Source organism: Kitasatospora sp. NPDC048715 (assembly GCF_043198905.1).
GTDB classification, from domain to species: Bacteria; Actinomycetota; Actinomycetes; order Streptomycetales; family Streptomycetaceae; genus Kitasatospora; species Kitasatospora lactacystinica.
Window position 1 is genome coordinate 168,132 of the sequence record NZ_JBICVH010000017.1, and the last position, 55,370, is coordinate 223,501.

A 55,370-nucleotide genomic window follows, 5' to 3' on the forward strand; every position below is an offset into this window, starting at 1 on the left:
GCCCTCGACGGCCTTGGCGCCGTCGGTGTAGGTGCGGAGGATGGTCGGGATGCGGACCTCGATGGCCATGAGTGCGCTCCTGGGCGAGTCGTGGAGTGAGTGGGCCGCGGCGGAGGCGGCGGGGCGGTCGCCCGGGCTCGGCGTCGCCGGGGGCGGCGGGCCCGGGTGAGGTGGTGAAGCGGCTCTCAGCGCGAGCGCGCGGGCGTGCCGGGACAGATCGCACCGGCGTGCCGGCACAGGTCGATGTGCAGGCGCGCCACGAGGCGGGTGCCCGGGGCCTGAGTGCTCACATCGACGGAACGCATGGGCTCATCGTATAGATTCCCGGGCCCGCTCCGACATGGCCGTCTCGGGATCCGGATGTTCCCGTTCCCAGGGCTGAGACGACAGCGGCCCGCCGCCCCTTCGGGAGGGGTCGGCGGGCCGCGTCCGCGGGGGTGCCGGTCAGACCGGGTAGGCCTCGACGACCTGCACGTCTTCCTCTGTGATCTCGCCGTCCACGATGCGGAACGAGCGGAACTGGTACGGGTCGTCCTCGCCCTCGCCCTCGGCGGTGGAGACCAGGACGTAGTGGGCGAACGGCTCGGAGGCGTAGCTCACGTCGGTGCGCGAGGGGTAGGCCTCGGTCGCGGTGTGCGAGTGGTAGACGATCACCGGCTCCTCGTCCCGGTCGTCCATCTCGCGGTAGAGCTTGAGCAGGTCGCCCGAGTCGAACTCGTAGAAGGTGGGCGAGCGGGCGGCGTTGAGCATCGGGACGAACCGCTCGGGCCGGCCGCTGCCGGCCGGTCCGGCGACCACGCCGCAGGCCTCGTCCGGGTGGTCGGCGCGGGCGTGGGCCACGATCCGGTCGCGGAGTTCTCGGGTGATGGTCAGCATGCGGGCCAGGATAGCCACGCCCCGGCGGCTGTCCGCCGGGGCGTCCGAGGCGCGGTCGGTGGGTGTCCACGTCCGGCCGGCGGGTGTCCGCGTCCGGTCCGTGGCGCCGGGGTCGGGGCCGTGGCCGGGCCGTGGCGTCCGGGCCCGGTCAGCGGGCGTCCAGGCTCCCGTCGCCGGCGGGCAGGCTGCCGTCGGCGGCGGGCTGCCGGTCCGCGGCGACGTCGTGGAGGGCTCGCGGGTCGCGGCGCTTGAGCACCTGGTAGCCGACCACCAGCAGCACGGCCCAGCACGGGAAGACGAACAGCGAGATCCGGTTGTCCCGGTCCAGTCCGATCAGCACCACGACCAGGGCGAGGAAGGCGAGCGCGGCCCAGCTGACCCAGGAGCCGCCGGGCGCCTTGAAGGTGGGCGCCGGCAGCTGGCCGGCCCGCCAGGCCCGGCGGTAGCGGATCTGGGAGATCAGGATCATCGCCCAGGTCCACAGGCCGCAGACCGTGGCGACCGAGGTGATGTACTCGAACGCCCGCGCCGGGACGACGCCGTTGAGCACCACGCCGATCCCCATCAGCAGACAGGAGACGGTGATCGCGAAGGCCGGGGTGCGGCGGGAGTTGAGCCTGGTGAGCCGTCCCGGGGCCTGGCCGCGCAGCGCGAGGTCGCGCAGCATGCGGCCGGTGGAGTACATCCCGGAGTTGCAGGAGGAGAGCGCGGCGGTGAGCACCACGAAGTTGATGATGCCGGCCGCCGCCGGGATGCCGATCTTGCCGAAGGCGGCGACGAACGGGCTGACTCCGGGCCGGAATTCGGTCCACGGCACGAGCGAGAGGATGACCACCAGCGCGCCGATGTAGAACAGCATGATCCGCCAGGGCAGGGTGTTGATGGCCCGCGGCAGGGTCTTCTCGGGGTTCTCGCTCTCGCCCGCGGTGACGCCGACGAGTTCGACGCCCAGGTAGGCGAACATGACGATCTGAAGGGTCATCACGGTGGAGCCGATGCCCCGGGGGAAGAAGCCGCCGTCCTGCCAGAGGTGGCCGAGCGACGCGGTGTCACCGGCCTTGCTGAAGCCGAGGGTCAGCACCCCGACGCCGATCAGGATCATGCCGATGATGGCGGTGACCTTGACCATGGAGAACCAGAACTCGATCTCGCCGAACAGCTTCACCGAGATCAGGTTGGCCGCGTAGAGCAGGACCAGGAAGGTCAGCGCACTGACCCACTGCGGTATGTCGGGCGCCCAGAACCGCACGTAGACGGCGGCGGCGGTGGTCTCCGCCATGCCGGTGACGACCCAGAACAGCCAGTACGTCCAGCCGGTCACGTAGCCGGCGAAGGAGCCGAGGAACTCCCGGGCGTACTCGGCGAAGCTGCCGGAGACCGGTCGGTAGGTGAGCAGTTCGCCGAGCGCCCGCATGATCACGAAGATCACCAGGCCGGCGACGGCGTAGGAGAGGATCAGGCTCGGGCCGGAGCGGGAGATCGCGGTGCCGGCGCCGAGGAACAGGCCGGTGCCGATCGCTCCGCCGATCGCGATCATCTGGATCTGGCGGCTGCCGAGCCCGCGCTCGTAGCCTTCGCCGTCCGCCGCGCTGTCGACCCTTTCGTCGTACAACTTCTCGGCCACTGTGCACCGTCCTGGTCGGTCTCGGGGGTGGAGAAGTCGTACCACGCGAAGTTCGGACAGCGGTGTCCATCTGAGCGTTATTTGAGCATGACCTGGTATGGTTTGCCCGATTTTCATAAGAAATGCCCCGGCCAATCGTCCACATTCTGGACGAAACGGCCGGGGCTTGCCCGGAATCGGGCAGGATCGCTCTCCCGAGGGACGGTTCCGCTCGGACTCAGTCCGCCATGGCCTCCAGCAGCGACTCCTGCAGGGCCCCCAGCCACAGGTACGCCATCACCAGCGGCTTGCGCTCGTCGCCGTCCGGCAGCTCGTAGAGGCCGTCCTCGTCGTCCTCGGTGACCTCCAAGCGGACGCCGACGGCCAGCCGCAGGTCGTTCAGCGCGCCCAGCCAGCGCTGACAGTCGGGCACCGCCAGCTTGAGCACCCCGCCGTCGCCGAGGCCGTCCAGCGCCCGGACCACGAACAGCGCGTCGTCCCGCTTGCGGGCCCGCAGGTCCAGCTCGGTGAAGCGGCGGAACTCGCCGGACGCGATCCTGGCCTCCTCGTCCTCCGGCTTCCCCGGGTCGCCGTAGGCGTCCGGGAAGAGCCGGGCCAGCGCCGGGTCGGCGGGAGCCTCGGTCGGGCCCTCGGCGAACAGCGCGGCCAAGGGGTCGTCACCCTCCCCGCCCGGGCCGGGGCCGATCAGCTCCAGCAACTGCACTTCCAGCGAGCGCAGGATGGAGGCCTCCCACTCGTCCAGCGCGATCGCCGCGCCGCCACCGCCGGCACTCTCGAACAACCCAGCCATCTGTATCGGTCAGCCCGTCTTCGTCGTCTTCGGTCGTACGGCCGGCGGTCCGGCACCCGTCGGGCCGGCCCCGGCCGCCTGTGCGCCGGTCGCGCCGGCGCCCGTCCGGCCGGCGCCGGTCGGTCCGGCGTCAGTCGTGCTGCAGCGTCGCCCAGAGGCCGTAGCCGTGCATCGCCTGGACGTCGCGCTCCATCTCCTCGCGGGAGCCGCTGGAGACCACCGCCCGGCCCTTGGTGTGGACGTCCATCATCAGCTTCCGGGCCTTGTCCTTCGGATAGCCGAAGTAGGCCTGGAAGACGTACTGGACGTAGCTCATCAGATTGACCGGGTCGTTGTGCACGATGGTCACCCAGGGCGTGTCCGGCTCGGTCACCGGCACCCCCTCGACCTCCGGGCGCTCGATCTCCACGGGCGCGACGCTCAAGCCGGGTCCTCCTCGCTGCACAGTCGTCCGTAACCCCTCATGCCCCATGCTGCCATCCGGGGGACACCCCGGCGATTCCGGCCCGGCACGCTCGCCGAGAAATCGTCACTCTGACGCTAAGTGGTAGTAGCATCATCCGTATGGACGCCACTTCCGTGCGCGCGGCCGGCTCGACCGCGCTGCTCACCGACCGCTACGAGCTCACCATGCTGCAGGCCGCCCTGCGCAGCGGGGCCGCGCACCGCCGCTCCGTCTTCGAGGTCTTCACCCGCCGCCTGCCGAGCGGCCGCCGATACGGCGTCATGGCCGGCACCGGTCGGGTCCTGGACGCCGTCGAGAACTTCCGCTTCACCACCCCCCAGCTGGACTGGCTCGCCGACCAGGACGTGGTCGACGAGACCACCCTGCGCTTCCTCGCCGACTACCGCTTCCGCGGCGACATCCACGGCTACCCCGAGGGAGAGGTCTACTTCCCCGGCTCGCCGCTGCTCACCGTCGAGGGCAGCTTCGCCGAGGCCGTGATCCTGGAGACGGTGATCCTCTCGATCCTCAACCACGACTCGGCCATCGCCGCCGCCGCCTCCCGGATGACCGCCGCCGCCGGCGGCCGCCCGGTGATCGAGATGGGCGCCCGCCGCGCCCACGAGCACGCCGCCGTCGCCGCCGCCCGAGCGGCCTACGTGGCCGGCTTCGCCGCCACCTCCGACCTGGAGGCCGGCTACACCCACGGCATCCCGACCACCGGCACCGCCGCCCACGCCTTCACCCTGGTGCACGACAGCGAACGGGACGCCTTCACGGCGCAGATCGCCTCCATGGGCAAGGGCACCACGCTGCTGGTCGACACCTTCGACCTGCGCGAGGCCGTGCGCACCGCCGTCGAGGTGGCCGGCCCCGAACTGGGCGCCGTCCGGATCGACTCCGGCGACCTCACCCTGCTGGCCCACCGGGTCCGCCGCCAGCTGGACGAGCTCGGCGCCGACCGGACCAGGATCATCGTCACCTCCGACCTCGACGAGTACGCGATCGCCGCCCTGGCCGCCGCACCGGTGGACGGCTACGGCGTCGGCACCAGCCTGGTCACCGGCAGCGGCCACCCGACCTGCGCGATGGTCTACAAGCTGGTCGCCCGCGCCGAGACCGAGGGCGGGCCGATGGTGCCGGTCGCCAAGCGCGCGGCCGGCGGCAAGACCAGCATCGGCGGCCGCAAGTGGGCGGCCCGCCGGCCCGACGCCGACGGCGTCGCCGAGGCCGAGGTGGTCGGCACCGGACCCGTCCCGGACGGGCTGCGCCCGCACCTGATGCAGGTGCCGCTGGTGCTGGACGGCGAGACCGTCGGCCGGGAGCCGCTGAGCGCCGCCCGCGAACGGCACGTGCGCGCCCGCGCCGCCCTGCCGCTGTCGGCCACCCAACTGTCCAAGGGCGACCCGGTGCTGCCGACCGAACTGGTCCTGCCCGCCGGGCCGGCCCACTGACCGGAACCCGGGGCCGGGACCGGCCCACCGGACCGGCCCCGGGGACTTCCGCCCCCGCGCGCCACTCCCTACAGTCGACCGTAGAGTTCCCCGAGTTCCCCCGGAGCTCCCCGAGTACCCCCCGCGCCCGCCGCGGCCGGGCCGCGTACTCCCGAGGGCTCCCCCCACCGGGGCGCCGCCTCCCGCGGGCCCCCGAGATCCGAGGATGCGAGCCATGCACCGGGCACTGATCGTCGTCGACGTGCAGAACGACTTCTGCGAGGGCGGCAGCCTGGCCGTCGCCGGCGGCGCCGAGGTGGCCGCCGCCATCACCGACCTGATCGCCGAGTCCTCCCCCGGCTACCACCACATCCTCGCCACCCGCGACCACCACATCGACCCGGGCGACCACTTCTCCGCCGAACCGGACTACGTCGACAGCTGGCCGCCGCACTGCGTGGCCGGCACCGAGGGCGTGGGCTTCCACCCCAACTTCGCACCCGCCGTCATCTCCGGCGCGGTCGAGGCGGTCTTCGACAAGGGCGCCCACTCGGCGGCGTACAGCGGCTTCGAGGGGCTGGACGAGAACAACCGCGGTCCGGTGGAGTGGCTGCGCGAGCGGCAGGTCGACCAGATCGACGTGGTCGGCATCGCCACCGACCACTGCGTCCGGGCGACCGCGCTGGACGCGGCCCGGGCGGGCTTCAGCACCCGGGTGCTGCTGGACCTCACCGCCGGGGTCGCCGCGGAGACCACCGCCGCCGCGCTGGCCGAGCTGCGGGCGGCCGGGGTCGAGCTGGTCGGCACACCGCTGGTCCGTCCGTAGCGGCTCCCGGGGCCGCGCCCGGGGGGTGCTCGCGGGGGGGTGTGTGTTCGCGGGGGCACGGCCGCGGGGTCGTGCTCGCCTGGGCGTGCCCGCGGGGCCGCTCAGACCACCAGCAGCTCCACCACGTCCGTCCCGCCGGCCCGGTACGCCTCGCGCAGTTCGCCGCCGACCACGTCCGGGTCGGCGGCCAGCCGGGCCCCGCAGACGTACACCACGCGGACGCCCAGGTACTCCATCCGGTGCTGGCCGCCGCGCACCCAGGCGGCCTCGCCCTCGCTCACGCAGCGCAGCTCCGAGTCCACCTCCACCGCGACGCCCCGCTCCGGCCAGTAGAGGTCCGGGACGGCGATGTACGTACCGCCGCGCATCCGCAGCTCGGGGGCGCTCAGCGGCGCCGGCAGCAGCCACTCGTCCATCAGGCTCCCCAGCCGCTCCAACACCAAATCCCGCTCGGTGGCCAGCAGTTCGTCCAGCGCGGCACGCACCCGAGGCTCGCAGGTCAACCCGGAGTCGGTCAGCTCGGCCACCAACTCCCGCACCGTGCAGTGGTTCCCGGGCAGAACGAGGGCCTCCCTCAGCACCTCGCGCACCGGGGCCGGGCCGCCCGACGGCTCCGCCGTCCACTCGACCAGCGCGTCGGCCACCGCCCGGGCCACCGGCGCACAGGCCAGCCCGTGCACCGAGCGGGCCACCAACTCCCGTTCGGTGCGCCGGATCCGGACCTCACCGACGTCCTTCAGCCGGCGCTGCCGGGGCACCAGGACGTCCACCCCCGTCACCGCGGGCAGCCGGGGCACGACGGTGAAGCCGTACAGCGCCAGCGCGGCCGTGCCGGTGATCACCGCACCCTCCCGGCGACCCTCCTCGCGACCGTTCTGCGCGGCGTACAGCAGCGCGGCCCACATCCGCTGCTCGGGGGTGGGCTCGGCGGCCTGCAGCAGGTAGACCCTGGGAAGCATCCGCTGCCAGGGTCCACCCCGGCGACAGTGCTCGGTGATGATCCGGGCCGGCACGCCCCGGGCGCGCAACTGGCTCGCGGTGACGACGTTCTGCTGACGCTTCGCCAGCTCCTCCAGGGACGGCGGCGGCATCGGAATCCGGTAGCTCATGCCGACACCATCCCCAACCCCCCGGACCCGCGACCGGGACCCTGACGCACTGTTACTCAACCGTCGCGAAACCGGGATCAGCCCGCACTAAAGTCCTCATACCCTCACTCATTTGGAGTAATTGACGCTCATCAGGTTGTCATATGTGATCGAAAACGATCGTCGACCTGGTCGCCTGACCCAGAGTGATCAAAGGCATACGGCGAGGGATGCCCAAGGCGTCAATCCCGCCCCGGGGATTGCCTAGGCTTACGTCATGTCACGTGACGAGACCGCCGGCCTCCGCGCGGCCCAGCTCCGCCTCGGCCGCCTGCCCGGATACGTCCGCCGCCCGGACCCCGCCCGCCGCAGCGGCGAAAAGGGCCATACGTACAAGAAGGGCTGGGAGGTCCGCTTCACCGCCCGCAGTGAAGCCGAGATAGCAGAGATCCGCGACCTCGTGGTCGCCGCCGGGTTCGCCCCGGCCAGGCCCTTCTTCAAGGGCCATCAGCTCATCCAGCCCGTCTACGGCATGGCCGCCGTACAGGCCTACCTGGCCGCTAGACAGGCTGCCGAGGAACACGCCGCCCGGGCCGCACTCGGCCGCCGACGACGGGCCCCGGGGCAGCCCGCCGGTGAGCACGCCCCCGGAGCCGTCACGGGCGGCGGGCACACCCCGGGGACGCACACCCCGGGGACGCACGGCTCCGGGGCGCTCTCCACCGGTCCGCACGCCTCCGGGGCGCTCTCCGTCGGCCCGCACGGCTCCGGGACGCACGCCGTCGGCCCGCACGGCTCCGCAACGCACGGCTCCGGGACGCACGCCGCGGGCGCCGCGCACCGGCGCGAGCGCGAGGAGGCCGCCGCCGGAGCAGCCGCGGCGGCTGCGGCCGCGGCCGCAGCAGTGGCACAGGCGGCCCGGCGACGGGCCGTCGAAGCCTTCCCGACCCAGGTCGAGCGGGACACCGCCGTCGACCGGATCACCCCCACGGAGGCCCGTACGACCTCCTGACCGGCGGCCGCTCCGCCCGCCCTCCCGCCCCGGCCGGTCCCGTTCAGGCCGGTTCCGTTCAGGCCGGTCCCGTTCAGGCCGCCGGGGCGCGGTCGATGTGCCCGGCGGCGCCCGGCCGCCACGGAACCGCCCCGACGCGCACGCCGTCGACGCCGTCAACGCCGCGCGCACGACCGTCACCGTGATGACGACCGTGTCCCCGTCCGTGGTGATCTCCGCGACGATCGTGAGTGCGGTTGTGCGGGTGGTTGTGCGGGCGCAGGTTCGCGCCCTGAGCGTGGACGCCAGCCTCCTCAGGCCCTACGGTGTCACATCAACTGCCTTGCAGCCACAGCCGTCCTACACGCTCTGACCAGCTGCGACACCCTCGCACCTACGAGTCCCCCGTCACTGCGCAGTACTGCCCCGCCGGCCCTCGCCGGCCGCCTTCCCGGCCGTCCCGCCGCCGCGCCGCACCCGGTCGCCACCGGAACCGGCCTGGCGGCGGCGGGTTCCGGGCATTCCATCGGATTGGTCACCCAGCGCACCGAGGGCCTACCGTAGAGTGAGCACAGATGATCGACCGTCAGAAACCCATCTCCCTTTCCGAGAAGCCGAGATGACCAACCGTCACGAGAGTTCCGCCGAGCCGCCCCCGGGGCCCGGCGAGCCGGCGGACGTACCACTGGAGTTCACCGCGTTCTGCGAACTCCACCGCCCCCGGTACCTCAGCTATGCGCGCGTGTGGCTGACCGAGCACGCCGCCGCGGCCATCGCCGTCCAGCAGGCCTTCGCGGAAATCGCGGTGCACTGGCGGGAGTTGATGGGCAGCTCCAACCCGACCGCGCACGCCTGGGAAATCCTGCGCGGCACCGTCGCCGAACACACCCGCCGGGTGACCGCCGACCCGGACCGGCGCCCGGCCGAGGACGACCTGGCGATCCTGCACTACGTCGTCGGCCTCGCCGCCCCCGAGATCGCCGACGTCATCGGCACCGACGCCGCCAGCGTGGCCGGACGGCTGCGCCGCACCATGCTGCGCGAGGCCTCCGGCTGGTGACCCCGCGCCCCCGCCGCCCCCGGCCCGGCCTCAGACCCGTTCGCCCGTCACGTCGAACAGATGGTGCACCGGGTCGTGGATCAGGTACCGGGCGAACGACTCGACCGTGAACCGCGCCCCGTCGCTGCGGTTCCCGGTCCGCCCCCACTGCTCGCCGGCCACCCGCTCAAAGGCCCCTGCGAGCCTCTCCGCGGCCTCCGCCAGCTCCCCGGCCACGACCTTCGGGTCCTGCTCCCCGTAGCGCTCTGCGACGGCCGTGTCGTCCTGGTCCCAGTTCGGGAACAGCGGGTCCTCCCGGTCCAGCATCAGGCCCAGCCGGACCTCGAACAGCCGGAAGACGTCCCGGACGTGGCACGCGTACTCCAGGTCCGACCACACCCCCGCGGCGGGCCTGCGGCGCAGTCCGTCCGCCTCCCCCGCCAGCACCGTCAGCCAGCCCTCCGCATTGGCCCGGACCATCCCCGCAACGTCCTCCCGGACCACCCGCGGAGTGTCCAACCCGCAGTCGGGACACGGGCGTTCCAACACCCAGGTCCAGTCCTTGGTGTCCGGGACGATCCCGGCGTCGGTGCTGTCGGTGGCGGCGATCGACGTGCTCTCGACCGGCGTGCTCTCAGAAGCGCTCATGGGCCCAGCATCTCCACCACCCGACAAGCCCCACCAGTGGCAATGACGCCAGCGATCGCCGAAATGCTGCCACCCCCGGCGCACCGACCGGCGCATTCCCTCATCACACGCCCCCATCCCCGCGCGCACACCAACCCGATGCGCACCCGCACCACCGGGATCAAATACGTGGACGAACCGGAAACCGGCCCGCCATCCTGAACGCCATGACCGCCGACACCACCAACCCCGCCGACCTCGCCGCCCTCGCCGTGAAACCCACCCTGCACGGCCCCACCATCCGGCTCGTCCCCCTCGACGAACGGCACACCGACCCGATGTGGGAACTCTGCACCGACAAGACGACCAACCGGCTCACCGGCACCCGCACCGTCTTCACCCGCGACCGGATCCACCAATGGTGCGCCACCCGCCCCGACCAGCCCGACCGCCTCGACCTCGCCGTCGAGGACCCCACCACCGGCCGCTTCCTCGGCGAAACCGCCCTCACCGACGTCGACCCCGACAACTCCTCCGCCAGCTTCCGGATCGCCCTCACCCCGGACAGCACCGGCCGCGGCATCGGCACCGAGACCACCCTCCTGGTCCTGCGCCACGCCTTCGAGACCATCCGCCTCAACCGCGTCCACCTCGAAGTCTTCGAGTACAACGAACGCGCCGCCCACGCCTACCGCAAATCCGGCTTCACCCTCGAAGGCCGCTCCCGCCAGGCCCACCACTGGGACAACCGCTACTGGGACGTCCTCCAGATGGCCGCCCTACGCGACGAATGGCTCACCACTCACTGATACGAACCCCCACCCGCCGCCCCCCGCCGCCGCGCCCGCACCACGAGCGCCACGACGCCACCGACCACCAACACCAAACCCCCGGCCGCCACCCCCACCACGACCCCCACCCCGCTCCCGCTGCTCCCGCGGTCCCCCTCGGGGACCATCGGCTCCACGGAGGGCTCGTCGCTCTCCTCAGCCACCGGAGGCGGGGTGCCCAGCGATTCCACTCGATTGACGAGCGGATTCTCCCGGGGACCGTTGTCCACGGCGGAGTTCGGTTCCAGCGCCTTTGCCGGCGAGAGCACCCCGTAGCCATAGTTGCTATTGGGCACTGCAGCCCCGTCGAGCGGCGGAGCGGCCGACTTGATCACGCGATTAATCACCTGCCCAGCCGACAGGCTTGGGTATTTGGAGCGAATGAGCGCGGCCGTGGCGGAAACATAGGCGGTGGAGTCAGAAGTGCCGTTCCCGATCGCGTAGCTCGTCTGGGACTTCGCCGAAGCACGGTAGATCTCCACGCCGGGCGCAAGAAGTGTGAGTTCCGGGCCCGGCTTTGAGCTGTTCCATACACCCCCCTTGGAGTCGGCTGCCCCGACAGCCACCACCCCGGGGAAGGCGGCCGGGTAATTGACACTCAAATCCGTGACGCTGTTGCCTGCGCCTCCGATCAGCACGACATCCTTCGACACGGCGTAGGCAACGGCCTTGCGGGCCTGCGAGTCGAAGCGGAACGGCCCCCCGATGGACATGTTGACGACTTTCGCGCCGTGGTCCACCGCGAAGCGGATGGCCGCCGCAAGGTCGTTCTGCTCGGGGGCCGGGCCGCCTTCGCTCGTCCTCACCTTGATCGGAAGGATCTTCACTTTGGGGGCCAGGCCCATCACTCCGGCCTGTGCACCATGCCCGTGCCCCGCAATCAGGCTCGCCATGCCAGTGCCATGGCCGTCAGCATCGACTCGGCCGTCCGACGTGGTGCCGGAGAAGTCAGCCCCGGGAAGGACCTGTCCGGTCAGATCCTGATGGTCCGGGTTCACCCCGCTGTCGATCACCGCGACGGTGACACCCTCGCCCTGACTGACTGGCCATACCTTCGTCTCTACTTCAAAAGTCTTCAAAGCCCACTGCTGGTCTCTGATCTGATCGGCCAATGCCGCTGGTGCTGTGACAACCCAGATCAAGGTCCCCGCGGCAAGGGCCGCCGTACCACGCGCCAACAGGCGGCTCGCCACCCGAACACCTCACTCAATGAGGCATCCCGCAGATCACCGACCTGCGGGATGCGATCAGATCACCTGTCCGCTTACAGAGCGAACTCATTCCACCACGTTCGGATTGGTCGGCTTGTCCGACGCCCAGGTTTCCTCGTCCTCGACCAGGTAGTCCGGCCGTTTGCCATCCTTGCCCTGGCCCTTCCTGCGGCGCTGCGCCTCGCTCATCGGGATGCCGGGAGACATGACGCCCGTACCACGGGCCCCTGATTCGGCAGTCAGTCGACTGCGAGCTCCCAGCCCGGATCCGCCTTCCGTGAAAGCCTGTTTGCCGCCTGCTCCAGCCCCGGGAACCGCCTCACGGACGGCACCACCCGGGCGGGCCGATGGCCCACCCACCGCCTGGTTGGAACCGGCTCTCCCGCGGCCCCCGGGTCCCGTACCCGGATGGACCTCACCACCGCCACCAGTGCCAACGGCTCTGCCTCCGCGTGGGCCCGGGCCCTCCACCGGCGTCGCACCGACGACGAACTCCCTACCGCTGAAGCCGCCCTTGCTCTGCCCGGGAGCAGGCCCAACCGGGGTGGGCTGCATGGTTGACCCTCCAGGACTGACACTCGTCTGCGTACCGCCGCCGGCGACCGGCCCACTCGTGGGGCCCGCAGGCGATGGCGTACTCAGACCGGACGTCTGAGTCCCGGAGGTAACGGGGCTCGGCACGCTTCCGCTCGGACGGGACACCGGAGTACCCGAGATACCGGCTTCAGGACCATTGCCCGTGGCGGCCGACAGCTTTGATGGAGCTTGCGCCACACCACCCTTGATCCCGGCGTCCGTCGGGGCGGCCACCCTGATGGGCGTGTTGCCAGCCGTCACCGGGGACTGGGAGTACTTCGGCCGCCGTGGTGCGGCCGCAGTTGCTGACCTCGCAGGCGTTCCCCCGACTCCGAACGACGTTCCCGAGACCACTGCGGCTGCCACTGCGGCTGCCCCACTCGGGTCGGCCTGCGATCCGACGTCACGGCCTTCGTCAACCGGCGGACGTTGAAGTGACGGCGGGGGCTTCAGGGCCGGGGTGGCGATGCGGTAGTGCATGGCGAGGGTTTGCATGATGGCGGCCGCTTCGGCCTTCTTGCGGTCGGCGAGGGGGAGGTGTTCGTCGTCGTCGCCGAAGAGGGCGTCACCGACGGTGTCCTTGACCTTGTCCCAGTTGCCGGGTTCCTCGGGCATGTCGCGTTTGGCCTTGGCCATGGCTTCGGAGGCGGTGTGGAGGATGTTGGCGGCGTCGTTGGCGTAGGCGGCGGCGTTGTTGATGCTGGCGGCCAGGGTGAGCATGCGGGTGTGGAAGGCGTCGCTGGTGGTGCCTTCCCAGGAGGTGGCGGCTTCGGTGCTGGCTTTGGTGAGGGTCTGGCGGATCTGTTTGAGGGTGTCGGCGGCCTTGCGCCAGGGGTCTCCGGCGGCCATCACCGCGCCGGGGTCGAGGGCCTGTGCCATGGTGCGGAGCTGGGCGTGGCTGTACTTGGTGAAGTCGGTGTAGACCACGGGCGGTCGGCCTCCGTTCGGTCCGGGCGGGCGGCGGTCAGACGGTGGCGTTGCCGCGGGTGGACGGGGTGAGGTTCTGCTGGGCCGCGGCCTGGCTGCCGGCGGAGGGGTGGGCGACGGACCAGCCGTCGTCGCCGAGTTTGAGTTTCGCGGCGGCGTGCTGGTCCTGCTCCTCGTAGTTGGCGGCGGTGAGGTCGGCCTTCTGCTGGGCCTCGTTCACGGCTTCCTGGAGCTGGTTGAGGACGTCGCGCAGCGCGTCCCGCATGGTGCCGTAGCGGCCGTGGATCTCGGTGGCTTCGGCGAAGGTGCCGAAGGCGTTCTTGCCGATGCCGCTGCGGCCGTGCGTGTCGCTGCCGTCGGCGTGTTTCTGGAAGTCGGCGAGCAGCAGCCGTACTTGGCCGGCGAAGGCGCGGAGTTGTTCGACTTCGATGCGGTAGCCCTGTCCGGCTCCGCCGGTCGATCCGGTTCCGGTGGTCCCTGATCCCATTTCGGCGCCTCCCCCGTGCGTCCGTCCCTGGCGGTCGGGGCCGGGCCCCGGTGTCTCATGTCTAACACACCGGGCCCGAATCCCGCCCGGGGCTTGGTCAGTTCGCGGTCGTCCCGGTCCTTCGGGCGTCGGTGAGGGCGCGTCGGCAGAGCGAGTCGGCGTGCCGGGTGGTTTCGGGGAGGCGGTAGTGGCGGGCGAGTTGGAGGGTGGTGCGGACGGCGGTGTCGAGGCCGGTGCGGTGGCCGACGGAGACGAAGACGGGTTTCACGCCTTCTCTGGTGCGGACGGCGCGGCCGACCTCCTCGCCGGTGGCGGGGTCGGTGAGCGGGGTCCAGGAGCCGCGGGGCGCGTCGGGTTCGTGGTGGTCGAAGGTGAAGGGGGTCTTGGCGACGCCGAGGGTGCGCAGTCCGGTGAGGACGCCGAGGTGGCTGGCGAGGCCGAGGCGGCGGGGGTGGGCGAGGCCGTAGCCGTCGCAGACGACGAGGTCGGGGGTGCGGGTGAGTGCGGCCAGTGCGTCGAGGACGGCGGGGAGTTCGCGGAAGGCGAGGAGTCCGGGGACGTACGGGAAGGCGATCCGGCCGACGGCGGTGGCCTGTTCGACGACGGCGAGGGTGTCGCGGTCGAGCAGGACGGCCGCGGCGGCGACGAGGTCGTGGTCGTCGTCGTAGGCGACGTCCACGCCGGCGACGAGCGCGTCGGGGCCCGGGTCGCCGGGGGCCTCGTCGTCGTGGGCCTGGACGAGCGGGCGCAGCCGCTCCTGTTCGGCGAGTGCCTCGGCCTCGGTGGTGGGCCAGTCGGCGGGGATGGGCATGGTCGGTTCCCCCGGGTGCGGTGGTGTGCGGCGGTGCGTGGTGTGGACGGGTTTCGCCTCACCGTACCGACCGGGCCGGACGACCCCGGGGTGAGCCCGTGCGCCCCCTGTGCCCCCGCGTTCGGGGGCTAGCCTGGACGTACCCGTCTCCCCGCGGGGTAGGAGCACTGGAACCCGGCACCATTCCCGCCCGTTTCCCCCGACGTGCGAAGGACCTCCGCCATGCCGCGCCCCTCCGTCGCCCAGGTCTGCCTCGGCTCGTTCACCGTCGTCGCCACCACGGTGGTGCTGCTGGCCGTTTCGGGTGCTTCGGGCGTCCTGGCGGTCGCGGTGCTGGTGGGGTTCGCGCTGGTGCTCGGCACCGTGGTGACGGTGCTTTCGATGTCCGCCGCCACCGCGAGGGCCGCCACCGCGAGGGCCGCCGCCGCGGGGGCCGCGACCGTGGAGGCCGCGACCGTGGAGGACGGCGCCGCGGACCCGGCGCGGGCGCCCCGCCCCGCTGCGGCCGCCACCGGGCACGCGTACGCCCGGCAGCGCTGATCCGCCGCCGGGCGCCGGTGTGTCCTGCGCCGCCGCTCAGACCTCCGTGGTGACCACCACGGTCTTCGCGGCCTTGTCGTGCAGGCATTGCCGGTAGGGCTTGTCGAAGACGCCGAAGAACCCGTCGATGATCCACCAGAGCGCGGCGCAGCAGAGCACGGCCGGGAGGATGAAGACGGCTGCGCGGGTCCAGGCGGCGGCCGGGGTCGGCTTGTTCCCGTCGACGAGCATGGCGACGCGGACCTTCGTCGCCTTCTTGCCGAGGGTCTGGCCGTCCCGGCTGAGCATCAGGGCGTCGTAGACGAGGTAGATGGCGCAGCCGAGCCAGAACGCCTCGGTGGAGCCGTTGCGCGTACCGAGGTCGACGAAGGGTCCCACGATGATCACGGCGACGGCCTGCACCAGGAGGTAGTCGATCAGCCGGGCGAGGATCCGTTTGGGCCAGGTGCCGAGCGGCGGCATGCCGGGGACGGGGCCGGCGCCGGGGGTGCCGTACGCGCCGGGGCCGTAGCCGTGGCCGTACCCGGGCGGCGTCCGGTCGTACGGGGGTTGGCCGTACGGGCTCTGACCGGGGGTCGGCTCGCCGTACGGGCTTCCGCCGTAGGTGCCCTGGTAGGCGCCGGGACTGCCGGACGGCTCATGGGGCTGCTCGGGGGACGGCTCGGGGGACGGGGTCGGGCCCGACGGCTCGCCTTCCGGCGTGCCGCCGCCCGACTGCGGGGGCTGCTTGTCGAAGGAGGGCTTGCCGCCCCCCTCCGGCTGGGGGCCTGAGGGGTCGTGGGTGCTCATGACCCCGAGTAGAACATCACACATTCTCGATGTTTGGGACATTCTGTCCGTTTTGCACTGGGCCTACCGGCCCTCAGCCGCGCACCACCCGGGTGCGGGCCGCGCGGTCCTGCCACCCCCGCCGCGCCGTCCGGTCGAACACCGGCCAGACCAGGCCGAGCAGCAGCACCGTGCCGAGTTGCCGCACCGCCCACCGGAGGAGCGAGCGGCCGAGGCTCAGCCTGGTCCGGCCGGCCGGGGCGGCGGTGTCCACCACGCGGATCCGGGCCAGCCGCTTGCCGAAGGTCTGGCCGGTGCGGGCGACCGGAAGCACCTCGTAGAGCAGGCTGACGAACAGCAGGATGCCGATCAGGACGGCGATCTTGCCCAGCACCACGTCGTCCACCAGCCAGACCTGGATCTGACGCCGGCTGAGGGCGCTGGCCATCCGGGCCTGGTCGACCTTCTGCTGGAGGTGGTCGGTCACCGAGCGGCCGAGCGGAATCCCGGCGGCGACCGCGACCACCAGCAGCACGGCGGTGTCCACCGTCCGCGCCGCCAGGCGACGGCCGAGGCCGGCCGGCACGGCGACCCGGGCGGTCCGGGCCGTCCGGGCGGGACGGGCGGCCCGGGTGACGCCGGCCGCCCGGGAGGACGCGGTGGCAGCCGTGACGGCGGGGGCGGCGGCGGAAGGTCGGGGCTGGACGGCGGTCTCCCGCACCGTCCGTACGGCCGGCAGCGGGGCGGCGGAGGCCGCCATGGTCCCGGCGGTCACGGCGACCGCAGCCGGGGTCGCAGCCGGGGCCTGGACCGGGGCCGGAATCGCCCTCTCGCCGACCACCGGCACCGGGCCCGAGGCCAGGACGGCCGGCACCGGCGCCTCCCGCACGGTCACCGCCGCGACGGGAGCGCCGGCCGCGGCCAGTTCGACGGCAGCCGGAGCGCGCTCGGGCTCCGCGCACCCCTCCTCCGCATCGAGCGCCTCCGGAAGCACCCCCCAGGAGACCCAACGCGGCGCGCCGCCCGTCTCCATCAGGCCCGGCTGCGCCCGGGGGTCGGCCTGCCACCCGGACTCCCCGACCACGGGCGCCGGGGCCGGCCCCGAGCCCGACCCCGAACCCAGGGCCGCGCCCATCCCCTGGACCGCCTCGGGCACCGCACCGACGGCCACCGGCTCCTCCAGGGCCCCGGGCAGCCCGGCGCCGGCGAAGCCCGACGGCACCACTGGCAAAACCCCCGGCGAAACGCCCGGTGAAACGCCCGACGAAGCGCCCGGCCCGTCGACCGTCCGGAACACCGGCCCGCCGATCACCTCCGCCACCCGCGGCCCGAGCACGAAGGACGCCCCGCCCGAGGTCTGGTCGAAGTACACCGGCCCGGTGTCACCCCCACCCGCGGGCGGCCCGACCCGGACCTCCGCCACCGCCCCCGGCGCCACCGGCTCCGGGGCCATCCGCTCCGGGGCCACCGGCTCCGGCGCCGCTGCCACCTCCGGGAGCCCGGCCGGCTCCGGCACCACCGGCGACCGCACCGGCCGCACCGCCGCACCGCCCGGGGCGGACCGCCGCGTCGCGTACCGGGGCGGCTGCAGCACCTCGCCCCCGGCGGGCGCGGGCCGGCTGGTGCCGGGCACCCAGGCCGAGCCGCCCCAGTACCGGACGAAGCCGGGGATGGAGGGGTCGGGGTAGTAGCCGGGCTCGGGTGCGACGGCCGGGTCGCCGTCGGCGGCGAAGGGGCGGTCCGTCATGGGGGTCTTCTTTCCTGGCAGGTCCTGACGAGGACGGCGCGGGCCGACCGGGCCCGACCACCGCAGACGCGTCCACGCGCGCGCACGACCCGGCGCGCGCCCTGCGCTCGGCGCGCGTGGGGGCGCCACCGATGGGCGGACAGTCGCCGGACAGTCACAAAGGGTAGTACCTCACCGAAGCCGTGACGGAAAGTTCGCGATTCCCCGGACAGCAGGGGGTAGCTCAAGGTAGGGAACCCAGCGCACGACTTTTGCTCGCGCGCCGTGCCACCCGCCGTTCACCACCCTCACCAAACTTCCCGAAGAAATCCCGGAAACGTGTGTAAGAGCCGGTGCGGACCGCCCTCTCAAAGGTCACAGGGGCCCGGAACCGGGCACCGCCCGAAGGCAGAGAGGAAGACGATCATGGAGCGTCCCGTCAGCGTCGTCGAGCACGAGCTGGAGCTCAACCTGGTGCTCTCGCCGGAGCACAGCGTCCCCGTCCCGGCCCGGCTGTCCTACGGCAGCCACGACCCGTACGCGGTGTACATCACCTTCCACCTGGACACCGGTTCGCCGGTGACCTGGGTGTTCGCCCGCGAGCTGCTGGTCGAGGGCACCTTCCGCCCGTGCGGCCAGGGTGACGTGCGGATCTGGCCGACCCGTTCGGGCCGGCGCAGCGTGCTCTGTCTGGCGCTGAGCTCGCCCGCCGGGGACGCCCTGCTGGAGGCCCCGCTGCCGGCCGTCGCGGCCTGGCTGGAGCGGGCACACCGGCTGGTTCCGCCGGGCAGCGAGCTGGCCGCGCTGGACATGGACGGCTCGCTCGCCGAACTGCTCGCCTAGGCATGCGCCGCAGCGTGCACCGGCTCGTGCACCAGCACCAGCATCAGCACCCGAACCAGCAGCACCAGCACCAGTATCAGCACCCGGACGAACTCCCCCAGGAACGCGACCACGCCCGCAAGGACCAGCGGCGGCAACGGGAGCGGGGAAGCAGGAGCGGCGCCCCCGCCGGCTCAGCGGGCCGCGGGGGCCTGCTGACGACCGCGGGCGGTGTCCGGCCCCCCGGCGTCCCGCTGTCCGGGCAGCCGGACCAGCGGCGCGCCGGCCGAACGCCGTCGGGCCCTTATCCGGACGGCGGCGGCGAGCAGGAAGCAGAGTCCGACCCACGGATAGACCGAGGTCGGCAGCTGGCGCCACGGTGACATGTCGAGGACGGCCAGGCCGACCGGCTTCGCGGCCCACATCGCGAAGGACAGGAACGCGACCAGCGTGGCCCAGAAGACGGCCCGCCAGCGCAGCCGGCGGACGCCGGCCGGGCGGGCGCGCTCGACCGAGGCCTCGGCGGCGAGCAGGACGAGCATCGGCACGCACCAGACCCAGTGGTGGGTCCAGCTGATCGGCGAGATCAGGACGGCGGTGACGGCCGCGCAGCAGACGCCCCAGGCCTCGGCCCGGGGCAGCCAGCGGCCGCTGCGCGCGGCCCAGGCGGAGACCGCGAGGCCCGCCAGCGCGATCAGGCCGGCCCCGAGGGTGGCGACGGTGCCGGGGTCGGCGCTGTGCAGCAGGCGGGCGAAGGCGCCGCGCATCGACTGGTTGTCGACGATCCAGGTCTTGCCGACCCGGGAGGAGTCGTAGAGGTACTTGGTCCAGAAGCCCCAGGTGGCGTCCGGCAGGACCAGGGCGCCGAGCAGGAAGGTGCCGAGGAAGGTGAGGCCCGCCACGAAGGCGGCCCGGATCCGACCGGTGATCAGCAGGTAGACCGCGAACAGGCCGGGGGTGAGCTTGATGCCGGCGGCGATGCCGATCGCCACGCCCTTGCTCCGCCGCCCGTCCGCACGGGTGAGGTCCCAGAGGATCAGGCAGGCCAGCGCGAGGTTGATCTGGCCGTAGCGGAGCGTGGTGAAGACCGGTTCGAGCCAGACCCCGAGGCCGGTCGCCAGGATCACGCCGATCGGCCGCAGCTCGCGGCGCGGCCAGCCGACCAGTTTGAAGGACAGGTGGGTCAGCAGGGCGAGCAGCCCGACGTTGCCGAGAGTGATCGCCACCCGGAGGAAGGGCACCGGGAACCAGGTGGTCGGGACGAACAGCATCGCCGCGAACGGCGGGTACGTCGCGGGCAGGTTCCACTCGGTGACGCGCAGCGCGTACAGGTCGGTGCCGTTGGCCACGGCGGCGCCCTCGGCCCGGTAGACGATCATGTCCACCATCGAGGTGTGGACGAAGTGGCGGACCACCGCGTACACCAGCAGGGACAGCAGCGCCACGGCGGAGGCCGCCAGCAGCGGGCGCCGGGGGGCCTCGCGCAGCGCCCGGACGGGGGCGCCGAGGGACCGGCGCAGCCGGTCCGACAGGGGGGCGGGCGAGGGGTCGGGTGCGGTCCGCACCGGGCTGCGCTCGTCTTGCACCGCTGTCACTGTCCACTCCGTCCACGGCTCGGCCAACCAGCGACGATACCGGATGCCGTCCGAACGGAACCGGACACGATCAACTACCCAGCGTGACAAAGCGGCTCTGACCGGCCGCACTCCGTCGCGGACGGAGCGCGAACGGCCGGAACCCGGACGGCCTGAACCCTGACGGCGGGAACCGGACGGCCTGAACCCTGACGGCGGGAACCGGACGGCCTGAACCCTGACGGCGGGAACCGGACGGCCGGAACCCGGACGGCGGTCGCCCCCTCACCTCTGGAACAGCGCGCCCCGGCTCCGCCGCCGTCCGCCCCGCGCGGGCTCCGCCTCCTGGGGCCCGGTGCGCAGCCGCAGCCGGGTCTCGGCGCCGCCGAGCACCGCGGAGCGGCCGAGCGCGACGTCCCCGCCGGTGGACTCGGCGAGCTTGCGGACGATGTCCAGGCCGAGGCCGGTGGAGCCCTCGCCGCCGTGCCCCTCGCCGCGCTTGAGGGCGGCGGCCGGGTCGCTGTACCCCGGTCCGGCGTCGCCGACCAGCACGATCACCGAGCAGTCGGTGGCGAGCACGTCCACCGAGAAGGCGGTCCCGACGGAGGTGTGCCGGAAGACGTTGCCGAGCAGCGCGTCGACGGCGGCCGCGAGGTCCCCGCGCTGGACGGGCACCGGCGCCGCCCGCTCGGCGCCGGTCAGCTGCCAGCGGCGCCCCTCGTCCTCGGCCAGCGCCGACCAGAAGGCGACCCGTTCCCGGACCACCTCGGCGGCGTCGCAGCCGACGGCGACGGCGGGCGCGTCCTCGGGGGCGCGGCGGGCCGAGCGGATGATCTGGTCGACCTCGCGCTCCAGCTGGGCGACCGCGTGCCGGGTGGCGTCGGCCGCGTCGCCATCGCCGAGCGAGGCGGCGTTGAGCCGCAGCACGGTCAGCGGGGTGCGCAGCCGGTGCGACAGGTCGGCGGCCAGTTCCCTTTCTGCGGCGAGGAGTTGGACCACCCGGTCGGCCATGGTGTTGAACGCGTGGCCGGCCTCGCGCAGTTCCTCGGGGCTGCCGTCGACCTGCTTGCCCTCCACCGGGACCCGCACGGAGAGGTTCCCGGCGCCGAGCGAGCGGGCGGCGGCGGCGAGCTTGCGCGCGGAGGCGACGATGCGGCTGCCCATCCGGTCGGCGACCAGCACCGAGATGGCGACCAGGCCGAGTGCCACGGCGGAGAGCACCTGCCAGGCCGTGGCGACGCCCCGGGTGAGGTCGCTCTCGGCCACGAACACCTCGACCACCGCGGTCCGCCCGGTGTCCACCGCGACGGGCTGGAGCAGGGCGTACCCGCCGGGCACCTTCACGGTGAAGGAGCGGCCCTGCCCGCCGGCCGTGGCCACGTCGGCCGTGGTGGCGCGCCCCTCCCCCAGCATCGGGCCCCCGGGCTCGCCGGTCCCGGCGGCCGCCGTCCCGGGGCCGCCTCCGCCCGGCCCTGCTCCGTCGCCCTCGACGGCGTGGGCCGCGTCGCCGCCTCCGCTCCCACCGGTGGTTCCACTCCCGCCACCGGCTGCCGCGATGCCGGCTCCACTTCCTCCGCCGGCTCCACTTCCCCCGCCGGCTGCCGCGCCACCGTGGAGCGCGCCGCCGCCACCCGCCCCGGCGGGCTGCCCGGCCGCCGGTAGGTGCACCGCCATCCGCCCCTGCCCGCCGGCGTCCGTACTGGCCAGCGCCCGGGTGATCGCGTCCTCGTCGGTGGTGATCGCCAGGGCCGGCCCCAGCGCCGCGGCCTGCCGCTCGGCGGCGGTGAAGGCCCGGTCCCGTGCGGTCTGCTGGACCATCAGTCCGAGCGGGATCAGGAAGGCCAGCGCGACCATGGTGGTCCCGGCGACGGCGGCCTTGATCAGGGCCCAGCGCAGCGAGCGCCCGAACCGCCTCATGTCCGGTGCTCCGCCGCGCCCCCGACGGCTTCCAGCCGGACCCCGACGCCCCGGACGGTGTGCAGGTAGCGGGGGTTGGAGGCGGTCTCGCCGAGCTTGCGGCGCAGCCAGGAGAGGTGGACGTCGATGGTCTGGTCGCCGCCGTAGGTCTGCTGCCAGACCTCGGCGAGGATCTCCTTGCGGGGCACCACGACGCCGGGCCGGGCCGCCAGGAAGGCCAGCAGGTCGAACTCACGGCGGGTCAGGTCGAGCGGGCTCCCGTCCAGCGCGGCCTCCCGCCGCTGGAGGTCGATGGCCAGTCCGCCGACCCGCAGCACCTGGGCGACGGGCGCCGCGCCGCTGCCGAAGCGGCGCAGCACGGCGGTCATCCGGGCGCTGAGGTGCTCCCCGGAGAAAGGTTTCACCAAGTAGTCGTCGGCGCCGTCGTTGAGCAGCCGGATGATCTCGGCCTCGTCGTCCCGGGCGGTGGAGATGATCACCGGCACATTGGTCAGGCCCCGGATCATCTTGAGCGCCTCGCTGCCGTCCAGGTCGGGCAGTCCGAGGTCGAGGATCACCAGGTCGCAGCCGACCTGGGCGACCTCCCGCAGCGCCTCCAGAGCCGTGCCCACGCTGCGGACCGCGTGACCGGTGTCGGTCAGGTGGCGGATGAGGGCGGAGCGTACGAAGGGGTCGTCCTCGACCACGAGCACTGTTGCCATGGGCCTGCACGGTACGCCATCGCCGGTCAGTGGTCTGTACCTCGGGGGTGGGTCCGGACATTGTGCAACTGCCCTGCCGAATACCGGGGGTGCCGGTCTCCATCCGTTTGGAAATACGGCAGGATGTGCGGACGATGCGGAACGGACTGGTACAGCTCGGCGCCTGGGCGGCGGCCACCGGGGCGGCGGTGGCGCTGTCCTGGCTCGGCGTGCACGCGGTGCTGACCGGCGCCGCGTTCGAGCAGCCCACGGCGATCGCGCTGCCCTCCCCGAAGGCCGAGGGCACGCCGCACTCCGCGCCCGCCACGCCGGACCAGCCGCGCTCCACCGCACCGTCCACGACCCCTTCCCCGGCGGCCTCCCCGACCACCACCCCCGCCACCGCCCCGCACGGCCCGGCTCCCGCCACCGCCGCCACGACGCCCGGCCGCCGGCCCGCCCCCACCGCCGCCGCGACGTCCACGGTGAAGAGCTACCCGATCCCCGGCGGCAAGGTCGCGCTGGACCTGAAGCCGGACCGGGCCACCCTGGTGTCCGCCGCCCCGGACCCGGGCTGGCAGATGCAGGTGTGGACCGACGGCCAGTGGCTGCGGGTCGACTTCACCCGCGGCGACGAGGCCAACTCGGTCTTCGCCTCCTGGAACGGCCACGCGCCGATCGTGGAGACGGTGGTCCGCTGACGCGCGGGCCCCGACACCCCGTCACCCCGACACCCCGTCAGGCGACGGGCGGCGGCACCGCCGGCCGTCGCACCGCGAGCGGTCGGACGGCGGACGGCCGCACGCCGGACGGCCGCACGCCGGGCGCCGTCAGAAGCCGTCGCACGGCACGTACCCCGGCAGGTACGGCCCCACGTACCCCGCCCGGTCCACCAGCGTGTGCCTGGTCCCGCCCGGCACGCCGATGGTGGCCAGCACCACCCCGCCGTAGTCGTCCCGCGCCTCGTAGGGCTCGGTCAGCGACAGCGCGCCCCGGTCCACCGCGTAGTCGTAGGCGTAGTAGACGTCCGGCACGCTCACGGTGAGGTCCAGCACCCCGTCCCCGTACCGGTCGAGGTACGCGGTCAGCTCCCGGCCGCGCGGGCCGGTGGTCCGCACCGGGGAGGTGAGCACGATCCGCGTCCCCGGCGCGGCGAGCACGTACGAGAGGGTCTCCGGGTCCCCGGTCCGCGGCCCGGCGTACGCGGTACAGCGCAGCCCGAGCGCGGCGCAGTAGCGGCGGGCCGCCCGCTCGGCGTCGGCGACCGCGAAGACCACCGCGTCGGCGCGGCCCATCGGCAGCGGCCCCTCCTCCGCGGGGTCCGGTACGAGGCCGGCCCCGAACAGGACGGGTTCGGCGGCGGTGTCGGTCATGACTGCCCTCCCGGTAGGCGTACGGACCATCCTGGCCGTCCCGGGCACCGGGGGTGGGGCCCTGCGCACGGGGGTGTGGCTGGAGGGTGGCGCCGGTCCGACCTGCGCGCAACTGTTCCGTTTCCTCCTGGTCAAGCTGTGCCCCGGAACGGGAGAATCGGCCGCGCCGCTGTACAGAATGCCCACCACAGGACGGTGCCGTCGATGCCCCCCGCTCACGTCCCGAGCTCCCCCGGCTCGCCCAACTCCGCCGCTCCGCAGGGATCTTCCTCCGCTCCGCAGGGGTCTTCCGCCGCCCCGCAAGGCCCGTCCGCCGCCCCGGCGGGCAGCACCAACGACGCCATCGACCTCCTGGACGGCCGGCTGATCCGGCTGCTCGCCGAGGAGCCCCGGATCGGGGTGCTGGAGTGCTCGCGCCGGCTGCAGGTCGCCCGGGGCACCGTGCAGGCCCGGCTGGACCGGCTCCAGGCCAAGGGCGTGATCGGCGGGTTCGGCCCGGAGGTGGACCCGGCGGCGATCGGCTACCCGGTGACGGCCTTCGCCACGCTGGAGATCTCCCAGGGCCAGGGCGCGGACGTGCGGGCGCACCTGGCGAGCGTGCCGGAGGTGCTGGAGCTGCACACCATCACCGGGATCGGGGACATGCTGGTGCGGATCGTGGCCCGGTCCAACGCCGATCTGCAGCGGGTGATCGACCGGGTGCTGGGCTTCGACGGGATCGTCCGCTCGTCCACGGCGATCGTGCTGGAGAACCCGGTGCCGTACCGGATCCTGCCGCTGGTCGACCAGGCCGCCGCCGAGTAGGAGGATCGGATCGGTCCGACGCGCCGATTCGGGCATATGCGTGAGGCGCCGACGGCCGCAAGATTTCTATATGAACGTTCTACTACCTCTCGCGCCGCCCTCCGGTCCGCTGATATCCGCGGCAGCCGCGCCCCGCGCCGGGTCGGCCCCGGCATGACGAACGCGGTCGCGGCCGTCGGTACCGCCCCCACCCTCATCGCCTCCGCCCAGCGCGCCCTGCGCCTGCTGGAGGCGGCCGCCCGATACCCCAAGGGCGCCACCGCCAAGCAGCTCGCCCGGGACACCGATCTCGCCCTGGGCACCGCCTACCACCTGCTGCGCACCCTGGTGCACGACCACTACCTGGAACGCCGCAGCGGGCTCTACCGGACCGGCCCAGCGGTCGCCGGGCTGATCCGGGACGACGGCCCGGCGACCGGCCGGGCCCGGCTCCGGACGCTGCTGGGCGTGCTCGCCGACGAACTGTCCGCCGCCGTCTACTTCACCTGGTACCGGCACGGCGAGGTGGAACTGGTCGAGGCCGCCGAGGCCCCCGGCGCGCCGCTGGTCGACCGGCACGACTTCCGGGCCGGCGCGCACGCCCACGCGGCCGGCAAGACCCTGCTGGCCCTGATGACGGCCGAGGAGCGCCGGGCCCACCTGGCCCGCTACCCGATGGTGCCGTTCACCCCGTACACCCTGCGGGACCCGGCCTGCCTGCCGCTGCTGCCGCGCCAGGGCCCGCGGCGGGCCGTCCCGATCACCCAGTTCCAGGAGTACGCGCTCGGCACGGCGGGTGCGGCGGTGCCGGTCGTCGCGGGCACCGGCATCGGCGCGATCTCGGTCTCCTTGCCGATGGCCCAGGCCCACCGGCTGGCCGGGATCGCCGCCCGGCTGAGCACCCGGGTGGGCGAGGACTTCGCCGAGATGGCCTTCGGGGTCTGACCCCGCCGACCGGGCCGGCCCCGTGCGGGAGGGGCGGCGCCCGGTCAGCAGGAGGGGACGGTGCCGCCGCTCCTCAGCGCCTGGAGGGCGGAGACCGACTCGGCGAGGGTGCCGACCGGCACCAGGCGCAGCGAGGCCGGGGTGTTCACCTTGGCGTCCGCGCACTCGTCCTTGGGCAGCAGGAACACCGTCGCGCCGTCCCGGGCGGCCGCCTGCGTCTTCAGGGGGACGCCGCCGACCGGGCCGACGGTGCCGTCCTTGTCGATGGTGCCGGTGCCGGCGACGGTGAGCCCGCCGGTGAGGTCGCCGCCCTTGCCGTCGCCGGCCAGCTTGTCGACGATGCCCAGCGCCAGCATCTGGCCGGCGCTCGGCCCGCCGACCTCGCCGAGGTCGACCTTGACCTTCACCTGGTCCGGCGACAGGTGGAGGTAGCCCAGCGCGGCCGCGGTGGCGGCGTCCTGCGACTCGGCCATCTGCTGGGCGGTCGCCTCGTCGGCCTTCACCGGGTTGCTCTCCGGGTAGACCGTCTCGGTCGGGCGCACCGCCTCCTTGGGGTCGAACCACGCCTGCAGCGAGCGCCAGAAGGTGTTCTTCTGCCCAGCGTTGGTCGCCGTGATGGTGACCATCCGCAGCTCGCCCTCGGTGGTGCGCAGCGGCGCCCCGGTGATGGTGAGCACCGGCTTGCCCTGGTAGGAGCCCAGCGTGTCCGCGGTCAGGCCCGGCCAGGTGAGGGTGTACGGCAGCGGAACGAAGGCGGCCACGCCGAACAGCGCGGCGACCAGCACCCCGCACAGCGCGAGCGCGCGGGTCCGCGGGGTGGTGAGGGCCTTGGGGAGCTTGGTGTCGGACACAAGGGGAATCCAAACACACCCGACACCGTGTGCGGGCGCTACCTCAGGGCGTCGGCCACCTCGGTCGCCGCCTCCACCACCCGGGGGCCGACCCGCTCGGGCACCATGCCGTTCAGCATCACCACGCCGACGCTGCCCTCGATGCCGCTCAGCCCGACCAGTGCGGCGGCCGCCCCGCTCGCCCCGGACTGCTCCTCCGCACGGGTGATGACGAAGCCCTGCTCGGGCCGGCGCTGGCTGGGGAAGGTGCGCGCCTCCAGGATCGCCCGGCCGGCCGCGCTCTCGGTGAGCGGGTGGCGCAGGCCCGTCCGGTAGGCGACGTGGAAGTCGGTCCAGCTGGGCTCGACCACGGCGACGGCCAGCGCCTCGTTGCCGTCCACCAGGGTCAGGTGGGCGGTGGCGCCGAGGTCCTCGGCGAGGCTGCGCAGGGCCGGAAGCGCGGCCTCGCGCAGCAGCGGGTGCACCCGGTGCGCGAGGCGCAGCACGCCGAGGCCCACCCGGGCGCGCCCGCCGATGTCCCGGCGGACCAGGCCGTGCTGTTCCAGGGTGGCCAGCAGCCGGTAGACCACCGTCCGGTTGACGGCCAGCCGGGCGGCCAGCTCGGTCACGGTGAGCCCTCGCTCGGAGTCGGCGAGGAGCTTGAGGACCCGGACGCCGCGGTCCAGGGTCTGGGAGGTCTCGGCAGTCACGACGGGCAATCCTTTCCGCGGCGCTCGCAGGGCGGGCGGCGCCGTTCCAAGGTCGGTGTCGCGCGCAGGTGGGGGTGGCCGCGCTCGGGCCGCACGGCGTCGTCCTTGACGCGCACGGCCCCGCGACGCCGTCCCGCGGGGGTTGCCCGGCGGAAGAGCGTGGGGGAAAGGTAGTGAAGGAAATGACGCGACGGAAGTGGTTGTCCAAAATTCGGGCGTGATCAACTTCAACACCGGCTCGAATTCCGGACAAACCCCCGCGATTCGCCGGGTGCATCGGGGCACGGGAGCGCCCCCGGTCCGATGACCGGACGCGCCCCCGGTCCGACGGCCGGGCGCGCTCGCGGCTCCGCTACTTGGCCCACTCCCGGATCTTCGCGATCCGCGCGTTGAGCTGGTTGACGGTGGCCTGCGCGGTGAGCGGCCCGCCGCACTGGCGGCGCAGCTCGTTGTGGATGGTGCCGTGCGGCTGGCTGGTGCGGTGGTGCCAGGCGGCGACCAGCGTGTTCAGCTCCTTGCGCAGCTCCCGCAGTTCCTGGTGGGTGACCACCGGCCGCTGCTCGGCCGGCAGCTCCAGCAGGTCGGCCTCCTCGGCGGGCTTGGTCTTGCTGCGCTGGATCTGCCGGTGCTGGCGCTTCTGGAGCAGCATCTGCACCTGGTCCGGCTCCAGCAGGCCCGGGATGCCGAGGTAGTCCTCCTCCTCCTCGCTCCCCGGATGGGCCTGCATGCCGAACTCCATGGCGTTGTACAGCACCCGGTCGAAGACCGCGTCGGAGCCCAGCGCCTCGTAGGAGAACTCCTCGCCGCCGGCGCCGTCCGGGCCGTCGTTGGCCCGTTCGGCCTCGGCGAGCAGCCGGTCCTCCTCGTCGAAGAGGCCCTCGCCCTCCTTCTTCGGCCGGTCCAGCACGTGGTCGCGCTGGAGCTCCATCTCGTTGGCGAAGCCCAGCAGCAGCGGGATGGTCGGCAGGAACACGGAGGCGGTCTCGCCGCGCTTGCGGGCGCGCACGAAGCGGCCGACGGCCTGGGCGAAGAACAGCGGGGTGGAGATCGAGGTCGCGTACACCCCGACGCTGAGCCGGGGCACGTCGACGCCTTCGGACACCATGCGGACGGCGACCATCCAGCGCGAGGTCCCCTCCGCGAAGTCGGAGATCCGCTTGGACGCCTCGGCCTCGTCCGAGAGCACCAGGGTGACCTTCTCGCCACTGATCTCGCGCAGCATCTTGGCGTAGGCCCGGGCCACGTTCTGGTCGGTGGCGATGACCAGCCCGCCGGCGTCCGGGATCGCCTTGCGGACCTCGGTGAGGCGCCGGTCGGCGGCCTGGAGCACGGCCGGGATCCACTCGCCCTGCGGGGACAGCGCGGTGCGCCAGGCCTGGGCGATCAGGTCCTTGGTCATCGGCTCGCCGAGCCGGGCCTCCAGCTCGTCGCCGGACTTGGTGCGCCAGCGCATGTTGCCGCTGTAGCTGAGGAAGATCACCGGGCGGACGACGTGGTCGGCCAGCGCGTGCCCGTAGCCGTAGGTGTAGTCGGCGACGGACTTGCGGATGCCGTCGCCGCCCGCCTCGTACGCCACGAACGGGATCGGGTTGGTGTCGGAGCGGAACGGCGTACCGGTCAGCGCCAGTCGGCGGGTGGCCGGCTCGAAGGCCTCGAAGCAGGCCTCGCCCCAGGACTTGGAGTCACCGGCGTGGTGGATCTCGTCCATGATCACGAGGGTCTTGCGGGCCTCGGTCCGGTTGCGGTGCAGCATCGGGTTGACCCCGACGCCCGCGTAGGTGACCACGATGCCGTGGTACTCCCGGGACAGCGGCCCGGAGGAGTACGCCGGGTCCAGCTTGATGCCTATCCGCGCGGCGGCCTCGGCCCACTGCTTCTTCAGGTGCTCGGTCGGCGCGACGACGGTCACCTGCTGCACCAGGTGGTTGTGCAGCAGGTACGAGGCCAGGGTGAGCGCGAAGGTGGTCTTGCCTGCGCCCGGGGTGGCGACCGCGAGGAAGTCGCGCGGCTGCGTCTCGATGTACTTGTCCAGCGCGCCCTGCTGCCAGGCCCGCAGCTTGCCCGCGGTGCCCCACGGGGCGCGGCCGGGGAAGGCCGGGGAGAGGTGGTGCGAACCGGCGGGCGTGCCATGGCCGGCGGATCGGGCGGGCGCCTGCGACTCCGGTGCGTCGGAGAACAGCGGCATCGAGGAGGCGGCGGCAGTACTCACGGTCTCCGAGGGGGGATCATCGCAGGTCAGAGGCGGTTTAGCGGCCTCGCCCCGCGGTCGGGCGGCGATCGGACAACCCGCCCAGCGTACCGGGTCCGGCGCCGTTCGGGCCTCCGGGCGAGGCGCCGCGCCCGGCCCGCGCGGCCGGAAATCGATGTGACCCGGATCACATCCGATATCTCGTGAAACCCGGTAATCGCCACCCGTCCCGGGACTCTCACCAGGGTGAGGCCGCACCGACCCCACCTGCCGCACCGCGGCCTCGCACCGAACCGAAGGGACCCACCCGTGCGCACCGTCGAAGAGCCCGTCCAGGCCCGTCTGATCCTCTCCCCCCACCGCTCGGTCCGGCTGCGGGTGGTGCTCTCCTACCTGCCGGAGGACCCGCTGGCCGTCCGGATGGCCTTCCCCGCCGAGTTCTCGCTGGACGAGCCCGCCGAACGCCGGGACTCCGAGGACATCGTCTGGATCTTCGCGCGCCAGCTGCTCTCGGCCGGCATCGAGCTGCCGGCCGGCGTCGGCGACGTCCACGTCCGGCCCGCGGTCGGCCGGCGCACCATGGTCGAGCTGCGGGCCCCCGAGGGCACCGCGCTGCTCCAGTTCGACACGACCGACCTGCGCCGCTTCCTGTGGCGCAGCCGGCTGCTCGTCCCCGAGGGCGAGGAGCACCTGCACCTGGACGCCGACCGCGCGCTCGCCCAGCTGCTCGGCTGACGGGCGGCGGCGTCCGGAAGCGCCCCCGCGCTTCCGGCCACCCGCGTCCGTCGGCGGCAACCCGGGTCCGGGGCCCGGGAAGCCCGTGCGGTCGCCCGCCCGCCCCGGGGCGGATCAGCTAGAGAGCTTGCGCATCAGCCGGACGCCCTGGGCCGCCGTCAGGTGCGGCAGGTACGCCTTGCCGATCGCCCGGGTGATGCCGGGCAGCGCGGCCGGGTCGGGGTACGCCATGTACATCGGCCGGTACTCCGGCTGGAACTTCGCCTTGAAGGCCAGCAGCGAGCGGAAGCCGTACACCGGCTCCAGCACCTTGCCCATCCAGTCCAGCATCCGCTGCAGCCCGGTGGGCTCCTCGTCCTGCCCGGTGCGGGCCAGCGGCGCGCCCGACAGCGACAGGAAGCGCGCGCCCTCCTCCTTGAAGCCGAGCGCGGCCGAAGCGATCAGGAACTCGCTGACGCCGCGGAAGCCGTCCGAGCGCCGGCGCATGAAGTCCAGCGTCCAGCCGACCGGCACGCCGTCCTCGTACACCGGCATCCAGCTGGTCAGCCCGTGCACCACCCGCTGCTCGTCCACCGCGATCAGCACCCGCACGTCCGGGTCGTCCAGCTCCGCCAGCCCGCCGAGCGTGAAGCCCATCTCCGGCAGGCCCTTCTCGGAGACCCACTCCTCGGAGATCGCCCGGATCTGCTCCCGCAGGGCGAGCGGCGCCTCGTGGTACGCCCACCACTCCGCGGAGATGCCCTGCTTGCCGGCCTTGTTGAGGGCGGTGCGGATGTCCTGCCACTTGCGGCCGGTGAAGGCCAGCTCGGGCAGCGGCACCACGGTGTCCTCGGCGACCTGCAGCGAGCGCCAGCCGAGCCGCGCGGCGGCGTCCCTGGTCTCGCCGCAGACGCTGTAGAAGCACGGCGTCCACCCGCGCGCGTCGCAGTACCGGGCGAAGCCGGCCACCGCCCCGGCGCGGTCCTCCGGCGCGCCGAACGGGTCGCCGGTGGTCAGCGCGACGGTGCCCACCACCCGGTAGGCGACGGCCGCCCGGCCCTGCTCGTCGAACCAGTAGTGGTTGCCGTCCCAGGTGGCGATGAACGAGAGCGTCCCGCCGCCGTGCTCGGTCAGCAGCGCCCGCGCCCGTCCGGCCGCCGCCGCGTCGGTGTGTAGCACCGGACGGCGGAAGACGGAGAGCAGCACGGCCAGCGCGACCGCCCAGAACGCCAGCCCGCAGTACGTCTCCAGGAACCGCGCCACCGGCCCGACCGCGATCGGGTAGTCCGGCAGCAGGTCGTTGTACGCGGGCGGCAGGAACTGGGCCGGCAGCCCGGCCACCAGCCGGCGGGCGGTCGCCCCCGGCTCGAACTCCCCGGCCGCCAGCCGCCCGACCCCCACGTAGGTGGCCGCGGAGGCGAGCGCCGCGCCGCCGAGCACCAGGGCCAGCCGGCGCACCGAGCTGCCGGACAGCCGCAGCGGGAAGCGCTTGCGGGTGGCCACCAGCAGGGCGGTGGTCAGCAGCGGCAGCAGCAGCGCCTCGACGAAGTACTGCACCACGTCCCGGCTCACCGGCCCGGCGTCCAGGTACAGCCAGCACAGCAGCGCGGCCCAGAGCAGCTCGGTGGCCACGGTGACCAGCCAGGCCAGCCGCAGCCCCCGGCGCAGCCCCTCGGCGAGCACCAGCAGCAGCGCCGGGAAGAGCGCGGCCATCATCCGGCCCGGGGTGTCGAAGATCCGGACGACGGCGTGCGCGCGGGCGCAGTCGTGCGCCGACAGCGCGCAGAAGTCGGCGACCTCGTCCGGGCTGAGCCGGTGCGAGAAGTACAGCTCGGAGAAGGTGTTGAACGGTCCGCTGGCGTTGTCGTACAGCGAGGCGAGCAGCGGCCCGAAGGCGGCGGCGACCAGGCAGAGCGCGACCAGCACCCGGGTCTCGGAGTGCGAGGAGCGGTGCGTGCGCAGGTGCGGGCGGCCCCGGCTGACCAGCGCGCCCAGGCCGAGCCCGGCCAGCGCGGCGGCGCACCGCTGGACGCTCTGCAGGTGGCCCACGTACAGCGTCATCACCAGCGGGACGAGCAGCACCAGCAGGTGCAGCCGGCGGCGCCAGAGCACGGTGAGCCGGTACCCGAGCACCCCCGCCAGCGCGAACACGCCGACGCCGGGGCCGACCGAGATCTGGTCGGCCACCGAGGCGGTCCACTGCTCCCCCGCCGAGGAGCCGAAGGCGACCAGCGCGGTGCCCAGCAGGGTGCCGACGACCTGCCCGCCGACCAGCACCGCGAGGGTGCGCGGCCGCCCGAGCCGGTGCTCGGCGGCCGGGCCGACCAGGAGCAGCAGCAGGCTGGTGAACACGTACGAGCCGCTGCCGGAGCACCAGAACATCGAGGTGACCGGCGTCCACCAGTGGCCCTCGGCCAGCGTGGGCAGGCCGATCCCGGCCCGGTCCAGCAGCCGTTCGGACGGGCCGTGGCCCAGGCTCCCGGTGGCCGCGCCGAGCAGCCAGAGCCCGGCCAGCAGGGTCAGCGTCAGCGGCGCCGAGCGCAGCCGGGAGCCGAGCGCCCTGGCCGCCCGCCGGACCCGCTGCGGGCGCGGCTCCGCGGTGCGGGTGACCGGGGCCCGGTCGGTGCTTCGCCCGGCCGTGCGCTCCGCGTCCGGCCCCGGCTTGCGCTGCTCGCCGACGGTGGCCAGCGCGGTTCCCGCCCCGGTCACCGCGTCAGCCCGGTCTGCTGGGCGAGCCACGGGAGCTGCTGGACGATGCCGGGGCGGAAGACGACCCAGCCGTGGCCGCCCGGCATCAGGTCGAACTTGGACTTCATTCCGGCCGCCTGCGCGGCCCGGTAGACCTTCTCCATCTGCGGTCTGAACTCCTCGTCGGTCTCGCCGACGACCAACGCGACGTTGGTGTCCGGGAATTTCCTGCGGGCCATCACCTGGAGCGGATCGACCGCGTCGAACTTCTTCTCGTCACCGCCGAAGGCGGCCTTGACGGTCTGTTCCCGGCTGCCCAGGGTCGGTTCCTCCTGCCCGGACATGTCGAGGACGGTGCCGTACACGTCGGACGCGTTGACGCCGAGCTGGAGCGCGCAGGTGCCGCCCATCGAGGCGCCCCCGATCGCCCACGCGGTGCGGCCGGTCGCGGCCTGGAGGTTCTGGTGGACCCAGTCCGGCACGTCCACGGCCAGGTACGTCTGGGTCTTGGCGATCTTGGAGTCGAGGCAGAGCGTGTTGGCCCAGGTGGAGCCGAGCTGATCGGGCATCACCACGATCGGCGCGAGGCCGCCGTGGTCCGCGGCGAAGGCGTCCAGCGCCTCGTTGATCTGCGCGGAGAGCACCCAGTCCCCCGGGACGCCGGGCTGGCCGGTGATCATCACGACCACCGGCAGCAGCGGCCGCGGGGTGGCCTGGTAGGCGGGCGGCAGGTAGACGTACGCGTCGCGGGCCTTGAAGCCCGACCTGGTGCCGGGGATCGGCACCACCGAGACGGTGCCCTTCTCGGGCAGGTCCGCCGGGGGCTTCCAGACCTCCTCCAGCGACTTGCCGGGCGGGGCGCTCATGATCTGGCCCGCCTTGGTGGCGACCAGCCCGTCGGTCCTGGTCAGCCAGGGCGCCAGCATCACGCGCCCGCTCGGGAACTGGCCGAAGCCGATGTTGACCTCGGAGGAGGACATCAGCAGCACCAGGCCGCTCAGGCCCAGTGCGAGCCCCCGGCGCCGCCAGGTGAGCCGGCGCAGCCGGTAGCCGACCAGGCAGAGCCCGAGCAGGGCGACGGCTATCCACCAGGTGACGTACCGGGGAGTGCCCTCGGGGAAGGGGTGCCACCAGCCGTCGACCACCACGTCCAGCAGCCAGCTGAGCGCGGCCGCGGTGAACAGTGCGGCGGGTAGGCGGACCCGCCACCAGCTGCGGCCGCGGCCGATGGCTAGCGCGAACAGCGCCGCCCAGCCTGCCGCCAGCACGGCGTGCGGGATCAGGCCCTCGGTGAGCGGCCAGTCGATCGGGTTCCAGCGGGAGGCAAGGGTCAGCGTGGTCATGCGGCTTTGCCCGGCGGGGTGGTGTCGGCCAGGAAACCGTAGGCGACGACGTTGCCGTCGTAGCCGCGTTCCTCACTGTACGAACCGCCGCAGGTGATGACCCGCAGCTGTGCGTCAGCGGCCTGACGATAGACCCGGTCGTCCGGGAAGTCCTTTCGGTCGTGCACTTCGATGGCGTAGAGCTGGTAGACGGCGGTGGCGCCGTCCGCCCGGGCGATCTCGATCCGATCCCCGCGACGGAGCGCGCCCAGATGATAGAAGACCGCGGGGCCGGCCTTGTTGTCGACGTGTCCTGCCAGGATCGCGGTGCCGCGCTGGCCGGGGCTGGCCCCGCCGCGGTACCAGCCCGCCAGGTTGCGGTCCGCCTCGGGCGGGGTCTGGAGACGGCCGGCGCCGTCCAGCCCGAGCGCGGTGACCGGGGCGTCCAGCCGCACCGCCGGGATGCGGATCCGGGTCGGCGCGGACGGGCCGAGCGGCGGCACGATCGAGACCGGCGCGATCCCGGCCTGGGCCTGGCCGGCCCCCGGCGCGGGCGGCAGCGACGAACCTCCGTCGTGCAGCAGCCAGGCTCCGAGGACCAGCGCGGCCCCGGCCGCCAGGGTGCCCGGCCACGGGCCCCTGCTCTGCTGGACGCCCATGGGCGCTCCCCTCTGCCGACGGAACCCCGCTTCCTGGGAGTTTCCTGGGAACAATTCAACCGGAACGGACTGTAAGGCACGTCCATACGACGGTCGTACCGGCACCCGCCGATCGGCAGGGCGGACGGCCTCTTTTCTGCGCCGCGTGGGCGCCCGGTCGCGGAGCGCGACGACCGCCCCCCGCGCACGATCGCCGCGGGTGCACGCCCGACACGAGCTACCGACGGTTCAACGGACCCGATCGGTTGCGTCGTTCGAGCGATCACTCACGAGCTCGCGCTGCGCCTCTTCGACCGGCCCCGCCCTCGTGCCATGCTGACCCGGTTACGGGTTGTATCACCCACTTGTCCGACCGGACTCCGCACTCCCGCACGCCGCCCGCCCGCCCCACGAACGGAGTGACCATGGAAGCCCTCTCACGCCGCACCCTGCTGACGGCCGGCGCCGCCACCGCCGCCACCCTGGCGGCCGGGTGCGGCAGCAACCACGCCACCGGCGAGGAGCGGGCGACCGGCAGCACCGCGCCGGCCACCGGAGCGGCCGACGAGCAGGGCGCCACTCCGGCCCCGGCCCCGCTCCCCCGGCCGCAGCCGGTCCTGATCGGTGACGGCTCCACCTCGGACACCGGCGCCCAGCCGCACCAGCCCGTCCCCGACCGGCTGCAGCCCGGCCAGCGCCCGCCGCAGTTCGTGGTCTTCTCCTGGGACGGCGCCGGCGAGCTCGACAACGGCCTGTTCGCCCGCTTCCGCCGACTGGCCCGGGACCACGACGCGAAGATGACCTTCTTCCTCAGCGGCCTCTACCTGCTGCCCGAGTCCAAGAAGGACCTCTACCGCCCGCCGCAGCACAAGGCCGGCGCCTCCGACATCGGCTACCTGAGCGACCAGCACATCCGCGACACCCTGGAGAACGTGCACGCGGCCTGGCTGGAGGGCCACGAGATCGGGACCCACTTCAACGGCCACTTCTGCGGCTCCACGGGCGTCGGCGCGTGGTCCCCGGAGGAGTGGGACAGCGAGATCCAGCAGGCGATGGACTTCGTGACGAACTGGCGCACCAACACCGGCTTCACCGACCTGCCCGCGCTGCCCTTCGACTACCGCAAGGAGCTGATCGGCAGCCGCACCCCCTGCCTGGAGGGCCAGCGCAACCTGCTGCCCACCGCGGTCAGGCGCGGCTGGCGCTACGACAGCAGCGGCAACGGCACCCAGGTGTGGCCGCAGAAGATCCAGGGCGGCGCGCTGTGGGACCTCCCGCTGCAGTCCATCCCGTTCCCCGGGCACACCTTCCAGGTGCTCTCGATGGACTACAACATCATGTACAACCAGTGCGGCCCCAACACCAAGGCCGACCCGGCGCTCCAGCCCGGCTTCCAGACCCAGGCCCGCGACGCCTACCTGATGGGGTTCGACCGCACCTACAACGGCAACCGGGCGCCGTACGTCATCGGCAACCACTTCGAGGAGTGGAACGGCGGCATCTACATGAACGCCGTCGAGGACGTCCTCAGGACCATCGCGGACAAGCCGGAGGTCCGGCTGGTCTCCTTCCGGCAGCTGGTCGACTGGCTGGACGCCCAGGACCCGGCGGTGCTGCGCAAGCTCCAGACCCTCGCCCCGGGACAGTCCCCGGCCGGCGGCTGGGAGGCCTTCCTCGGCGCCCCGGCGGGGGCCGCGCCCCCCGCCACGGCCCCCGCCGGCGCCACCTCCGGCTGACCGTCAGGCCTTCGTCCGCACCCGGCCGGAGAGCACCGCGCCGAGCAGCGCCACCCCGGCCATCGACAGCAGGATCACCGCGAAGGCGCCGGGCGAGCCGGCCTCCCCGCCGCCGCCCCCGTGGGCGGCGGCGAGCGAGCCGCCGCCCAGCGCCGCGAACATCACCCCGGCCAGACCGGTCAGCAGCACATTGCCCAGCGCGTCGCTCATCTGGAGCGCGGCCGAGTTGGCCCCGGCGTCCTCCGGCGTGGAGAGCTTCATCATCAGCACGCTGACGCTCGCGATGGCCATCCCCATCCCGACGCCGCCGACGCCCCAGGCCACCGACGCGGCCCAGGCCGGCACCGCCGGGAATAGCACCAGCGCGGCGCCCGAGATCGCCACCGCGGTCAGCACGAAGCCGCCCCGGATCATCGCCGTGCGGTAGCGCTCCGCCCCGGGCCGGCCCTGGAGCCAGGAGCCGAGCGCCCAGGTGAGACCGCCGCTGGTCAGGGTCAGGCCGGCCAGCGTCGGCGAGAGCTCACGCTGGGTGGTCATCATCAGCGGGATGAAGGCCTCGGCGGCGAAGAACGCCCCCGCGGCCACCCCGCGCAGCAGGATCACGGCCGGCAGTCCCCGGCCGGCCCGCAGGGTCCGCGCCGGCAGCAGGCCGAGGACCGCCGGCACCAGCAGCGCCGCCCCGGCGATCCCGGGGACCAGTCCGATCAGGTCGCGCCGCTGGCCCGCGTACTGCAGCAGGCCGGCGCCGACCGCCGCCATCGCGGCCAGCAGGGTGCGACGGCGGTCGAAGGCCGCGCCCCTGGCCACCGGGTGCTCCCGCTCGGTGCGGGCCAGTGCCGGGCCCATCACGGCCAGCGGCAGCAGGATCAGCACCGGCACGGCCAGGAACACCCAGCGCCACCCCAGGTGCTGGGTGACGGCCCCGGAGACCAGCGGACCGATGATCGAGGGCAGCACCCAGGCCGAGGAGAAGGCCGCGAACACCGCGGGCCGCAGCCGCTCCGGGTAGGCCCGGCCGACCACCACGTACAGGGCGACGATCACCAGCCCGCCGCCGAGGCCCTGGATGGCCCGCCCGGCCACGAACACCCACATCCCGGGTGCCGTCCCGGCCACCACCAGCCCCACGCCGAACACGGCGATGCCGCTGAACAGCGGCCGCAGCGGGCCGCTCCGGTCGCACCACTGGCCGGAGACGACCAGGGCGAACAGGGTGGTGGTGAAGTAGCCGGAGAAGGCGAACGCGTACAGCCCGAGCCCGTTCAGCTCGCGGGCCGCGGTCGGCATCGCGGTGTTGACGGCCGTCGCCTCGAAGGCGATCACCAGGACCACCGAGACGATCCCCAGCGTCAGGGCACGGTAGCGGCCGCCGAGGACCCCACCACCGGGGTCGTCGTCGAGGGGTATCGGTACGGGGTCGACCGAGGTGGGGGAGGCAGTGGTCATACGTAACATCGTAAGAGCCGTCTGCCCCGATGACCCCTGACCCCGGTCGGTGATCTCCTCGGCCGCAAGGCCTAGGACGGGCCCCGGGACCCAGGACGGGCCCCGGCCGGGACCGCGGCGGAGGTCAGTGCAGCACCTTGAGGCCCACCACGCCGGAGACGATCAGCAGCAGGCAGGCGATCCGGGCCATGGTCACCGCATCCCCCAGGACGGCCATGCCGTAGACCGCGGTGCCGACCGCTCCGATGCCCACCCAGACGGCGTAGCCGGTGCCGATCGGAATGGTGCGCATCGCGTACGCCAGGCCGCCCATGCTGAACAGCAGTGCGATGCCGAAGACGAGGCTGGGAACGAGGCGGGTGAAGCCCTTGGACGATTCCAGGGCGACCGCCCAAACGGTCTCCAGGACACCCGAGACGATCAGAACGAGCCAGGCCATGACGGTGGTACCTCCGCAGTCCACAGCGGCCGGATTGCCGCTGAACTGCGCCGTCTTGTCGTCACCGGGTACGACGCGCTCGTCCGGGGTGGCGGAAATACCGCCACCTGCCCCCGACGGTAGCACACCTTGCCATACAGAATTTACATAAGGGCATTGACCCCTCTCCCCCGGATCGGCCACTATGAATTCACTGGCCGTGTGCCCGAGTGGCTTAGGGAACCGTCTGCAAAGCGGTGCACGCGGGTTCGATTCCCGCCATGGCCTCACCGGAAAAGGAAATTGCCGGTCGACTCCGAAAGTCGGCCGGCAATTTCCTTTCCCTGCTTTCCGCCTTTTCCGGGAGCTCCCGGTCCGTCCCGGGAGCTCCCGGTCAGGCGGTGACGGCGTCCTCCGCCCGGATCGGCAGCCGGCCGACCGGCAGGCCGGTGGCGGCGCGCACGGCCGCGGCGACGGCCGCCGGGGCGACCACCGCGGGCACGGCTCCGACCGCCTTCGCGCCGAACGGGGCCACCACGTCGCGCTCCTCCAGCAGCGCGGCGATCCGCACCTCCGGGGTGTCCAGCGCGGTGGGCAGCCGGTAGCCGGTGAGCGAGGGGTTCAGCAGCACCCCGCCCTCCGTCCGCAGGTCCTCCAGCAGCGCCAGGCCCACGCCCTGGGCCACTCCCGCCTCGATCCGGTCCTCGATCTGGCGCGGGTTCAGCGCCCGGCCGACGTCCTGGGCGACCGTCATCTCGACCACCCGCACGGCGCCCAGCTCGATGTCCACGTCCACCACCGCACGCATCGCGCAGAACGAGATGGAGACGAAGGCGTCGCCCTGCCCGGCCTCGTCCAGCGGCTCGGTGGGGTGCGGGCGGCACTGCGCGGTGGCCCAGAGCTCCTTGCCCTCCAGCGCCTCGGCGACCGGCATGCCGAGCACCCCGTCGTACGAGGTGATCTTGCCGTCGGCGATCTGGAGCAGCTCCGCGGACATCCCGAAGTTCGCCGCGATCGGCTGCAGCAGCTGGTGGCGGACCATCAGCGCGGCCCGCTCGACGGCGCCGCCGGAGACCCAGGTGTGCCGGCCGCGGGCGGACGGCCCGGCGATCGACTGGTCGCTGTCGGCCGGGGCGATGTAGACCTCGCTGACGCCCAGCACGGTCTGCACGATCTGCCGGGCCAGCGTGGCGAAGCCCTGCCCGGCGTCGACCGCCGCGCAGATCACCGTGGCGTGGTCCCCGCTGACCCGCACGGTCGCCGTGGAGACCTCGTCCTCGCCCTCGGCGCCCAGCATGTGCACCATGCCGACGGCGTAGCCGATCCCGCGCCGCACCGCCGCCGGGTCGCCCGCGCCGCCGGGCCCGCCGGGCAGCAGCCACTCGGCGTCCGGGTCGTCCACCGGCAGGGCCGGCAGCGGCTCGGCGGCGACCGCGTCCAGCAGGGCGCGCACCGGCGCCGGGCAGGTGACGGCCTGACCGGTGGGCAGCGGGTCGCCGGTGGACATCGCGTTGCGGCGGCGGATCTCCACCGGGTCCACGCCGATCCGGGCGGCCAGCTGGTCCAGCTGCGACTCGTACGCGAAGCAGGCCTGCAGGGCGCCCTCGCCGCGCATCCGGCCGGCCGGCGGGTTGTTGGTGCGCACCGCCCAGGCGTCCACGAAGACGTTCGGGCAGACGTACGGACCGGCCGAGAAGGCCGTCGCGGCGGCCAGCGCCTCGGCGGAGACGTCCGCGTAGGCGCCGCCGTCCAGCAGGATCTGCGCCTCGACCTTCACCAGCGTGCCCTCGGCGTCGGCGTGGTGGCGGTAGCGCAGGAGCGCGGGGTGGCGCGAGGCGTGGGTGTGGAAGGACTCCTCGCGGGTGAGCGTCATCTTCACCGGCCGCCCGGTGCGCAGCGCCAGCAGGGCCAGGGTGACCTGGAACGAGAGGTCCTCGCGGTCGGTGGTGGCGCCGGGCACGCCGGTGACCACCAGCCGGACCCGGTCCGGCTCCAGGCCCAGGCAGGCGGCGGTGCGGTCGCGGTCGCCGTGCGGGTCGGTGGAGGACAGGTGCAGCTCGACGCCGCCGTCCGGGCGCGGTACGGCCAGCCCGGCCTCGGCGCCGAGCGGGGCCGGGTCCTGCCGGCCGACCTGGTAGAGGCCCTCGACGACGATCTCGCCGACCGCGTCCGGGTCCCCGGTGCGCAGCGGCAGGTGGCGGAACAGGTTGCCGTCCGGGTGCAGCGGCGGCGCGGTGAAGGCCTGCTCCGGGTCGGTGACGGCCTCCAGCGGCTCGTAGTCGACCGCGATCAGGCCGACCGCCAGCCGGGCGGTGTCCGGGTGGTCGGCGGCCACCGCGGCGATCGGCTCGCCGTGGTGGCGCACCACGCCGGCGGCCAGCACCGGCCGGTCGGCGACGATCGGCCCGGCCGGGGCGCCGTCGGGGGTGCCGTCCGGTCCGGGCGGCAGGTCGGCGGCGGTGACCACGGCGTGCACGCCGGGCAGCGCCAGCGCGGCCGAGGTGTCGATGCCCCGGATCCGGGCGTGCGGGTGCGGAGAGCGCAGCACCGCGCCCCACAGCAGCCCCTCGGCCCACAGGTCGGCCGCGTACGGGTAGATGCCGAGCGCCTTGGGCAGCGCGTCGCTGCGCAGCGGGGAGCTGCCCAGGCCGATCGGCTCCGGTGCGCCGCCCTCGCCGCCGTCCTGCTGGAGTGCTGCGCCGATGTCGGTAGGCGACGTCATGATGCGTGGTCGTCCTCGGGGAGCCGGATGCCGTGGGCGGGGGTGGCACCGTACGGGACACCGGCCGGGGCGCCGCCCTCGGCCGGGGCACCGTGCGGGTGCGGGGCGGCGTACGGGGTGCCGTGCGGCGGCGTGCCGTCGTAGACGGAGCCGGGCAGCGGGGTCCCGTGCGCGGGGGTGGGCTCGTAGACCGGGGCGTCGTACCCGGTGTCGTAGCCGTTCTGCTGCTGGTGGCCGTCCGGGTAGGGCACGTAGGTGCCGTGCGCGGGGGTGGCCTGGTACGGCTGCTCGGGGTAGCCCTGCGGCGGGTAGTACACCTGGTCGTCGGCGGCCTGGGCGGGGATCCGGGCGGGGATGTCGTCCCGGATCGGGGCCAGCACGGTGGTGTCGTACACGCCGGTGTCGTAGCCGCCCTGGGGGTCGCCGTACGGCAGCCCGGCCGGGGCCTGCTCGACGGCGGGCTGTGCCATGGCGTGCTGTTCCACGGCGGGCTGCGCCGGGTGGTGCTGCTCGGCGGCGTGCTGCTCCGGGTGGTAATGCTCCGCCGGGTGGGTGACCGGGTGGGCCTCGACGGGCTGCTGCGGGACGTGCTCGATCCAGGCGTCGGCGTCGGCGTAGACCGGCGGCTCGACGGCCTGCCCGGGTTCGACCGGCGCGTCCACCGGCACGTCGGCGGGCGGTTCGGCGACCGGCTCGGCCGGTCCCCCGGGGGCGGGCCCGGCGGCCTGCGCGGCGGCCTCGGCGAGCGCGGCGGCCTCCTCCGCCTCCTCGGCCTCCGCCGCGCGGGCGTCCGCGACGGTCTGGACGGCGGCCAGCACGCCCCGGTAGCCGGTGCAGCGGCAGAGGTTGCCGCACAGCGCCTGACGGGCCTCCACCTCGGTGGGCCGGTGGTTGCGCTGGAGCAGGTCGTGCACCGCCATCGCCATGCCGGGGGTGCAGTAGCCGCACTGAACGGCGCCGGAGGCGGCCAGCGCCTGCTGGACGGCGCTCGCGCCGCCGGCGGCGGACAGGCCCTCGACGGTGCTGATCTCGCTGTCCGCGGCCAGGGCGGCTGGCACCAGGCAGCCGGCCACCAGCTGGCCGTCCACCTGCACCGAGCAGGCCCCGCACTCGCCCTGCTCGCAGCCGTCCTTGGCGCCGGCCAGGCCGAGCCGCTCGCGCAGCACGTAGAGCAGGCTCTCGCCGATCCACGCGTCGGTGACGGGCCGTTCGAAACCGTTGACCCGCAGCGTGTACGAGGCGCACGGGCGCAGCTCGCGGCTGACCTGCGGGGAGAGGCCGAGCGGGTCGGCGTCCAGGGTCTCGATGGGGTCTGTGGTCACTTCAGCGCCCTTCCCAGTGCCCGTCGGGCCAGCACCGATACGGTACGCCGCAACCGAACCGCGGCCGCGGTCGGCCCCTCGGTCACGGCCTCCCAGGCGCCCTCGGCGCCGTAGTTGTCGGGGACGCAGGCGGCGGCCACGTACTCGCCGAAGGCGGCGGTCGCGGCCGGGTCGATCTCCCGGCTGCCGTCCCAGTCGATGCAGCCGGCCACCCAGGCCTCGGCCTCCAGCGGGCGCAGCGGCACCGGCGCGACGGCCCCGACGGCGCAGCGCACCGAGCGCCGGGCCGGGTCGAGGACCAGGGCGACGGAGGCGGTGGCGCGGGCCGGTCCGCTGCGGCCGGTGGCCTTGAGGAAGACCTGCGGGGCGTGCAGCAGCGGGACGCGCACCCAGGTGAGCAGTTCGCCGGGGCGCACCGGGTCGAGTCCGGTGAGCAGGTGACTGACCGGCACCTCGCGGGTGCCCCCGGCCCGGGCCAGGGTGACGCTGGCCTCCAGCGCGGTGAGCACCGGGAGGGTGTCGCCGGCCGGGGCGGCGGTGACGATGTTCCCGCCGAGGGTGCCGACGTTGCGGACCTGCGGCGGGCCGGCGGTGCGGGCGGCGTCGGCGAGCGCGGGGATGAGCGCCGCGAAGTCGGGGCGGTCCATCCGGGCGTGGGTTAGTCCGGCGCCGAGCACGGCCGTGCCGCCGTCCTCGTAGCGCCAGCCGCGCAGTTCGGTGATCCGGCCGAGGCCGACCAGGGCGGCGGGGCGCAGTCGGCCGGCGTTGACGGCCTCCATCAGGTCGGTGGCTCCGGCCACCGGTACCGCGGCCGGGGCGGCGGCCAGCGCGTCGACGGCCTCGTCGAGGGAGGCCGGCAGCATGATCGTCCGGTTCACCTGGGTCCCACCGTGCTCCACTTGCTCATCGATCGCCTGCCGCCCGCCGGCCTTCGGCCGTACTGTCCTGCGTCAGCAGCCCGGCCTGGCCCGTAGGGTACGGGCGATCGGGCCGGGTTGGGCAACTCTGGCACACAATGCTCGATGATCATTTCGGGACCGGTGAACGGGACTGCCCGATTGGGACTGATACCGGGCGGTATCTGCCCCGACCCGCTCCGGGCCAGGGCAGATGTTCATCAGTTCTTGACGTCGGACGACCGCTCAGAAGTTCCCCGCGGGTAGGACCGGGGCGTTTCCCGCGGGTCTTCGCCGGGTCCGGCAGGCCCCGCGGGACACCCCCTACCGCACCGGCGGCGGGCCCTCGATCGGCCGGCCGAGCACCCCGGGGCGGCGCTGCCACGGGTGCGGACCGTCGGCCGGGCGGTACTCGACGCCGAGCGCGTCCAGCGCCCTCAGGTGCGTCGCCAGCCGCTGCTCGAAACCGGCGAAGTCCCGCTCGGCCGGCTCGGCGGGCAGCTCCGACCAGGCGACCTCGGCGAAGGCGACCAGCCGGGGGAAGGCCCGGTAGTCGATGTCCCGGGCGCTGTCCATGAACTCGCTCCACAGGTTGGCCTGGGTGCCGATCACGTGCCGGGCGGCGGCCTCGTCCAGCTGCTCGGGGACCGGCTCGAACCGGTAGACGTCCTCCAGCGTGCGCACGAATCCGACCGGGATCGGCTCGTCCGGTCCGTCCGCCTGCCGGTGGTCGAAGTAGACGTGCTGCTCGGGGCACATCACCACGTCGTGCCCGGCCTTCGCGGCGGCGACCCCGCCGCCGAAGCCGCGCCAGGAGGAGACGGCGGCGCCCGGCGCGAGCCCGCCCTCCAGGATCTCGTCCCAGCCGATCAGCCGGCGGCCGCGGTCGGCCAGCCAGCCGTCGAAGTGCCGGATGAGGTGGCTCTGCAGTTCGTCCTCGTTGGCCAGGCCCAGCTCGCGTATCCGGGCCTGCGCGGCGGCGCTGTCCTTCCACTGCTCCTTGGGGCACTCGTCGCCGCCGAGGTGGATGAACTCGGACGGGAAGAGCTCCAGGACCTCCTCCAGCACGCCCTCGAAGAAGCGCAGGGTCTCCTCGGAGGCGTTGAGCACGTTGTGGCTCACCCCCCAGTCGGTCCAGACCCCGAGCGCGGCGGTGTCCACCACGTCGGTGTTGCCCAGCTCGGGGTAGGCGGACACGGCGGCCTGGGTGTGGCCGGGCAGGTCGATCTCCGGGACGACGGTGACCCCGCGGGCGGCCGCGTAGGCGACGATCTCGCGCAGGTCGTCCTGGGTGTAGTAGCCGCCGTGCGGGCGGTCGTCGCGGCGCTGCCCGGCCCGGTAGCCGACCATCGAGCGCTCCCGCCAGGCGCCGCGCCCGGTCAGCCTCGGGTAGCGCTTGATCTCCACCCGCCAGCCCTGGTCGTCGGTCAGGTGCAGGTGCAGCACGTTGAGCTTGTGCGCGGCCAGCAGGTCGACGAAGCGCAGCACGTCCGACTTGGGCAGGAAGTGCCGGGCGACGTCGAGCAGCGCGCCGCGCCAGCCGAACCGGGGGGCGTCCGCGATGTCGGCGCCGGGCAGGACCCAGCCCTCGCGGCGCAGCGGCGAGCGGCGGTAGGCGTCCGGCCCGAGCAACTGCCGCAGGGTCTGCGCGCCCCACAGCGCTCCGGCCGGGCCGCCCGCGGCGAGCAGGGCGTGGCCGGGGCGCACCGTGATCCGGTACGCCTCGGCGGCGAGCGTCCGGTCCTCGACCAGCTCGATGCCCGAACCCGGCCGGCCCGGGCCGAGCGGCAGCCCGGTGGCGGCGGACAGTGTGGTCCGCAGCCAGCGCTCGGCGTCGGCCAGCGCGGGGGGTGCGGTCAGCGTGGTGGCGGAGTCGAGCGGGTAGTCCTCGTCCGGGCGGCGAACGGCACTCGACGGTGCGGGAATGAGGTCCATTCCGACATCCTGCCCACGCCCCGACGATTGGCATAGACCACCGGGGAAACCCTGGTGCTATGCAAAACGGCGTTGTGCGCGGCGCCGCGGACTACTTGTTGTCGCCGTCGCCGCCCTGCGGCTTGCCGATGCCGTCGTAGATCTCCTTGCACATGGGGCAGACCGGGTACTTCTTCGGGTCGCGCCCGGGCACCCACACCTTGCCGCAGAGCGCCACCACGGGAGACCCGGAGAGGGCACTCTCCATGATCTTGTCCTTCTGGACGTAGTGCGCGAAGCGCTCGTGGTCGCCGTCCCCGTGGGACACCTGTGGGACGGGCTCGACCAGGGTGCCGGTGCCGAGGCCGCGCTCGGGCTCAAGAGTGCTCATGGGTGCCAAGTCTATGGGGGCCTCCGGAAACCCGGCCAGTGTCGCGGCGCGGGGCCGGTCGGCTCAGTTCATCGTGGGGTCGTCCGGGTAGGTCGCCAGCAGGGCGAGCGGGCCGCGCTGGCGGCGCAGGACCGCACGCCACAGCCGCTCCGGCTCGGGACTGGAGACGTCCCCCGGCTCGCAGTCCACCAGGTACCAGGCGCCGCTCTCCAGCTCCGCCTCCAGCTGCCCCGGCGACCAGCCGGCGTACCCGGCGAAGATCCGCAGGCTGCCCAGCTCCCCGGCCAGCACCTCGGGCGGCGCCTCCAGGTCCACCAGGCCGATCGCGCCGTGCACCCGGCGCCAGCCGAGCGGCTCGCCGGTGCCCGGCTCCCCCGGTGCCACCGCGAGGCCGAGCGCCGAGTCCAGCGCCACCGGGCCGCCCTGGAAGACCACGGCCGGCTGTCCGACGAGTCTGTTCCAGCCGTCCAGCACGCTTCCCACCTCGACCGGCGTCGGCCGGTTGAGGACCACGCCGAGCGCCCCCTCGACGTCGTGGTCGAGGAGCAGCACCACCGCCCGCGCGAAGTTCGGGTCGGTGAGCAGGGGCGTCGCGACGAGCAGACAGCCGGTGTGGGACCGGCCTCCGTGCGAATGGGCCGCCGTCATGCCCACATGATCCCGCAGAACGGCACCGCTCGGACACCGCAACACCCGGAAACCCCCACGCCGGACGAACACCCGTACGGCCGCACCGGGGGGCGGGCGCGGGCCCGGAGAGAGCACCATCACGGGAGAGGCTCACGGGAACCAACGGAGCGCCTACTACCATCTACGTCTGGTGGACGCCTATACGGTGCCGACTCGGTTTCGCCGGGGGCCCGAACGCGCCCGTACGAACGGTCCACCACCGGCTCTCTCCCGGAGCCGCCCTTTCCGACTCCTCTGGCACCCCGGATTGCGAGAACGATGACCGACGACGTCCTGCTGGTCCATGGCGGAAATCCGCTCGAAGGCGAGATCCGCGTCCGCGGTGCGAAGAACCTGGTGCCCAAGGCCATGGTCGCCGCCCTCCTCGGGCAGGGCCCCAGCAGACTGCGCAACGTCCCGGACATCCGCGACGTCAAGGTGGTCCGCGGCCTGCTGCAGCTGCACGGCGTGACCGTGCGCACCGGTGACGAGGACGGCGAGCTGATCCTCGACCCCTCGCACGTCGAGAGCGCCAACGTCGCCGACATCGACGCGCACGCCGGCTCCTCGCGGATCCCGATCCTGTTCTGCGGCCCGCTGCTGCACCGCCTCGGCCACGCCTTCATCCCCGGCCTCGGCGGCTGCGACATCGGCGGCCGCCCCGTCGACTTCCACTTCGAGGTGCTGCGCCAGTTCGGCGCCACCATCGAGAAGCACCCGCAGGGCACCTACCTGGTCGCCGCGCAGCGGCTGCGCGGCACCAAGATCGAGCTGCCCTACCCCTCGGTCGGCGCGACCGAGCAGGTGCTGCTCACCGCCGTCCTCGCCGAGGGCGTCACCGAGCTGCGCAACGCGGCCATCGAGCCGGAGATCGTCGACCTGATCTGCGTGCTGCAGAAGATGGGCGCGATCATCACGCTGGGCACCGACCGGACGATCCTGATCACCGGCGTGGACGAGCTGAACGGCTACAACCACCGCGCGCTGCCGGACCGCCTGGAGGCGGCCTCCTGGGCCTGCGCGGCGCTGGCCACCAAGGGCGACATCTACGTCCGCGGCGCCCGCCAGCTGGAGATGATGACCTTCCTGAACACCTTCCGGAAGGTCGGCGGCGCCTTCGAGGTGGACGACGAGGGCATCCGCTTCTGGCACCCGGGCGGCGAGCTCAAGGCGATCGCCCTGGAGACCGACGTGCACCCGGGCTTCCAGACCGACTGGCAGCAGCCGCTGGTGGTCGCGCTGACCCAGGCCACCGGCCTGTCCATCGTCCACGAGACGGTGTACGAGTCGCGGCTCGGCTTCACCGGCGCGCTGAACCAGATGGGCGCGCACATCCAGCTCTACCGCGAGTGCCTGGGCGGCACGCCGTGCCGCTTCGGCGCCCGCAACTTCCTGCACTCCGCGGTCGTCTCCGGCCCGTCCAAGCTGATCGGCTCCGAGCTGGTCATCCCGGACCTGCGCGGCGGCTTCTCGTACCTGATCGCGGCGCTGGCGGCCGAGGGCACCTCGACCGTGCACGGCATCGACCTGATCAACCGCGGCTACGAGAACTTCATGGACAAGCTGCGCGACCTGGGCGCCCACGTCGAGCTGCCCAGCGAGCAGCTGGTCGACGCCTGACGGTCCGGTCCCAACGGCGAGAGGCCGGGCTCCCCAGCGGGGAGCCCGGCCTCTCGGGCGTTCAAGGGGTGGCTCAGGCAGCGCCCTTGGCGGCTTCCTTCAGCTTCGAGCCGGCGCTCACCTTGGCGCTGTAGCCCGCGGCGATCTGGATCGGCTCGCCGGTCTGCGGGTTGCGGGCGGTGCGGGCAGCGCGGTGGGTGCGCTCGAAGGTCAGGAAACCGGGGATGGTGACCTTCTCGTCGCCCTTGGCGACGACCTCGCCGACGATCTCGGCGAAGGCGGCCAGAACGGCGTCGGCGTCCTTGCGGGTCACCTCGGCGCGCTCGGACAGCGCGGCCACCAGCTCACTGCGGTTCATGTGTACTCCTGTGGTCTGTTCGCTTGCGGTGCGCGGGGGCCCATCGGTGCTCCCACCGGGGGGCACCCGGATGGGCCGCAGGTCCGCACACTGTGCTCATGCAGGCAATGCGTGGTCGCAGGCCGGGTCCGTACCCGATGCCGCGCGCCGGAGCCGTCGAAGGCCCACCCGCCCGCCTGGATACGAATCCTGCCCCGACCGGCCCCGAGAAAGCCAATCGGGCCCCGGGCGAGCCACCCGAACATCGCCCGCTCGCTGGAGGTGTGACGCTCCGTCGGCTCCGGCGGACCGGGCGCGGGCGGCGGTCGGGACGACACGCCGGAAGACCAGGGGGACGTTCCGTACTTGTCGGACACGCCTGCCCCGTGCAGGGCTACGGTACGCCCTAGGACTGACAAGCCCAAACACGCCCCTCGCCCTTGTGTCGCAAGGGTTCGGGGCGGGCTGGGCGGGTATGGCCCTTATTCGTACATTTGAGCGATCTGTGACACGTCGCCCGACCCGGTCGTCAGAGCTTGACGACGGGGAACGCGGCGGTGTCCAGGGTGCCGACGATGCCGGGGGTCGGACGGGCCGGCGCGGGGTCCTCCTGGGCCCCCGCCAGGGCCGCCTCGCGCACCGCGGAGGCGACGGTCTTGGCGACGTCCTTGTGGAACACGCTCGGGATGATGTAGTTCGCGTTCAGCTCGTCGTCCGCCACGGTGGTGGCCAGCGCCCGGGCGGCGGCGATCATCATCTCGGTGTTGACGGTGCGGCTCTGGGCGTCCAGCAGGCCGCGGAAGACGCCCGGGAAGACCAGCACGTTGTTGATCTGGTTCGGGAAGTCGCTTCGGCCGGTGGCGACCACGGCGGCGGTCTGCCGGGCGATGGCCGGGTCGACCTCCGGGTCCGGGTTGGCCAGCGCGAAGACGATCGAGTCCTCCGCCATGGTGGCCAGGTCGTCGCCGTCCAGGACGTTCGGGGCCGAGACGCCGATGAAGACGTCGGCGCCCGCCACGGCCTCCTTGAGGCTGCCGGTGCGGCCCGAGCGGTTGGTGTGCTCGGCGATCCAGCGCAGGTTCTCGTTGAGGTCCCCGCGGCCCAGGTGGACCACGCCGTGCACGTCCGCCACGGTGGCGTGCTCGACGCCGGCCGCCATCAGCAGCTTGAGGATCGCGGTGCCGGCGGCGCCGGCGCCCGACATCACCACCCGGATGTCGGCGATCCGCTTGCCGACCACCTTCAGCGCGTTGGTGAGGGCGGCCAGCACCACGATCGCGGTGCCGTGCTGGTCGTCGTGGAAGACCGGGATGTCCAGGGCCTCGCGCAGCCGGGCCTCGATCTCGAAGCAGCGCGGCGCGGAGATGTCCTCCAGGTTGATCCCGGCGAAGCCCGGGGCGATCGCCCTGACGATGGCGACGATCTCGTCGGTGTCCTGGGTGTCCAGGCAGATCGGCCAGGCGTCGATCCCGGCGAAGCGCTTGAACAGGGCCGCCTTGCCCTCCATGACCGGCAGCGCGGCCTCGGGGCCGATGTTGCCCAGGCCCAGCACCGCCGAGCCGTCGGTGACCACGGCGACGCTGTTGCGCTTGATGGTCAGGCGGCGCGCGTCCTCGGGGTTCTCCGCGATCGCCATGCAGACCCGGGCGACGCCGGGGGTGTAGATCATGCTGAGGTCGTCACGGTTGCGGATCGGCAGCTTCGAGGACATCTCGATCTTGCCGCCGAGGTGCATCAGGAAGGTGCGGTCCGAGACCTTGCCGATCGACACGCCGTCGATCGCGCGCAGCTTCTCGACGATCTCCTCGCCGTGCGCGACCGAGGAGGCCGCCACCGTGACGTCGATCCGCAGCGCCTCCAGGCCGGAGGCGGTGACGTCGAGACCGGTCACCGACCCGCCGGAGGACTCCACGGCCGTGGTGATCGCACTGACGGCGTTGCCCCGGGCCGGGACCTCCAGCCGTACCGTGATCGAGTTGGAGACACTGGGCACCGTCGCCATCGACGCTTCCTTCTTCCGTCTGTCCCGCAGGCTCAACATTTTGTTGAAGGCATCGCCCGCGCATGCTAGACCTCGATCGTCGCACCTTCCAAGGGGTAGCCAGAAATAACGTTCATTGAGTGTGCGGACCCGACAATCCCACCCAATGGCCGCCGGTCCCCCGCCGCTCACTCCTTGCCTCTCCCGGCCGATGCGTTACATTGGACGGGACACCGGCTCGATCCAAGCCCCCGGGCCCAACCTTCGTCCCTTCGAGGGACCACTTGCCGCGAGGCGAGCATGGCGGGTCGGTGTCGTAAACGTCTGAAGGCCCCTCACCGTCCGGTGAGGGGCCTTCTTCCGTCGGGTCCCGACGAGTGCCGTCGGGACCCGACGGGCCGTCAGCCGTGCAACAGCGCGGGCACGCCGTCCGCGTCCGGCAGGTCGTCCGGACCGGAGAGCACGGTCAGCCGCTGGGTCGCGCGGGTCAGCGCCACGTACAGCACCCGCAGCCCGGCCTCCGACTCGCCGGCGATGCCGGTCGGGTCGGCCACCACGGTCGCGTCGTACTCCAGGCCCTTGGCCTCCAGACTGCCCAGCGCCACCACGCGCCCGCCCAGGCCCTCGGCCCAGCCGGCCGCCTCGTCCCGGCGGTCCATCGGCACCACGATCGCCACGGTGCCGTCCACCTCGGTCAGCAGCCGCTCCAGCTCGGCCCGGGCGGCCTCGCCGAAGGCCTCCGGCGAGGGGTCGGTGGTGGCCGCGAAGCGCGGCTCCACGCCGACGCGGCGCACCGCGCTCGGCGACGGGGTGCCCGGCGCGGCCAGCGCCAGCACCTTCGCCGCGACCTCGGCGATCTCGGCCGGGTTGCGGTAGTTCACGGTCAGCGTGAAGCGGCGGCGCGGCTTGCCGGAGAGCACGTCGTCCAGTGCGGCCTGGGCCTCCTGCGGGAACGGCCAGGAGGACTGCGCCGGGTCGCCGACGATCGTCCAGGTGGCCATCCGGGCCCGGCGGCCGATCATCCGCCACTGCATCGGGGTGAGGTCCTGCGCCTCGTCCACGATGATGTGCGCGTACTCCCTGCGCTCGACCGGCTGGCGGTCGCGCTGGCGGGTGGAGCGGTCGGCGAAGGTGGTGACCTCCTCCAGGCCGCTCAGCAGGTCCACCGCGTCCACCTCGCGGACCTTCGGGCGGGCCGGCTCGCCCAGCAGCACCTGGAGCTCGTCGATCAGCGCGACGTCGTGCGCGGACAGCGCGCCCGCGCCCTCCGCGGACAGGTGGCGCCAGGAGGCGGCCAGCAGCCTGGCCTCGTCCGGGGTGACGGCGCGGCGGGCGATCCGGTTGGTGTGCCGGTGCTGCCGCAGCGTGCCGAGCACCCGGCGCGGGCTCAGTGCCGGCCACCAGGCGTCCAGGAAGTCCAGGAACGACGCCTCGTCCGAGACGTACTCGTCGAAGGACTCCTTCTCCTCCTGGCGCTGCTCGCGGGCGTAGTGGTCGGCGGGCTTCGGCAGGTCCCTGGTGGCCTGCTGCCACAGGGCGTCCAGCAGCAGCCGGCGGGCCCGCGGGCGCAGCAGGTTCAGCGGGGTGCCGCCGGAGCCCACCACGTTGCCGCGCACGGCCTTCAGCCGGGAGGCGTCCAGCTTCAGCACCTCGCCGCGGGCGACGACCTTCAGCTCCTGCGGCGCGCCCAGCTCCAGCGCCGCGCGGGCGGCCCGGCGCAGCAGCTGCACCATCCGGCCCGAACCCTTGACCCGGGCCGCCTCGGGAGTGTCGTAGGTGCCCGCCTCGATGCCGTCCACCAGCGAGCCGACCGCCCGGATGGCGACCTGGCCCTCCTCGCCCAGCGCGGGCAGCACGCCCTCGGTGTAGGACACCAGCAGCGGGGTCGGCGAGACCACCAGGATGCCCCCGGCGTAGCGGCGGCGGTCCTGGTAGAGCAGGTAGGCGGCGCGGTGCAGGGCGACGGCGGTCTTGCCGGTGCCGGGGCCGCCGGTGACCAGGGTGGCGCCCGCGGCGGCGGCGCGGATCACCTCGTCCTGCTCCTTCTGGATGGAGGAGACGATGTCGCGCATCGAGTGGCTGCGGGCGCGGCCCAGCGAGGCCATCAGCGCACCGTCGCCGACCACGGCCAGCTCCTCGCCGTCCAGGGTCGGGGCGAGGTCCGGACGCAGCAGGTCGTCCTCGACGCCGATCACCTTGCGGCCCTTGGAGCGGATCACCCGGCGACGGATCACCCGGCCCGGTTCGACCGGGGTGGCGCGGTAGAAGGGGGCGGCGGCGGGCGCGCGCCAGTCGATCACCAGCGGGCCGTACTCGGCGTCCAGCACGCCCAGTCGGCCGATGTGGAGGGTCTCGGCGACGGCCGGGTCGGCCGGGTCGAGCGGGGTGTCCGACGGGATCCCGTGCTCCTCCGGGGCGTCCGCCCGCTGGAGGTCGATCCGGCCGAACAGGAAGTCCTCGAACTCGCTGTTCAGTCGGTGGAGGTGGGCGCCGGCCCGGTAGACCTGGGCGTCGCGTTCGGCGAGCGCGCCGGGGGTGCCGACCTGGACCCGCTTGGCGGCGTCCTCCAGGATGTACTCGGCCTCGGCGAGCTTCTCCTCCAACCGGTGGTAGACGGTGTCGAGGTGCTGCTGCTCACCGGCGATCTCGCGCGCGCGGACGGTCTCGTGGTCGGTGGCGGGGGTGGTGGGCGTGTTGCTCTGCATGGCCTCGGTGGTTGCGGCGGAATCCCGCTCCGGAAAACGAGCGGACGGATGATCCTACGCCGCCACCCCCGGGCCGCGCTGCTCCGGAACGTACAAAAATCGAAGGGCCGCCCTCCGCGGAGCGGAGGGCGGCCCTTCGAGTCAACATGGGGTGGTGGAGATGCCGGGAATCGAACCCGGGTCCAGTGGAGTTAATTCAGGGCTTCTCCGAGCGCAGTCCGCTGTGCTTTTCTCGGCCCTGGCGGTCACACGGACAAGCCGCCAACAGGCCCAGCTGCTGTTTGATTTCCCATCCACCCTCGCAGCCCGGGCGGACGGTTGAGTTCCCTAGATTATGCCAGGGTCCGGGTCGGGAACTCCCCGGTCTGACACCCAAGCGCTATCGGTGCTTATTAGGCAGCGAGAGCGAACTGCTGGGAATCGCGCTTAGAGTTGGCGATTATTTTTTTGCGACACGTGGTTAACGAGATCATTGCCGCGTTCCTCGGCTCGCTTCCCCTGTTTCAACATCCCCTGTCGAAACCGATCATCCCCATGTTTTGTTGAGAAACAGCTCGGACGGTGACCGTCCTTGTTGCTGGCGCCATACTACGCGAGGCGACCAGCGGGGGTCCAGCCGATTAACTCTGGCGCCGCCGGGCCGCCGCCACGGCGCGGGCCGTCTCGCGGGTGTCCTGCTTCTCGCGCAGGGTCTGCCGCTTGTCGTAGAGCTTCTTGCCGACCGCGAGGGCCAGTTCGAGCTTCACCCGGCCGTCCTTGAAGTACAGCGAGAGCGGGACCAGGGTGTGGCCCGCGTCGCGGACCTTGGTCTCGATCTTCTGGATCTCCATCCTGTGCAGCAGCAGCTTGCGCTTGCGCCGGGCCGCGTGGTTGGTCCACGTCCCCTGGGTGTACTCGGGGATGAAGACGTTGTCGATCCACGCCTCGTGGTTCTGGATGTACGCGTAGCCGTCGACCAGGTTGGCCCGCCCCTCGCGCAGCGACTTGACCTCGGTGCCGGTGAGCACCAGGCCGCACTCGTAGGTGTCGAGGATCGTGTACTCGTGTCGCGCCTTCTTGTTCTGCGCGATCAGCTTCTGTCCGGTTTCCTTTGCCATAACCCGGTCATTCTCGCACTTCGGGGCCGGATGGGGCAGCTGCTTTAGGCACGGGTGCCGAGCCCCGCGAGGACCCGCAGGGCGAGCTCGTCGGCCTCCTCGCCCGAACCGGCCGGGACGTCGGGCGTCAGGCCGGTACCGTCCGGGGAGCGTCCGGCCGGGGTGTAGTAGCGGCCGACGGTCAGCTCCAGCACGGCGCCGTCGGCGAGCCGGCTGGGCTGCTGGACGGTGCCCTTGCCGAAGGTCCGCGAGCCCACCACCACGGCGCGGCTGCGGTCCTGGAGGGCCCCGGCGAGCAGTTCGGCGGCGCTCATCGTGCCGCCGTCCACCAGCAGCACCAGCGGGGTGCGCTGGTCGCCGCCGGGCGGGGCGGTCAACTCCCTGGTCTCGCCGCGCTCCTGGTACGAGCCGACCGTTCCGCCGTCCAGGAAGATCCCGGCGGTGCCGGCCGCCTCGTCGACCAACCCGCCGGAGTTGCCGCGCAGATCGAGCACCACGCCGGTGTGCGGGGCGCGCAGCGCGGCGCGCACCTGGTCGGCCACGCCGCTGGTGAAGGCGCGCACGGTCACCCGCAGCACGCCCTTGCCCAGCTGCTCCGCGGTGACCTGCCGACTGTCCAGGAGCACGCGCCGCAGCCGCAGTTCGCGCTCCTCCGCCCCGCCGCGCCGGACCGCCAGGGTGACCTCGGAGCCGGCCCGGCGCTCCTCGCCCCGGCCGCGCAGCCGCGCGACCACCTCGGTGACCGGCAGGTGGTCGGCCTGGTCCTGACCGATCCGCACGAGCCGGTCGCCGGGGGCGATCCCGGCCGCGGCGGCCGGGCCGCCGGGGGCGACCTGGGAGACCTCGGTGACGCCGTCCTGGCCGCGGCCGACCGAGAGGCCGACGCCCGGGTAGCGGCCGTCCAGGCCCTGGCTGAACTCCGCGTACTCCTGGGCGCTGTAGTACGCGCCCCAGCGGTCGCCGCCGGCCGCCAGCAGGTGCTCGGCCTGCTGCTCCGACAGGGTGGCACCGGCCGGGTCCGCCGGGAGCCCGCCGGCGGCCCGGGCGGTGTCGGCGGAGGACCGGTGCGGCGGGTCGCCCGGGTCGCCCCAGGCGCCGGTGGCCGCGCCGGCCAGCAGCACGGCGCCGAACACCAGGCTGAGCACGGTCACCTGGCGGGCCCTGCGCGGAGTTTGCAGCATGGCACCGGAGTGTAGACACCGCCGCGCGCGGGACGAACCGCAACGGTGGACCGCGGAACGCCGACGGCCCCGTACGGCGCAGTGCCGTACGGGGCCGTCGGGCCTGCGGGAATCAGACCTTGAGGTACTTGCGCAG

Annotated in this window: 51 protein-coding genes, 1 tRNA gene, 1 other RNA gene and 1 riboswitch (2 of these 54 cut by a window edge); of the genes, 14 read left to right on the forward strand and 39 right to left on the reverse strand. The window is 73.3% G+C overall.

The window, feature by feature from the left end; translation table 11 throughout:
- From ACGFSC_RS29630 to clpS, 6 genes are all read right to left on the reverse strand, one after another.
- Positions 1-69 carry the 5' portion of a MoaD/ThiS family protein gene (locus ACGFSC_RS29630; protein ID WP_030242903.1) on the reverse strand. The gene continues 210 nt to the left of window position 1, outside the view, so only the first 69 of its 279 coding nucleotides appear in the window; the start codon lies at positions 67-69; the stop codon falls past the left edge of the window.
- A gap of 116 nt (positions 70-185) precedes the next feature.
- A complete protein-coding gene (locus ACGFSC_RS29635) occupies positions 186-305 on the reverse strand; it encodes a putative leader peptide (protein WP_310593142.1) in 120 nt (39 codons plus the stop codon).
- Positions 306-444: 139 nt separating this feature from the next.
- On the reverse strand, positions 445-876 hold the full coding sequence (locus ACGFSC_RS29640) for a M67 family metallopeptidase (RefSeq protein ID WP_359904141.1): 432 nt from the start codon (positions 874-876) through the stop codon (positions 445-447).
- A gap of 148 nt (positions 877-1,024) precedes the next feature.
- The gene (locus ACGFSC_RS29645; protein WP_359904272.1) at positions 1,025-2,413 is read right to left on the reverse strand and encodes an amino acid permease; all 1,389 of its coding nucleotides are present in this window, start codon (positions 2,411-2,413) and stop codon (positions 1,025-1,027) included.
- A 304-nt stretch (positions 2,414-2,717) separates the two neighbouring features.
- A complete protein-coding gene (locus tag ACGFSC_RS29650) occupies positions 2,718-3,290 on the reverse strand; it encodes a DUF2017 domain-containing protein (protein WP_359904144.1) in 573 nt (190 codons plus the stop codon).
- Positions 3,291-3,420: 130 nt separating this feature from the next.
- A complete protein-coding gene (gene clpS / locus ACGFSC_RS29655) occupies positions 3,421-3,714 on the reverse strand; it encodes an ATP-dependent Clp protease adapter ClpS (protein ID WP_049654313.1) in 294 nt (97 codons plus the stop codon).
- Positions 3,715-3,854: 140 nt separating this feature from the next.
- On the opposite strand from clpS, the gene ACGFSC_RS29660 reads away from it, so the two are divergent.
- Together ACGFSC_RS29660 and ACGFSC_RS29665 are read left to right on the forward strand one after the other, a co-directional pair.
- The gene (locus ACGFSC_RS29660) at positions 3,855-5,189 is read left to right on the forward strand and encodes a nicotinate phosphoribosyltransferase (RefSeq protein ID WP_359904147.1); all 1,335 of its coding nucleotides are present in this window, start codon (positions 3,855-3,857) and stop codon (positions 5,187-5,189) included.
- A gap of 214 nt (positions 5,190-5,403) precedes the next feature.
- A complete protein-coding gene (locus ACGFSC_RS29665; RefSeq protein ID WP_359904150.1) occupies positions 5,404-5,994 on the forward strand; it encodes an isochorismatase family protein in 591 nt (196 codons plus the stop codon).
- Between the two features lie 101 nt (positions 5,995-6,095).
- Here ACGFSC_RS29665 and ACGFSC_RS29670 read toward each other — a convergent pair whose 3' ends face one another.
- Positions 6,096-7,103: a hypothetical protein gene (locus ACGFSC_RS29670; RefSeq protein WP_359904153.1), complete on the reverse strand. Its 1,008-nt coding sequence runs from the start codon at positions 7,101-7,103 to the stop codon at positions 6,096-6,098.
- A gap of 256 nt (positions 7,104-7,359) precedes the next feature.
- Here ACGFSC_RS29670 and ACGFSC_RS29675 point away from each other — a divergent pair, with 256 nt between their 5' ends.
- Both ACGFSC_RS29675 and ACGFSC_RS29680 read left to right on the forward strand, forming a co-directional pair.
- Positions 7,360-8,094, forward strand: a complete 735-nt coding sequence (locus tag ACGFSC_RS29675; RefSeq protein ID WP_359904156.1) for a hypothetical protein — start codon at positions 7,360-7,362, stop codon at positions 8,092-8,094.
- Between the two features lie 598 nt (positions 8,095-8,692).
- Positions 8,693-9,133 carry a hypothetical protein gene (locus ACGFSC_RS29680; RefSeq protein WP_359904158.1) on the forward strand — a complete coding sequence of 147 codons (441 nt, stop codon included), beginning with the start codon at positions 8,693-8,695 and terminating at the stop codon, positions 9,131-9,133.
- 30 nt (positions 9,134-9,163) lie between these two features.
- On the opposite strand, the gene ACGFSC_RS29685 is transcribed toward ACGFSC_RS29680, so the two are convergent.
- Positions 9,164-9,760: a DinB family protein gene (locus ACGFSC_RS29685; RefSeq protein ID WP_359904161.1), complete on the reverse strand. Its 597-nt coding sequence runs from the start codon at positions 9,758-9,760 to the stop codon at positions 9,164-9,166.
- A 206-nt stretch (positions 9,761-9,966) separates the two neighbouring features.
- Here ACGFSC_RS29685 and ACGFSC_RS29690 point away from each other — a divergent pair, with 206 nt between their 5' ends.
- Positions 9,967-10,548, forward strand: a complete 582-nt coding sequence (locus ACGFSC_RS29690) for a GNAT family protein (RefSeq protein ID WP_359904164.1) — start codon at positions 9,967-9,969, stop codon at positions 10,546-10,548.
- Here the strand turns inward: ACGFSC_RS29690 and ACGFSC_RS29695 are convergent.
- The 4 genes from ACGFSC_RS29695 to ACGFSC_RS29710 all read right to left on the reverse strand — a co-directional run bounded on the left by ACGFSC_RS29695 (position 10,542) and on the right by ACGFSC_RS29710 (position 14,581).
- Complete coding sequence (locus ACGFSC_RS29695; protein WP_359904167.1) at positions 10,542-11,762, reverse strand: S8 family serine peptidase; 1,221 nt, start codon at positions 11,760-11,762, stop codon at positions 10,542-10,544. The genes ACGFSC_RS29690 and ACGFSC_RS29695 overlap by 7 nt on opposite strands.
- 84 nt (positions 11,763-11,846) lie before the next feature.
- On the reverse strand, positions 11,847-13,283 hold the full coding sequence (locus ACGFSC_RS29700) for a hypothetical protein (RefSeq protein WP_359904170.1): 1,437 nt from the start codon (positions 13,281-13,283) through the stop codon (positions 11,847-11,849).
- A gap of 37 nt (positions 13,284-13,320) precedes the next feature.
- Positions 13,321-13,770, reverse strand: coding sequence for a hypothetical protein (locus ACGFSC_RS29705; protein ID WP_359904173.1), 450 nt, complete (start codon positions 13,768-13,770; stop codon positions 13,321-13,323).
- A gap of 97 nt (positions 13,771-13,867) precedes the next feature.
- Entirely contained in the window at positions 13,868-14,581 is a 714-nt protein-coding gene (locus ACGFSC_RS29710; RefSeq protein WP_359904176.1) for an endonuclease V, read from the reverse strand.
- A gap of 222 nt (positions 14,582-14,803) precedes the next feature.
- Between ACGFSC_RS29710 and ACGFSC_RS29715 the strand changes: the two genes are divergently transcribed.
- A complete protein-coding gene (locus ACGFSC_RS29715) occupies positions 14,804-15,121 on the forward strand; it encodes a hypothetical protein (RefSeq protein WP_359904179.1) in 318 nt (105 codons plus the stop codon).
- 36 nt (positions 15,122-15,157) lie between these two features.
- Here ACGFSC_RS29715 and ACGFSC_RS29720 read toward each other — a convergent pair whose 3' ends face one another.
- Entirely contained in the window at positions 15,158-15,910 is a 753-nt protein-coding gene (locus ACGFSC_RS29720) for an RDD family protein (RefSeq protein ID WP_359904181.1), read from the reverse strand.
- 73 nt (positions 15,911-15,983) lie between these two features.
- Positions 15,984-17,636, reverse strand: coding sequence for an RDD family protein (locus ACGFSC_RS29725; RefSeq protein ID WP_359904184.1), 1,653 nt, complete (start codon positions 17,634-17,636; stop codon positions 15,984-15,986).
- Positions 17,637-18,041: 405 nt separating this feature from the next.
- Between ACGFSC_RS29725 and ACGFSC_RS29730 the strand changes: the two genes are divergently transcribed.
- Positions 18,042-18,458, forward strand: a complete 417-nt coding sequence (locus tag ACGFSC_RS29730; protein ID WP_097237712.1) for an SsgA family sporulation/cell division regulator — start codon at positions 18,042-18,044, stop codon at positions 18,456-18,458.
- Between the two features lie 173 nt (positions 18,459-18,631).
- On the opposite strand, the gene ACGFSC_RS29735 is transcribed toward ACGFSC_RS29730, so the two are convergent.
- From ACGFSC_RS29735 to ACGFSC_RS29745, 3 genes are all read right to left on the reverse strand, one after another.
- On the reverse strand, positions 18,632-20,032 hold the full coding sequence (locus ACGFSC_RS29735) for a glycosyltransferase 87 family protein (protein ID WP_359904187.1): 1,401 nt from the start codon (positions 20,030-20,032) through the stop codon (positions 18,632-18,634).
- A 264-nt stretch (positions 20,033-20,296) separates the two neighbouring features.
- Positions 20,297-21,865 (reverse strand): sensor histidine kinase, encoded by a 1,569-nt coding sequence (locus ACGFSC_RS29740; protein WP_392864186.1) that lies wholly within the window; start codon positions 21,863-21,865, stop codon positions 20,297-20,299.
- A gap of 59 nt (positions 21,866-21,924) precedes the next feature.
- The gene (locus tag ACGFSC_RS29745; protein WP_359904192.1) at positions 21,925-22,629 is read right to left on the reverse strand and encodes a response regulator transcription factor; all 705 of its coding nucleotides are present in this window, start codon (positions 22,627-22,629) and stop codon (positions 21,925-21,927) included.
- Between the two features lie 134 nt (positions 22,630-22,763).
- Between ACGFSC_RS29745 and ACGFSC_RS29750 the strand changes: the two genes are divergently transcribed.
- Positions 22,764-23,309 carry a hypothetical protein gene (locus ACGFSC_RS29750; protein WP_359904195.1) on the forward strand — a complete coding sequence of 182 codons (546 nt, stop codon included), beginning with the start codon at positions 22,764-22,766 and terminating at the stop codon, positions 23,307-23,309.
- Between the two features lie 129 nt (positions 23,310-23,438).
- On the opposite strand, the gene ACGFSC_RS29755 is transcribed toward ACGFSC_RS29750, so the two are convergent.
- Positions 23,439-23,981 carry a VOC family protein gene (locus ACGFSC_RS29755; protein ID WP_359904198.1) on the reverse strand — a complete coding sequence of 181 codons (543 nt, stop codon included), beginning with the start codon at positions 23,979-23,981 and terminating at the stop codon, positions 23,439-23,441.
- Between the two features lie 342 nt (positions 23,982-24,323).
- Here ACGFSC_RS29755 and ACGFSC_RS29760 point away from each other — a divergent pair, with 342 nt between their 5' ends.
- Positions 24,324-24,785 (forward strand): Lrp/AsnC family transcriptional regulator, encoded by a 462-nt coding sequence (locus tag ACGFSC_RS29760; protein ID WP_359904275.1) that lies wholly within the window; start codon positions 24,324-24,326, stop codon positions 24,783-24,785.
- A gap of 153 nt (positions 24,786-24,938) precedes the next feature.
- Positions 24,939-25,709: a helix-turn-helix domain-containing protein gene (locus ACGFSC_RS29765; protein WP_359904201.1), complete on the forward strand. Its 771-nt coding sequence runs from the start codon at positions 24,939-24,941 to the stop codon at positions 25,707-25,709.
- Positions 25,710-25,753: 44 nt separating this feature from the next.
- On the opposite strand, the gene ACGFSC_RS29770 is transcribed toward ACGFSC_RS29765, so the two are convergent.
- The 3 genes from ACGFSC_RS29770 to ACGFSC_RS29780 all read right to left on the reverse strand — a co-directional run bounded on the left by ACGFSC_RS29770 (position 25,754) and on the right by ACGFSC_RS29780 (position 29,434).
- Complete coding sequence (locus ACGFSC_RS29770) at positions 25,754-26,560, reverse strand: S16 family serine protease (protein WP_359904204.1); 807 nt, start codon at positions 26,558-26,560, stop codon at positions 25,754-25,756.
- 38 nt (positions 26,561-26,598) lie between these two features.
- A complete protein-coding gene (locus tag ACGFSC_RS29775; RefSeq protein ID WP_049654777.1) occupies positions 26,599-27,249 on the reverse strand; it encodes an IclR family transcriptional regulator in 651 nt (216 codons plus the stop codon).
- A gap of 352 nt (positions 27,250-27,601) precedes the next feature.
- Positions 27,602-29,434 (reverse strand): DEAD/DEAH box helicase, encoded by a 1,833-nt coding sequence (locus ACGFSC_RS29780; RefSeq protein ID WP_359904277.1) that lies wholly within the window; start codon positions 29,432-29,434, stop codon positions 27,602-27,604.
- Positions 29,435-29,746: 312 nt separating this feature from the next.
- On the opposite strand from ACGFSC_RS29780, the gene ACGFSC_RS29785 reads away from it, so the two are divergent.
- Positions 29,747-30,172 (forward strand): SsgA family sporulation/cell division regulator, encoded by a 426-nt coding sequence (locus tag ACGFSC_RS29785; RefSeq protein WP_359904206.1) that lies wholly within the window; start codon positions 29,747-29,749, stop codon positions 30,170-30,172.
- Between the two features lie 114 nt (positions 30,173-30,286).
- Here the strand turns inward: ACGFSC_RS29785 and ACGFSC_RS29790 are convergent, their stop codons facing one another.
- Genes ACGFSC_RS29790 through ACGFSC_RS29800 form a run of 3 tightly spaced genes read right to left on the reverse strand, consistent with a single transcriptional unit; the run spans position 30,287 to position 34,820 of the window.
- Positions 30,287-32,860 (reverse strand): rhomboid family intramembrane serine protease, encoded by a 2,574-nt coding sequence (locus ACGFSC_RS29790; RefSeq protein ID WP_359904209.1) that lies wholly within the window; start codon positions 32,858-32,860, stop codon positions 30,287-30,289.
- The gene (locus ACGFSC_RS29795; RefSeq protein WP_359904212.1) at positions 32,857-34,182 is read right to left on the reverse strand and encodes an alpha/beta hydrolase-fold protein; all 1,326 of its coding nucleotides are present in this window, start codon (positions 34,180-34,182) and stop codon (positions 32,857-32,859) included. Before ACGFSC_RS29795 ends, ACGFSC_RS29790 begins: the two co-directional genes overlap by 4 nt.
- On the reverse strand, positions 34,179-34,820 hold the full coding sequence (locus ACGFSC_RS29800) for a class F sortase (protein WP_359904215.1): 642 nt from the start codon (positions 34,818-34,820) through the stop codon (positions 34,179-34,181). Before ACGFSC_RS29800 ends, ACGFSC_RS29795 begins: the two co-directional genes overlap by 4 nt.
- A gap of 404 nt (positions 34,821-35,224) precedes the next feature.
- On the opposite strand from ACGFSC_RS29800, the gene ACGFSC_RS29805 reads away from it, so the two are divergent.
- Positions 35,225-36,535, forward strand: coding sequence for a hypothetical protein (locus tag ACGFSC_RS29805; protein ID WP_359904218.1), 1,311 nt, complete (start codon positions 35,225-35,227; stop codon positions 36,533-36,535).
- Between the two features lie 3 nt (positions 36,536-36,538).
- On the opposite strand, the gene ACGFSC_RS29810 is transcribed toward ACGFSC_RS29805, so the two are convergent.
- Together ACGFSC_RS29810 and ACGFSC_RS29815 are read right to left on the reverse strand one after the other, a co-directional pair.
- On the reverse strand, positions 36,539-37,981 hold the full coding sequence (locus ACGFSC_RS29810; protein ID WP_359904221.1) for an MFS transporter: 1,443 nt from the start codon (positions 37,979-37,981) through the stop codon (positions 36,539-36,541).
- 124 nt (positions 37,982-38,105) lie between these two features.
- Entirely contained in the window at positions 38,106-38,420 is a 315-nt protein-coding gene (locus ACGFSC_RS29815; protein WP_359904224.1) for an SMR family transporter, read from the reverse strand.
- A 44-nt stretch (positions 38,421-38,464) separates the two neighbouring features.
- Positions 38,465-38,530: riboswitch (guanidine-III (ykkC-III) riboswitch) on the reverse strand.
- Between the two features lie 85 nt (positions 38,531-38,615).
- Here ACGFSC_RS29815 and ACGFSC_RS29820 point away from each other — a divergent pair.
- Positions 38,616-38,687: transfer RNA gene (locus tag ACGFSC_RS29820), tRNA-Cys, on the forward strand.
- Between the two features lie 106 nt (positions 38,688-38,793).
- On the opposite strand, the gene ACGFSC_RS29825 is transcribed toward ACGFSC_RS29820, so the two are convergent.
- From ACGFSC_RS29825 to ACGFSC_RS29850, 6 genes are all read right to left on the reverse strand, one after another.
- Positions 38,794-41,121, reverse strand: coding sequence for a xanthine dehydrogenase family protein molybdopterin-binding subunit (locus ACGFSC_RS29825; RefSeq protein WP_359904227.1), 2,328 nt, complete (start codon positions 41,119-41,121; stop codon positions 38,794-38,796).
- Positions 41,118-42,443, reverse strand: coding sequence for a 2Fe-2S iron-sulfur cluster-binding protein (locus tag ACGFSC_RS29830; RefSeq protein WP_380351907.1), 1,326 nt, complete (start codon positions 42,441-42,443; stop codon positions 41,118-41,120). Before ACGFSC_RS29830 ends, ACGFSC_RS29825 begins: the two co-directional genes overlap by 4 nt.
- Positions 42,440-43,306 (reverse strand): FAD binding domain-containing protein, encoded by an 867-nt coding sequence (locus tag ACGFSC_RS29835; protein WP_355265826.1) that lies wholly within the window; start codon positions 43,304-43,306, stop codon positions 42,440-42,442. Before ACGFSC_RS29835 ends, ACGFSC_RS29830 begins: the two co-directional genes overlap by 4 nt.
- 357 nt (positions 43,307-43,663) lie before the next feature.
- Positions 43,664-45,274 carry a beta-N-acetylhexosaminidase gene (locus ACGFSC_RS29840; protein WP_359904230.1) on the reverse strand — a complete coding sequence of 537 codons (1,611 nt, stop codon included), beginning with the start codon at positions 45,272-45,274 and terminating at the stop codon, positions 43,664-43,666.
- A gap of 91 nt (positions 45,275-45,365) precedes the next feature.
- The gene (locus ACGFSC_RS29845) at positions 45,366-45,644 is read right to left on the reverse strand and encodes a DUF3039 domain-containing protein (protein WP_359904233.1); all 279 of its coding nucleotides are present in this window, start codon (positions 45,642-45,644) and stop codon (positions 45,366-45,368) included.
- Between the two features lie 63 nt (positions 45,645-45,707).
- On the reverse strand, positions 45,708-46,292 hold the full coding sequence (locus ACGFSC_RS29850) for a YqgE/AlgH family protein (RefSeq protein WP_359904235.1): 585 nt from the start codon (positions 46,290-46,292) through the stop codon (positions 45,708-45,710).
- A 300-nt stretch (positions 46,293-46,592) separates the two neighbouring features.
- Between ACGFSC_RS29850 and murA the strand changes: the two genes are divergently transcribed.
- Positions 46,593-47,933, forward strand: coding sequence for a UDP-N-acetylglucosamine 1-carboxyvinyltransferase (gene murA / locus ACGFSC_RS29855; protein WP_359904238.1), 1,341 nt, complete (start codon positions 46,593-46,595; stop codon positions 47,931-47,933).
- Positions 47,934-48,006: 73 nt separating this feature from the next.
- Here murA and ACGFSC_RS29860 read toward each other — a convergent pair whose 3' ends face one another.
- The 7 genes from ACGFSC_RS29860 to ftsX form a co-directional block, all read right to left on the reverse strand.
- Positions 48,007-48,291 (reverse strand): HU family DNA-binding protein, encoded by a 285-nt coding sequence (locus ACGFSC_RS29860; protein ID WP_030242980.1) that lies wholly within the window; start codon positions 48,289-48,291, stop codon positions 48,007-48,009.
- Positions 48,292-48,799: 508 nt separating this feature from the next.
- Entirely contained in the window at positions 48,800-50,272 is a 1,473-nt protein-coding gene (locus ACGFSC_RS29865; protein WP_359904241.1) for an NAD-dependent malic enzyme, read from the reverse strand.
- 380 nt (positions 50,273-50,652) lie between these two features.
- Positions 50,653-52,956, reverse strand: coding sequence for a UvrD-helicase domain-containing protein (locus ACGFSC_RS29870; protein ID WP_359904244.1), 2,304 nt, complete (start codon positions 52,954-52,956; stop codon positions 50,653-50,655).
- A gap of 152 nt (positions 52,957-53,108) precedes the next feature.
- Positions 53,109-53,490, reverse strand: a transfer-messenger RNA (tmRNA) gene (gene ssrA, locus ACGFSC_RS29875).
- Positions 53,491-53,576: 86 nt separating this feature from the next.
- On the reverse strand, positions 53,577-54,053 hold the full coding sequence (smpB, locus tag ACGFSC_RS29880) for an SsrA-binding protein SmpB (RefSeq protein WP_359904247.1): 477 nt from the start codon (positions 54,051-54,053) through the stop codon (positions 53,577-53,579).
- Positions 54,054-54,097: 44 nt separating this feature from the next.
- The gene (locus ACGFSC_RS29885; protein ID WP_359904249.1) at positions 54,098-55,234 is read right to left on the reverse strand and encodes a S41 family peptidase; all 1,137 of its coding nucleotides are present in this window, start codon (positions 55,232-55,234) and stop codon (positions 54,098-54,100) included.
- A gap of 112 nt (positions 55,235-55,346) precedes the next feature.
- Positions 55,347-55,370, reverse strand: partial view of a permease-like cell division protein FtsX gene (gene ftsX / locus ACGFSC_RS29890; RefSeq protein ID WP_359904252.1) — the final stretch only. Its footprint extends 888 nt past the window's final position; 24 of the gene's 912 nt are visible here — the last part of the coding sequence; the start codon falls outside the window, past its right edge; its stop codon occupies positions 55,347-55,349.

Bases quoted from the DNA above. Each gene is read 5' to 3' on its own strand.
- ACGFSC_RS29635 (WP_310593142.1), bottom strand. From the start codon at position 305: ATGCGTTCCGTCGATGTGAGCACTCAGGCCCCGGGCACCCGCCTCGTG.
- ACGFSC_RS29640 (WP_359904141.1), bottom strand. From the start codon at position 876: ATGCTGACCATCACCCGAGAACTCCGCGACCGGATCGTGGCCCACGCC.
- ACGFSC_RS29645 (WP_359904272.1), bottom strand. From the start codon at position 2,413: ATGATCGCGATCGGCGGAGCGATCGGCACCGGCCTGTTCCTCGGCGCC.
- ACGFSC_RS29650 (WP_359904144.1), bottom strand. From the start codon at position 3,290: ATGGCTGGGTTGTTCGAGAGTGCCGGCGGTGGCGGCGCGGCGATCGCG.
- ACGFSC_RS29660 (WP_359904147.1), top strand. From the start codon at position 3,855: ATGGACGCCACTTCCGTGCGCGCGGCCGGCTCGACCGCGCTGCTCACC.
- ACGFSC_RS29665 (WP_359904150.1), top strand. From the start codon at position 5,404: ATGCACCGGGCACTGATCGTCGTCGACGTGCAGAACGACTTCTGCGAG.
- ACGFSC_RS29670 (WP_359904153.1), bottom strand. From the start codon at position 7,103: ATGAGCTACCGGATTCCGATGCCGCCGCCGTCCCTGGAGGAGCTGGCG.
- ACGFSC_RS29675 (WP_359904156.1), top strand. From the start codon at position 7,360: ATGTCACGTGACGAGACCGCCGGCCTCCGCGCGGCCCAGCTCCGCCTC.
- ACGFSC_RS29680 (WP_359904158.1), top strand. From the start codon at position 8,693: ATGACCAACCGTCACGAGAGTTCCGCCGAGCCGCCCCCGGGGCCCGGC.
- ACGFSC_RS29685 (WP_359904161.1), bottom strand. From the start codon at position 9,760: ATGAGCGCTTCTGAGAGCACGCCGGTCGAGAGCACGTCGATCGCCGCC.
- ACGFSC_RS29690 (WP_359904164.1), top strand. From the start codon at position 9,967: ATGACCGCCGACACCACCAACCCCGCCGACCTCGCCGCCCTCGCCGTG.
- ACGFSC_RS29705 (WP_359904173.1), bottom strand. From the start codon at position 13,770: ATGGGATCAGGGACCACCGGAACCGGATCGACCGGCGGAGCCGGACAG.
- ACGFSC_RS29710 (WP_359904176.1), bottom strand. From the start codon at position 14,581: ATGCCCATCCCCGCCGACTGGCCCACCACCGAGGCCGAGGCACTCGCC.
- ACGFSC_RS29715 (WP_359904179.1), top strand. From the start codon at position 14,804: ATGCCGCGCCCCTCCGTCGCCCAGGTCTGCCTCGGCTCGTTCACCGTC.
- ACGFSC_RS29720 (WP_359904181.1), bottom strand. From the start codon at position 15,910: ATGAGCACCCACGACCCCTCAGGCCCCCAGCCGGAGGGGGGCGGCAAG.
- ACGFSC_RS29725 (WP_359904184.1), bottom strand. From the start codon at position 17,636: ATGACGGACCGCCCCTTCGCCGCCGACGGCGACCCGGCCGTCGCACCC.
- ACGFSC_RS29730 (WP_097237712.1), top strand. From the start codon at position 18,042: ATGGAGCGTCCCGTCAGCGTCGTCGAGCACGAGCTGGAGCTCAACCTG.
- ACGFSC_RS29740 (WP_392864186.1), bottom strand. From the start codon at position 21,865: ATGGTCGCGCTGGCCTTCCTGATCCCGCTCGGACTGATGGTCCAGCAG.
- ACGFSC_RS29745 (WP_359904192.1), bottom strand. From the start codon at position 22,629: ATGGCAACAGTGCTCGTGGTCGAGGACGACCCCTTCGTACGCTCCGCC.
- ACGFSC_RS29750 (WP_359904195.1), top strand. From the start codon at position 22,764: ATGCGGAACGGACTGGTACAGCTCGGCGCCTGGGCGGCGGCCACCGGG.
- ACGFSC_RS29755 (WP_359904198.1), bottom strand. From the start codon at position 23,981: ATGACCGACACCGCCGCCGAACCCGTCCTGTTCGGGGCCGGCCTCGTA.
- ACGFSC_RS29765 (WP_359904201.1), top strand. From the start codon at position 24,939: ATGACGAACGCGGTCGCGGCCGTCGGTACCGCCCCCACCCTCATCGCC.
- ACGFSC_RS29780 (WP_359904277.1), bottom strand. From the start codon at position 29,434: ATGCCGCTGTTCTCCGACGCACCGGAGTCGCAGGCGCCCGCCCGATCC.
- ACGFSC_RS29795 (WP_359904212.1), bottom strand. From the start codon at position 34,182: ATGACCACGCTGACCCTTGCCTCCCGCTGGAACCCGATCGACTGGCCG.
- ACGFSC_RS29800 (WP_359904215.1), bottom strand. From the start codon at position 34,820: ATGGGCGTCCAGCAGAGCAGGGGCCCGTGGCCGGGCACCCTGGCGGCC.
- ACGFSC_RS29805 (WP_359904218.1), top strand. From the start codon at position 35,225: ATGGAAGCCCTCTCACGCCGCACCCTGCTGACGGCCGGCGCCGCCACC.
- ACGFSC_RS29810 (WP_359904221.1), bottom strand. From the start codon at position 37,981: ATGACCACTGCCTCCCCCACCTCGGTCGACCCCGTACCGATACCCCTC.
- ACGFSC_RS29815 (WP_359904224.1), bottom strand. From the start codon at position 38,420: ATGGCCTGGCTCGTTCTGATCGTCTCGGGTGTCCTGGAGACCGTTTGG.
- ACGFSC_RS29825 (WP_359904227.1), bottom strand. From the start codon at position 41,121: ATGACGTCGCCTACCGACATCGGCGCAGCACTCCAGCAGGACGGCGGC.
- ACGFSC_RS29835 (WP_355265826.1), bottom strand. From the start codon at position 43,306: ATGCTGCCGGCCTCCCTCGACGAGGCCGTCGACGCGCTGGCCGCCGCC.
- ACGFSC_RS29840 (WP_359904230.1), bottom strand. From the start codon at position 45,274: ATGGACCTCATTCCCGCACCGTCGAGTGCCGTTCGCCGCCCGGACGAG.
- ACGFSC_RS29845 (WP_359904233.1), bottom strand. From the start codon at position 45,644: ATGAGCACTCTTGAGCCCGAGCGCGGCCTCGGCACCGGCACCCTGGTC.
- ACGFSC_RS29850 (WP_359904235.1), bottom strand. From the start codon at position 46,292: ATGACGGCGGCCCATTCGCACGGAGGCCGGTCCCACACCGGCTGTCTG.
- murA (WP_359904238.1), top strand. From the start codon at position 46,593: ATGACCGACGACGTCCTGCTGGTCCATGGCGGAAATCCGCTCGAAGGC.
- ACGFSC_RS29860 (WP_030242980.1), bottom strand. From the start codon at position 48,291: ATGAACCGCAGTGAGCTGGTGGCCGCGCTGTCCGAGCGCGCCGAGGTG.
- ACGFSC_RS29865 (WP_359904241.1), bottom strand. From the start codon at position 50,272: ATGGCGACGGTGCCCAGTGTCTCCAACTCGATCACGGTACGGCTGGAG.
- ACGFSC_RS29870 (WP_359904244.1), bottom strand. From the start codon at position 52,956: ATGCAGAGCAACACGCCCACCACCCCCGCCACCGACCACGAGACCGTC.
- smpB (WP_359904247.1), bottom strand. From the start codon at position 54,053: ATGGCAAAGGAAACCGGACAGAAGCTGATCGCGCAGAACAAGAAGGCG.
- ACGFSC_RS29885 (WP_359904249.1), bottom strand. From the start codon at position 55,234: ATGCTGCAAACTCCGCGCAGGGCCCGCCAGGTGACCGTGCTCAGCCTG.